Here is a 57671-nt window from a genome sequence, read left to right as displayed (position 1 = left end):
ATTTAGATTGACCAGTAAAATTGCCCGTTTTACAGATGAGCGATACCAACAGAGTTTTGCTGAAACAAGCCAACGTATGGTGGAGTTCGCGCAAGCTCAATCCGTTTTACGTGCTTTTAATGGTGAAGGTCGTAGCACCCGATTTATTCATCAAGCCGTAGACCAGCAACGACATTTCGGTTTAAAGCTTATTTTAATGTCGTCCTTATCAGCGGTATTGAATAGCTGGGCCATTCAAATTGTGTTTGCGATATTTTTGATTGTTACGGTATTTTGGCTGAACATCCACAGCGCAAATCAGCTCTTATTGGCAGACATTGTCAACATTACCGTTTCACTGCTCCTCGTTTGTCGATTTATTGACACCTTGCTTGAGGTTGCAAGCTATAGCGAAGTATTGCGTAGTGCAGGCAGTCAACTTGAAGCCATACAACAGATTTTTAACGCCAAAGCATTAGCACAAGTTGAGATTTCTACAAGTCTCAATGATGCATCGATTGAATTTAAAAATGTTCAATTCCGTTATGCAGAGGATGAGCCTGATGTCTTAAAGGGTGTGGATTTATATATCCCTTCAGGCACTATGATGGCGCTGATTGGTGCTTCTGGTTCTGGAAAAACCACTTTAGCCAAACTCGTTGCGCGTTTTTTTGATGTGAATCAAGGGCAAGTGTTGTTAGGTGGGGTGGATGTCAAGCAATTACGCTATGAACAACTGACTACACAGATCAGTCAAATCTTCCAAGACAACTATTTGTTTTCGGGCTCGATTGCTCAGAATATTCGTATGGGTAAAGCCAATGCAACCGATGATCAGGTGATGCAGGCAGTCCAGCAAGCGGGCATCACAGAAATGCTGGCGCGTCTTCCTGATGGTCTTGAAAGTATGGTGGGAGAAGGTGGTGTACGATTATCAGGCGGTGAACGACAACGGATTACCATTGCACGCGCGTTGATTAAAGACGCACCTATTCTTTTGGTGGATGAAGCAACTGCTGCTTTAGATGCAGAAAATCAGGCGATTATTTGTGAATTGCTGAATCGCTTACGGGGGCAAAAAACAATATTGGTGATCGCACATCAACTCTCGACAATTGCTGCTGCAGATCACATTGCGGTATTAGAAAAAGGCCGAGTGATTGAGCAGGGAACACCCGCACAATTACGCTTGTTGCATGGACATTATGCCCGTTATTTAGCGCAGGGGCAGGCGGTTAAAGGATGGCGACTAGGCAAAAATGTACAGGTCGGAGAGCATGCCTAATGCCTGTCGTTTTATTGTTACTGTTTGGTATGTTGTGCATCGCATCCTTACTACTCGGTGCTCAGCAAATCGCATGGTCAGACTTATTTTCTGCATCCAGTGATGCATGGCTCACCCTTAGTGCAAGTCGGATTCCACGTTTGATCACGATTGTATTAACGGGTGTGGGCTTGTCAGTGTGTGGTGTGATCTTACAGCATATTGTCCGAAATCGTTTTGTTGAACCGGGTACAACTGGGAGTTTGGATGCCGCCAAGCTTGGAATTTTAGTGTCATTAACGCTTATTCCAGCCGCAAGTGTACTCAGTAAAATGCTGTTTGCGATGCTTTTTTGTTTCCTTGCCAGTCTGATTTATATCGCCATCATTCGCCATATCCAATTTAGGAATACCGTTTTAGTGCCCGTGATTGGTTTGATGTATGGCGGCATATTGAGTGCATTGGCAGAGTTCTATGCTTATCGCAATAATATTTTGCAGAGCATGCAAGGCTGGCTGATGGGGGACTTTTCAAGAGTCATTCAAGGCCACTATGAAATGATTTATATCATCTTGCCCATCGTGGTACTGAGCTATGTTTTTGCTCATCGCTTTACGGTACTGGGGATGGGCGAGGAAATGGCCTCAAGTCTGGGGCTAGGCTATGCAAGGATGGCTGCAATTGGCTTGTTGCTGGTTGCCATCACTGTTGCAGCAACGGTGATTACCGTTGGCGCTATTCCTTTTGTCGGATTGGTGGTTCCCAATCTGGTTGCCTTGATGTATGGCGAAAACTTGGCAAAAACCTTACCCATTGTGGCTTTGGCAGGTGCTTCTTTACTGTTGGTCTGTGACCTTATCGGACGTTCTGTACTTTATCCCTTTGAAGTGCCTATCGGTTTAACTGCTGGTGGTGTCGGTGGGGTTTTATTCCTGATATTGATTCTGAGGGGGCTTCGATCGTGACAAAGTTGAAGCTATCGCTGCTGGTATTCAGCGTAATGGTGCTGGCTGTATTGTTTGTCTTTCTAAATGCAGGATTTGATTTTGATTATGTCATTCCGCAACGGCTGGTTCGGCTCGCCAGCATCGTGCTTGGCGGAATATGTGTTGCATTTTCTTCGATTATCTTTCAGACCATCGTCGGCAATCGTATTTTAACCCCATCCATCATGGGCTATGAAGCCGTCTATTTGTTATGGCAGGTCATGTTGCTGTTTTTTCTTGGCACTTCTGGATTGTCATGGCTGGGTTTAAATGGAAATTTCTTTGTTTCAATCTTGCTGATGCTGATTTATTCGTGGGCAATGCACCGTTGGTTGCTGACCCGAGTGCGCAATGATGTCTTTCAACTGCTGTTATTTGGCTTAGTACTCACTATGGTGATTAGTACCGTCACTCAGTTTATCCAGCTCAAAATAAGCCCCGGTGAGTTTTCAGTATTTCAAGGACTCAGCTATGCCTCATTTAATCGTTCTCAACCTGAAACATTAATTTATGCAGTGGTGACGGTTGTTATGGTTCTTGGGTTACTGAGAAAAAAATATGCTGTTTTGGATGTGATGGTGCTCGGTCGTGAACAGGCAATTTCATTGGGGATTGATCATCATCAATACGTCAAATTCTATCTTGCCTTGATTGCAGTCTTGGTTGCAATTTCAACCAGCTTGATTGGCCCTACCGCATTTATGGGGGTGTTTATTGCCAATATTGCTTATGCACTCGCAGGAACGCATCAACATAAATTTACCTTAGCTATCGGCTGTGTTGTAGCGATTGCCATATTTATTCTCGCTCAGATTTTAGTTGAGCATGTTTTTAATTATAAAACGACAGTCAGTATTTTAGTCAATTTGGTATGTGGTGTGTACTTTCTTGTACTGACAGTTCGTGCCAGAGGTGTTTCATGATTAGGGTGCGTAATATCCATAAATCCTATGGGGGAAAAAGTGTGCTTTCGGATGTCAATATTGAATTTCCTGAAAAGCAGGTGACTTCACTCATTGGTCCAAACGGGGCGGGTAAATCAACTTTATTAATGATGCTGGCGAATTTATCGAGCCCTGATCAAGGTCAAATTTTATTTCAGCAGAAAGATATTACCCAGATCCGAACGGCTGAATATGCCAAATATGTTGCAACCTTACGACAGTCTCCAAGTTTTAACTTACGCATGAGCGTAGAAGAACTAGTGTCTTTTGGGCGGTTCCCTTATAGCGGTGGTGCTTTGACCGCAAACGATCATCAGGTGATTGATGAGGCAATTCAATTTCTAAATTTAGAAGCATTACGTAAAGCCTATATCGATGAATTGAGTGGAGGCCAACGGCAGATGGCTTTTCTGGCGATGACCATTGCTCAGCAGACTGAGGTGCTTTTATTGGACGAGCCTTTAAATAACCTTGATATGAAACATGCTGTTCAGATCATGCATGCATTACGTCGTTTATGTGATGAACAGGGGCGTACCGTGATTCTGGTGATTCATGACATCAATTTTGCAGCGAATTATTCTGACCATATTGTTGCCTTGAAGAACGGCAAACTACGTTTTAGTGGCCCAGTCAAACAGGTGATTACTGCGCAACAATTAGATGATTTGTATGAACTTGATTTTGAAATTACCTACAGTGAACAAGGCTGTATGTGCAACTACTTCAACTCAACAGGAGCTTGAATACACATGAAATGGAAAAATAACGGCTGGACTCTGGCACTGAGCATGATAGCCGCAATCAGCTTATCGGGATGTGACAAAAAACCTGCTGCTGATGCGAACCAAGGCGCTCAAAAATTAGCAACCCCGATCATGGTTAAACATGAACTAGGAACCACCAGCATTGCCTATCATCCTCAACGTGCTGCGGTATTGGATATGAATGAAGCTGATTTTCTTGATCAACTGAGTATTCCTATTGCGGGTATGCCCAAAGATTATGTACCGCATTTTTTGCAAAAGTATAAAGATGATCAAAAGGTTCAAGATCTAGGTGCGATTGTTCAGCCCAATATGGAACGGATTTACACACTCAAACCAGACATCATCTTAATGACGCCACTGCAAGCAAATCAGTATCAAGCGTTGAGTAAAATTGCTCCGACTGTGCACTATGACATCAATTTCAATAACAGTCAGCAGCATCACATTGAGGCGATTAAAGCGCATTTGATCATTTTAGGCCAGATCTTTAATCAACAGCAATTGGCGACGCAAAAAGTAGATGCATTGGATGCCAAAGTAGCAGAAGTACGAAAAATAACTGCAAATCGTCCTGAAAAAGCTTTGGTGGTCTTACATAACAATGGTGCCTTTAGCAACTTTGGAGTTCAGTCACGTTATGGCTTTGTATTTAATGCATTCGGGGTAAAACCAGCCAGTACAGTGGTAGATACAAGTTTGCATGGTCAACCGATTTCTAGTGAATTTATCAAACAGGCTGATCCCGATATTTTGTATATCGTCGATCGTACAGCCGTCATGGAACATCGTCCGACGATTGATGCTGAGCGGATGAGTAATCCTTTATTACGCCAAACCAAAGCATGGAAAAATGGCAAAGTGGTTTTTGTTGATACAGATGCTTGGTACATCACTGCGGCAAGCCCAACCTCCATGCATATTTTAATTGATGATGTCATCAAGGGGTATCAGCTATGAATTAGGTCTTTACACGATAAATTTATAGCCAGATAAGCTCTAGCCAAAGCACCCATACCGTGAACAAGTGACTACAGCATACTTTTCAATAAAAAAAGTGTGATAGGGAAACTTGTGCTTAAAAAATGAAAGGAAATTTGTATATGAAATATGGTCGTCCACTTTTTCAGCATGCTTTGAAATCACAGTGTCGAGATTCAAGCCCGCAATTTAAACTGAAAAACTTGATTTCCGCTCAACTGTTGTTGGGTTTCGGATTAACTTTGGTGATTCCGATCTCAACAATTCATGCGCAAACACCTGATCTGCCATCATCAGATCACGAGGCATTGCAAAATTTACCCACCATCCATGTACAAGCTGTGAATGAAAAAAACAGTGTTTTAGCGGGGCAGATTTCTTCGCAAAATAAGTTGGGTTTTTTAGGTGAGAAAGGCTTTTTAGAAACGCCATTTAATAGCATTGGCTATACAGACCAATATATTGAAAATCAACAGGCAAAAGATATTACCGATGTCATTGCTAAAACCGACCCATCGGTATTTACCAATGGTGCCAGTGGCGGCTGGAGTGAAAACTACTATATTCGTGGCTTTGCTTCGAGTACAAGTGATATGTCAATGAACGGCATGTTTGGCATCACACCTTTTTATCGAAGCTCTCCTGAAATGTTTGAACGAATCGAGGTCCTCAAAGGACCTACAGCATTACTCAATGGGATGCCGCCAGCAGGATCTGTGGGGGGCATGGTCAATTTAGTCAGCAAGCGTGCAGGCGATGATCCATTGCAACGTTTTACCGCGACCTATATGTCTGATTCACAGTTTGGTGGTCATCTCGATATCGGCAGACGTTTCGGTCAAAATAAAGATTTTGGTGTACGTTTAAATACAGTATATCGTGATGGAACAGGCGCAATTAAAGACCAAGATAAAAAAACAGCCTTAGTTTCTTTAGGTCTGGATTGGCGTGGCGAACGTGCACGTATTTCAGCAGACCTCTATACAGCTGAGGATCGAGTAGATGGTGTCAACCGTGGGATTAATTTACTCTCAGGGGTTGCGATTCCTAAACCACCAAAACCAGACACACTATTAAATCCAGACTGGTCTTTTGTTGAAACCAAAGATAAGGGTGCTATGCTTCGTGGTGAATATGACTTGAGTGATCGAGTTATGGCCTATGCCACTTATGGACAAAGTAAAACTGATTATAAATATAATGGTGCCATGTCAGCGACCGTGCTCGACAGTCAAGGCAGGCTTGAAACCAAGATTGGTCAGTTGGCTTTTGACCTTGAAAAGAAATCAGCTGATCTAGGTATAAAAGGAAAATTTGATACAGGATCTATTGGTCACCAATGGGTTGTCAATGCAACATATTACCAACATGATCAAAATGACTATGGGGTAAGAAATGTGGCTGGGGCTGAATGGATCACCAATCTTTATCATCCAGTTTGGGGAAATCCAGTTCGCTTTAATGCGCCACATATTTCTAAAACAGCATCTCGTTTAAACAGTTATGGGATTGCGGACACCTTATCTTTTGCTCAAGATCAAGTCCAATTGACCTTGGGTGTACGACAACAGAATGTGCTGAGTGAAGCTTTTAATATTGTTACAGGCAGTCGAACATCACATTATGATGAAAGTGCCACCACACCTGGGGCTGCGATATTGTTTAAAGCCACAGAGCATATTTCCTTATATGCAAACTATATAGAAGGCTTAAGCCAAGGCTCAACCGCACCGTATACTGCGGCAAATGCGGGTGAAGTTTTTGCGCCTTTTAAAACAAAGCAAAAAGAGCTTGGGATTAAAATGGATTTAGGGAAATTCTCAAACACTTTGAGTCTGTTTGAAATTGAAAAACCAAGTAGCTATACCGATCCCGTCAGCAATATTTTTACTGCTGATGGCGAGCAGCGCAATAGAGGAGTTGAATGGAGCTTCTTTGGAGCACCTATTGCGAATCTTCGTGTAATCGGTGGTGTTGCCTATATTGATCCTGAATTAACCAAAACTGCAGGTGGTAAAAACCAAGGCAATATTGCGACTGGGGTTGCCAAGCAACAGGCGAAATTAGGCATGGAGTGGGATATTTCGATGTTGCAGGGTTTAACCTTGACTGGAAATGCCACAGCAGTTTCAAAGCAATATATCAATCAGGAAAATACACTACATGCTTCTGGACGAACACTGTTTGATGTTGGGGCGAGATATAAGACCAATGTTTCAAGTTTTCCACTGAGCTTAGCTGCGAGTATCAATAACGTGACCAATAAGGCCTATTGGGGCATGCCACAATTGTCCAGTTTAGCCTTGGGTGCGCCGCGAACTTATATGCTGTCGGCTTCTATCGATTTTTAATTTAAGCGATACAGCACTATATTTTTATATGGTGCTGTATGTTGATTCAATGAGGGGCTTTAAATCATTTAAATCTGTTCAATCAAAAATAAAGCGGATGGGGATGTTGTCTCAGGGCAGGCTTGCTTAAAGTACTGTTGATAAAACAACACTAAATCTAAAACAAGTGATGAAATCTAAACATTTATTAAAATTATATTTTGCATAAGACATTGAAAATTATAAAAATAAATATTGGCATAAAAGCTGCTCAATACAAGTGATATGAAATTGGAAGTATCTTAAGGAATACCTATGTCACTTGTCGTCGATAAAAAAGAAAATTCTAAAGAATTTGTAAAAAGTACTTTATCTGAAATTTGGGTCACACGATGTCCAGTACCCACTGCAACAGGAATCTCATTAAAACGCGGCACCTTGGTCGAAAAATTTGAGCGACATGGTATTGATGTTGCGGTATTGCAAGATGCACGTAAAGGCTTGTCTGTGCATCATTTTGATCATCAGCTTCCGGCTTTATTCCGTGAGGGTGGCAATGTACCTGCTTTGGCTGCGCGTTCAGAAGGTGCCCCAAGTCGTCTGATTGGATTAACTTGGATTGATGAATGGCAAGTGATTATTGTTCGACCTGATTCAGTAATTCGTCAACCTGAAGACTTAAAAAATGCCAAAGTGGCTTTACCTGAATATGCCGATAAACGTGCAGGCAGTATTTTTAGAGCCATGTCATTACAAGGTATTCGAGGGGCTTTACAACTTGCAAATTTAAGTTTTCGTGATGTTGATTTTATTGAAGTTCCTGAGCGAGCTGAATCGAAACAAGATCGTGATGCCAGTGCCTATTGGTCAGGCCTTGATGCCTTGATTACAGGTGAGGTCGATGCCGTATATGTCAAAGGGGCATCGGCTGTTGAGGCAGCCACCAAACGTGGTTTAAAAGTCGGTATCGATTTAGATCAATTTGCAGATGTAACTTCACGTGTGAACAACGGGACACCTCGTCCTATCACGGTACATGAAGATTTATTGGAACATCACTTTGATGTCGTCGTGGATTTTCTGGAAGAGCTGTTTGATACCGCAGACTGGGCAGAAGATCATTTAGATGAAGTGCTGGTTATTCTACAAGATGAAACCATTGCGGGTGCTGAAAGTGTGGCTACAGCGTATCGTAATAATTTCCATAAATCTTTACATCCTTCATTAAGTGAAGAACGCCTTGAGCTTTTAAAACAACAAAAAGATTTTCTTTGGTTACATGGCTTCCTTGAAAAAGACGTAGATCTTGATACATGGGTCGATCATCGGCCATTACTCGAAGTTTTAAAGCGTCGCCAAAATAAACAACGTTAAAACAGGATATTTATCATGACTACACTGATTCAATCGCCACTTTCCCCTGAACTCAATGATTTTATTGAACGCAACCGTGAAAAAGCTGAATTTGCATTTGAGGTGTTCCGTGAGACGGGCACAATCACTGCCAATGGCACGGTCAATTTTGTTGAACGCGCCCCTGAGAATACCTTGGTGACCTTTAACTATGCAGGTCCTTGGTCACGAGATAAAAAAAGCAAAGTACTGGTAGAGAAACTTGATGGTGAAGTTTTATTGGGACGAAAAGGTGCTGGTGGCCGTTATAACAAACTGTTTCGTGAACATGCAGATGTCACCACAATCTCTCATGTACATGCACCGAATTTAGGTGCTTGGGCCCAAACACACCGGACCCTACCGATTCGATATGTGCCTGTTCAGCGTTTTCATTTATTTAATGAATTACCGATTTATATCGATCGCCGTCAGGCAGAAGTCGATTTCATTTTAGATCAACTCAAGATTGATATTGAGCATCGGGCTATTTTGGAAGCCAATGGCGGTGCCACAGTTTGGGGGCGTCAAGGTCTACAGGAAACTGCTGAATTTATTTTATTGCTTGAAGAAGGTGCTCAAATTCAACTGTTAGCAGAACTGGTTGGAGGAAGTCGTGAATATGGGCAAGGGGTGTTACAGCAACAGTGGAAAATGAGCGGATTGACTGAAAAAGCAAAATCACTGGGATTACTTCCACTCCATTAGAAACATGATTTAAAACAAATATAGAGAATATTATGGCTGTAAAACTTTTATGGTATCTCACCTCTCCTGATGGTCCCTATCCTTGGTTGGAGTCGGGACGCTGGGATACCGATTATGAACATTTGCAACAAATTGCAATTACCGCAGATCGTCTGGGGTTTTACGGTTCGCTCATGGGTACAAGTGAGTATGAAACACTGGCGGTTGCTGCGAGTTTAATTCCTTTTACTGAACGCCTGAAGTTTTTGGTTGCGCAGCATCCAGGCGAAGTTCAACCCGCAGTTTTAGCCAAATATGCACAAACTTTTGATGCATTTTCTCAGGGACGTTTGTTGTTTAATGTGGTCAATGGCAATGATCAGGGACTTGCCGCTTTGGGTATTCATTATTCACATGATGAACGCTATGACTTTAGTAAAGAATACTGGAGCACATTTCAACAGAATTATTTAGGCGATAAATCTGGTTTTCAGGGTGAGTTTATTCAAGTGGCTCCACGTCAAGAGGGTGCTTCACCGATGTCAAAATGGCATGGGGCAACCCAAAAACAAGGCGTACCACTGTGGGGCGTTGGCACATCAGCGAAAGGGGTACAACATTCAGTGGAATTGCTGGATGTGTATTTAAGCTTTGCCAACACACCGCCGCTGCTGGGAGAAAAATTCAGTAAGGTTGCAAAAGAAGCCGCTAAAGTTGGGCGAACTTTGCAGTATGGAACTCGCTTACAAATTATTGTTCGTGAAACCGAAGAAGAAGCGTGGCAATACGCGCAGTCTCTACTCGATAAAATTGATGTGAATTATGCGATTGAAGCAGTAAAACGTCAGCTTCCACCCAATGAAACTTTTGAAAGCTATCAAAGTAATAACCCGATTGTTCAAAAAAATTTAGAACGCTTACGTCAGGGGATATTACCTCAAGCTAAAGATTTTGAAATTTATCCAAATATTTGGACAGGGCCATCACTGTTTGGTTTTGATATCTTAAATCCCGCTGCGGGGACCGCATTGGTCGGGAGCGCTGAAAATATTGCTCAACGTATCCAAGAATATGAAAGCTACGGTACATCTGCATTTATTTTGTCGGGTTTTCCTTTAATCACTGAAGTTTACCGTGTTGCAGACTTGTTGTTTCCTCTACTTGAGCTCGATCATGGTTTTGAGTTACCGAAGTTAAAAAATCGCTCCTCTGTAGATACTCTGTTGAATCAAGAAACTGTGGTTTAAAAGGAGAATCCTATGAGTAAAATTACGCGTAGAGCATTAATTAAAAATACTGGTTTAGGTCTAGGTACGATTGCAGCAGCAAGCCTGATCGGGTGTTCTCGTTCCGATTCCTCAGCATCCAATGAAGCTGCTGCACATACAAGCCAGCATGCCACACCGCAAAAAGGTGGAGTGATCAAAATTGGGGTGATTAATGGTAATCAAGCTGGAAATTTAGATGCCCATAAGCCGATTGGAATGTCGAGTGCCTTTAGAGGTTGGCCGTTATATGCCAAATTATGGGAGTGGGGGCGAGATATTCAACCTAAATTGGCGCTTGCTGAATTTGCAGAACCCAATGAGGATGGGACTAAATGGACGATTCGGTTAAAGAAAGGGCTTGAGTTTCATCATGGTAAAACCATTACAGCCGATGATGTCATTTTCTCTTTACGTCGTTTGACCGATCCTAAACTGGCGTCTCCCTTTGCTGCTTATTTGTATTCATTACAGCGCGATGCGATTAAAAAGCGTGATGATTACACCGTTGAAATTCCATTTGCTCAAGGCAAAGGCTTAGTAGCCCTACCTGAAGCATGGATGAGTTGGGGTGGTATTGTTCCAACAGATTATGACCCAATCAAGAATGTCGTCGGGGCAGGCCCGTTTAAACTGGAAAGTTTTACCCCAGGTCAACGTTCCCGTTTCGTACGTTTTGAAAATTATTGGAAAGACAATCAGCCTTATGCAGATGCAATTGAAATTATAGATTTTAAAGACCAAACCGGGCGTCTTGCTGCTTTGCAATCAGGGCAAATTGATATTGCATCGGGTATTAGTGCTGAGCATTTATCTTTGATTCAAGCCAATAAACGACTGAATGTTGTTTCATCTGAAACAGATGCTTGGCAATCCTTTGACATGAATACCACTAAAGCACCGTTTAATGATCCTCGTGTCAGACAAGCATTTCGTTTGATTGCCAATCGGGATGATTTAGTGAAACGGGCATTGGCGGGACAAGGGCGAATTGCCAACGATCTGTATTCATTTAGTGATCCTGTTTATAACCATGAAATTCCACAGCGTAAGCAAGATTTAGCCAAAGCTAAAACACTATTAAAAGCCGCTGGTTTTGATCAAAACTTAAAAGTTGATTTATATACAGGACCAGATAGCAATGCCGCCTTGGTGTTTGCGCAACATGCAGCGCAAGCTGGCGTGATCGTAAACGTTAAACAAGTTGAAGCTGCAACATTTGCAGATGCAGTCAAACAAGATTGGGCATTGAGTACAGGTTCAAATGTTTCTCGTCCATTTTTATTGACGGTATTGCAGATTGATGGACCCGGTGCAGCCAATAACAAAACCCGTTTTAATCAAGCCCGTTTTACGGAGCTGGTGCATCACGCATTGCAACAGCCTGATCTGGAAAAACGCAAAGTTCTGGTGCATGAGGCACAGCAAATTCAGCATGAACAAGGTGGCTTACTGATTTGGGGTTTTAACAATGTTTTAGATGCACATTCTCATCAGATTGGTGGTGTAACACCTGATCGAACCGGTTTTGCAGCATGGCGAACTGATGAGTTTTGGCGTAAAGGGGAGTGATGATGACGACTCAAGCCAGCAAAATTGAAAGCTCGATTCAACATCCAGCAATCGCCAAGTCGTTTGAATTTCCTGCATGGTTACCTTGGTTTTTGACCCGTATCGTGTCAGGAATTTTAGTGATTTTTGTGATTAGTTTAATTGTATTTATCGCGACTCAAGCACTTCCATCTGACCCTGCGCGGGTTATTTTAGGACCAGAAGCACCAGAAGCTACGGTTCAAATACTGCGTGAACAATTGGGGCTGACTCAACCGATATTGGTGCAATACTGGAATTGGCTGACTCAATTATTACAAGGTAATTTTGGACGCTCAATTGATTCTAATGTACCTGTATTACAGATTATTCAAAATTATTTTGGTAATACGTTTGCTTTGAGTAGCTTGGTGGTGGCAATCACTGTACCGATTTCAGTTTTACTTGGGGTTTGGTTATCGCTACGTCGTGATAGCAAACTAGACCGAATCATTGTATCTAGCTCGATTATTTTTAAAGCAGTGCCCGGATTTGTCATTGCCATTTGGCTGATGATGTTATTTTCAACTTCGATCTTGCATGTATTACCCGCTGCATCATTGTTGATTCCTGGGCAGTCTCCGTTTAGCCAGTTAGAGTTTTTAATTTTACCCATTTTAACGTTAGCTTTATCGCTTATTCCTTATCTCATGCGTCTTGTGCGAGGCTCAATGATTGATGCCTTAGAGTCCGATTATGTCACTTCAGCACGATTACGCGGTATTCCAGAGCGTCGCATTATCTGGAAGCATGTTTTACCTAATGCTTTAGTGCCTGTGGTACAAGGCACGGCATTGACCATACGGGTTTTACTCAGTGGGGCTTTAATTATCGAGGTTGTATTTAGTTATCCCGGAATTGGCAATGCATTGAATGCAGCAATTGAAATGCGGGATATTCCTACCATTCAAGCGATTGTGTTATTGCTGACCATCTGTGTGGTGGTAGTCAATTTAATTGCAGACTTAATGACCACTTTACTCACACCGAAAATACGCACTGCAAAAAAACATAAAGCCCGCTCACCTGGTTTACGTCAGGCATTACGTTTATGGAAATCTGGCCGACCGATTACGGTAAAGCCTGTCGATCGCCGTAATGCCTTGAAGAATATCAATTCAGGAGAGGGGAAATGAGTACACTTCATTGGTATCAACATAAGTTTTTCAAAGCCTTGATTTCTGAGCGACAAGTCCGTTTTGGTTTTGTGGTGACAAGCTTAGTTTTGATATTTGCGCTTATTGGGCCAGTGCTGGTTCCTTTTGAACCAACTGCATTAGTGGGCATGACCTATGGTGCGCCTGAAGCACAGGCTTTTCTTGGCTATGACTATATTGGGCATGATGTTTGGTCTCGTGTATTAGCGGGCGGTGCTTCAATTATTTGGATGACCCTCGCTGCCAGTCTGGTGGCTTTAATTATTGGTTCCAGCTTAGGCATATTGGCTGCTTTTGCACGAGATAAAGTTGACCAGTTTGTGACTTGGCTTACCGATGTTTTTATGGCATTTCCTGATCTGATTTTAGTGCTATTAATCGTTTCGATGCTAGGGCGTGAGCCATGGCTGATTGTGCTCACAGTTTCGATTGCTTTTATTCCTGGGGTAGTACGTCTTGCACGAAGTGTTGCGCTAAATCTGGTTGAGCAAGAGTATGTAGAGGCCGCCAAAATTTTAGGTTATTCGAAAAGCTATATTTTATTCCGTGAAATCCTACCCAATATGCTGACACCCTTATTAATTCATCTTGGGGTGATGTTGACGTGGGCTGTTGGCATGTTATCTGGTCTGGCTTTTCTTGGTTATGGTATCGCACCTCCTGCAGCCGATTGGGGCCTGATGATTAATGAAAATCGTGCTGGGTTATTGGTTCAACCGTGGGCAGTATTTGCACCAGTAATTTTAATTGCTTTGTTTGCGCTGGGAACCAATGTGTTGGCTGAAGGTGTAGGGCGTGCCGCAGCGCGGATTGAGGAAAAGTAACCATGACAGAGATTTTAAAGAATACGGTATTACAGGTAAAAGACTTAACGGTGGCGTTGGTCAACACAGGCAAGCATGTGGTTTCGAATATTTCTTTTCATTTAAACGAGGGCGAAGTCCTTGGATTGGTGGGAGAAAGTGGTTCAGGTAAAACCACATTGTCGAGTGCGTTATTGGGCTATGCACGACATGGTGCCAAAATTATTCAAGGCACAATTGCGCTGGATGGACAAGATATCCTCAGTCTTGACGATCACGCCTTGCGTCAAATTCGAGGTTATAAAATCAGTCACGTTGCCCAAGATCCGGGAACGGCACTAAATCCAGCATTAACAATTGGACAGCATCTACTTGAGTTATTAGAAGTTCATCAATCACGCTTATCCAGTAGTGAAAGAAATCATAAAGTTGCTAAAATTTTAGATGAAGTGGGATTGCCTCAGGATGATGTGTTTTTAAAACGCTATCCTCATCAGCTTTCCGGCGGGCAACAACAACGGATTTTATTAGCATTGGCATTTTTGTTACAGCCTCGCTTAATTGTCTTGGATGAACCGACAACAGCATTGGATGTTACGACCCAAACTTTAGTGCTGAATATTATTCGTAAATTATGTCGCGAATATAATGTCGCAGCAATTTATGTATCACATGATTTGACTGTGGTGAAAGATATTGCAGATCGCGTAATCGTCCTGTATTCAGGCCAGATTGCAGAAGATGCTGCATTAAGCCAGTTATTTGAAACGCCAAAACATCCTTATACCCAAGGTTTACTCAATGCCATCCCCGATGTGTCGATTCGTAAATATTTATCCCCCATCGAAGGACATGCACCCTCACCGAATGACCGTCCAACAGGATGTGCTTTTGCCGCAAGATGTACTTTCGCTAGCGAATTATGTCATCAACAGCAACCGAAATTAACCCTGTTATCTCAAGCATTTGATCCACATTTTGTTGCTTGTCATCATTGGGATGAAGTGGGCGTGATCAATTTTCAAGAGCTTGATCCGCATCTGATTGAATTAAAAACAGATCAACAGGCACTGCTTAAAGTAAAACATATCAATGCTTGGTATGGCCAGCAACAAGCACTTTTCGATGTTTCTTTTCAAATACAGCGTGGAGAATGTTTGGCCTTAGTCGGGGAGTCTGGTTCAGGTAAAACCACATTGTCTAGAGTGATTGCAGGACTGAATGAAAATGCAGAAGGTCAGGTGATTTTAGCTGATGAAGTATTGTCCTTGCAGGGACAAAAACGTCAGTTAACACAACGACATAAACTGCAGTATATTTTTCAAAATCCATATAAAGCCTTGAATCCAGCGCATACCATAGGACAGACACTCACTAAAGTGGTTCAGCACTTTTTTGCTACATCTCAGCAAGAAACTCAACAAAAGGTCGTTCAGGTACTTCAACAAGTCTCGCTTCCTCCACAGGTTCAAGAACTCTACCCAAGAGATTTATCTGGCGGAGAACGGCAACGTGTAGCGATTGCACGAGCGCTGTTATGTCAGCCTGATGTTTTGATTTGCGACGAAATTACTTCTGCTTTAGATGTGTCAGTACAAGCATCTATTTTAAAACTGTTGCAACAACTGCAAAAGCAAGGCGTAACTTTACTTTTTGTGACCCATAACCTTGGGGTAGTTAGAGCAATTGCTGATCGAGTTGCCGTTTTAAAAAATGGCCATCTGGTGGAATACGGTGAAACCGATCAAGTACTGAGTCATCCGCAACATGCGTATACCAAAACTTTGCTCAAACATGCACCCAGCTTATTTAAGACTACAGCACAGCGTATCTGTGCATAAAAAACAAGAGATTTTCCGGAGTTAAAATGAACGATATTCAGCAACACAATTTTTTAGAATTGGGCAGTATAAGACATATTCAAAGTGAACAAGAAGCATTGGATATTGCCAATGCAGTAGCAAAACAACTGACTGAATTTGCTCAAGATCCTCAATATAACAAAAGTGTTCCTTATGAACAGGCCCGCTTAATTTCAGAAGCAGGTCTGACAGCGATTATTGTTCCTCAACAATTTGGTGGTTTAGGCGCAAGTATTACTACTTTGGTTAATGTGGTAAAGATCATTTCATCTGCAGATGGTGGTGTGGGGCAACTTCTACAGATTCATTTCACCATGTTTCGAGGAATTTTAACGGGTTATGAGGATGATATTCGCGATCAATTATTGCGTGATGTATTGAGTGGTAAACGTTTAGGCAATGCACTTGCAGAAGTGGGCGGAAAAGATAAATTTCAGCATAAGACTCGTGTAGAAAGAAATTCACAAGGGCAGTTAATCTTAAATGGCAGTAAATTTTATTCCACAGGCTCTTTATTGGCCGAGTGGATCTCTTTATTTGCAGGCAGTGATGATGGACCTGTTTCGATCTTGATTCATCGTGATACGCATGGGGTAGAACTGCTCGATGATTGGGATGCAATGGGGCAAAACAATAGTGTCAGTGGCACAGTCAATTTTAAAGATGTTGTTGTCGATGAACGCTATGTTGCCAAGCGCAATACTGGTGGTTTAGGGACAGTGCTACGCACAGGTTTAACTTGGCCTCAGATTTTGCATGCAGCTATGGATACAGGTATTGCTAAAGGTGCACTTGAAGGGGGGATTGATTATTTGCAACAGAATGCTCGTCCTTGGGTGGAAAGTGGCGTCGACTCCCCGACACAGGAACCGCATATCATTAAGCAAATTGGTGAGTTTGCAGTTTTGGTCCGTTCAGCAGAAGCACTTTTAGATCGCTCAGCAGCGATTTTTGAGCAGCATTTAACTAATCTGGAAGATGAAGCCTTACAAACTGAATTGATTTTATCTGTGGCTGCCACACGGAGTCAGTCAGACCATGCATCTTTGAAAATTTCCAGTGAAATCTTTGGCTTACTTGGAGCAAGCTCTACTTTTTCAAAATGGAATTTAGATCGTTTCTGGCGTAATGCACGTACGCATACCACACATGATCCGATTCGTTGGCGTTTATATCATGTTGGAAATTATTATTTAAATAATATTCCACCTGGCGAATATAACTCTGTACTTTTAAAGAAACAGGCTGAAAATGTGACCAAATTTAAGTCATAATTTGAGTTCGACAAAAATATGCTATTCGGAAACCTCATCCACAACTGTTTGAGGCAGTACTTAATCGCATATGTTTTTTCGGTGAGAAGCAGCGCTTTATACGTTGATAATAGTCAGAAGCTTTTGTATAGGCGATGCCTTAAATTTGGAAGCTGAAAAATAAAAGGTTGTCATCACGACAACCTTTTATTTTTTCGTATTGTTAAGCCACTTGTGCATGAATAGCAATGTCTTGTGCTAGCCATTCACGAACATTGATTTGAGCTGGAATAAACTTCCAGCGATAGAGAAAGTCACTAAGGTCTTGTAAGGCAATAATCGATGTTTCATCAAAATTGGTATTCAGCTTGAGATGTGCATCTGCGCCATAAGCTGCATGGACCCATTGTTCACTGCTATTACATTCTTTAGCCAGATAGCGGTGAGTTTCATCTGCATGCACATGCGCCCATTGTTCAGCTTGTAAAACCGCATCGACGATGGATTGAGCTTGTTGTGGATATTGCGATAGAAAATCTTCATCCACAGTTAGTGTTCGAGGGGTACCATTATTTGAACGTAGGATAGGGTCGGGATGTGAACCAATATCAATAATGGTATGCAGGGCAAAATCATGGGCAATTTGTGCTGCATGTGCGCCTTTTAAAAAGATGGCATCGACATCCCCTTTGATTAAAGCCACAATCTCTGCACTTGCGCTCAGTTTATTACGATTGCTAAAGAAACTCGCATCATTTTCTTCGGTATGATTTTGCTGTTGTGCCACTAATATATCAGCACGCAGACAATCCACCAGTTCCAGATCACTGACCTTAAGATTTACTGTTTTTAATGCATTTTCTAAACCGCGAATGGCTTGAGCACGAGAGAAATCGATGATGGCATCTTGATTCAGTGGGAGCCCAAAGCGTTTACCTTTTAGATCCTCAACCGTCTTAATTTGGGAATCATATCGAGTCAGCAGTAATTGGACTTCATCTGCCCAAGATAAACCGATGACTTTGGTTTTTTGTCCAGAAGCATATGCCCAAATTGCAGGAATACTGCCACCATGCCGAACTGAATTGGCAAGGGTATGGTTAAAATGTGAGTTACGAACCTCTTTTGAGTTCGATTCACGAATTGATTTAATTTCAATTTGTTGCTCAATAAATTTTTCTTTTAGCCAGCCTTTTTGAATCGAGATTCCGAGCCCTGTAGGAACTGGACAGCGTGTATACCAAAGTGTATTTAATGGTCGCGTTTGAAGTGTTGTCATTGTGACATCCTGTTGTGATTTGAATGCTTTAAAGCAATATTGATGCCATTGTTTAACTTGTTGATATTTAAAATATATTTTTAATATCTATTTTTATGATGTTGATATATCAAATATTGTTGCAATAACAACAGAGAATAAGTGCGGATGTTTTAAATCAAACATCTCATCAAACATGTTTTTTAAAAAAATAATATAAAACAGTGGATTAAAATATTTATGCCGTTGAAAAATTTGGCATAGATCTCGCAGTGAGCTATAGATCTTTAGTTGTTGTTTTATTTTTATGTTTAAAAATTATCCACTGCTGCGAAGTTTGGCCTTATATCGTTTTATGCCATTTCGCTTTGTATTGACGGCAACATTATTTGTCCTTGCCAATTTTGGCTTAGCACTACAGCAATATTCAATCGGACATGCGATTGATACGCTAAAACACAGCCAACCTGAAAGTTTATTTCAACATGCTTTTACAGATCCGTTAAATCCGTGGTTTTGGTTTATTCTACTGACGAGTATCGCTTTACTTCGTGCCATTATTCAATATTTAGCGGGTTTAAGTGCCTTGACGATTGGACAGCAATTGTTAAGTATTTTAAGAGAAAGAATCTTTAGCCAGGTCCAGCATTTAGATGTTTCATGGCACTGGAAACACGGATTAGGTGAAGTTTTATCAAGAACCACCCGAGATTCAGATAAATTAAAAGAAGCTTTAATTAATTTTTGGCGACAAGTGTTTGAATCCAGTCTAGTGGTCGCCGCAACAGTTGGATTGTTGTGTTGGTATCATCCTTGGTTGGGGATCGTCCCGCTTATTTTTATTTTTCTAGGCCTAGCTGTGCTGTTTAAACTGACCAATCAGTTGGTGGTGCTGGATCATCAAGTTGCCTATGCCTATGAAAAAGTCAGTGATACTTTGGCTGAAAGCGTCAATGGCATTCGAGTGGTCAAAGCCTTTCAACTTGAGGAAAAGCTCTTACAACGTTTTGATTCTGCAGTTGATAGCTTTATTCGTCATTCCATTCAAACCATTCGCACCAGTGCACAACGCTTACCGATTCCTCAAATGATTATTGCCTGTTCCTACTTATGGGTGATTGGGTTTGGTGGCTACTTAATTGGACAAAATCAATTACAGATTGGGCAATTTGTGGCTGCTGTACTTATGGCAAATTTATTGGTGTTTCGTATTGAAAGTATTGGACAGGTCTTACATATTTTTGCAGATGCACGTTCATCGGCAACTCGAATATGGCAAATGCTAGATGAGAAATCGGCAATTGTAGATGCTGCACATGCTTTGCCACTACAAGGGGATGCTGATGGGGATGAAGGTTTAAATATTCGACTGGAAAATGTCAGTTTTCAGGATCGAAGCACAGAAAAGTATATTTTAAAACAGTGTAATGTTGAATTCCGAGCAGGTGAAATCGTCACCATTGTGGGGAAAACTGGAGCGGGTAAAACCACACTGATGAACTTGCTCAATCGTTTTATCGATCCAACCGCAGGGCAGGTCTGGATTGGTTCAGATCAACGCGGTTGGCTCAATCTTAAAGATCTTAGTTTGGTTAACTTACGTCATATGGTTCAGATTATTCCGCAAGATAATTTCTTTTTCTCAGGAACTTTGGCGGATAACTTAAAAATAGCCAAACAGGATGCGACTGAACAGGAGATGCGAGACGCATTGCATTTGGCTTCAGCATCTGAACTGTTACAGCGACTCGATGCTGGTCTGGAGACACGAATAGGGGACAAGGGAGTCACCTTATCTGGAGGGCAAAAACAACGGATTGCACTGGCACGGTCAATTTTAAAAAACTCGCCAATCTTGGCGCTTGATGATTCAACCAGTGCTTTAGATTCCACTACAGAAAAACAGGTGTTACAGCGTTTATCAGGCTTGGCTGACAATAAAAATCAGCTCAAAAGAACCATTCTGATCAATTCAAATAAACAGACCACGATTTCTTTATCAGATCGCATTATCGTATTAGATCAGGGACAAATTCTTGCTCAAGGGAGCCACACAGAATTGCTCCAGCATTGCGTATTTTATCGGGAGTTGATGGGTTTTCAAAAAGCGCAACAGGAGATTCAAGCATGAATACCACGGTTAAAAATTTCCGTCCGCTGGCGAAAATCTCTGATCTGCAGATCGAAGAAAACTTAGCTAAAACCGCGCTACATCGCGGAATGTTAAAAAAACTCATTCCTTTGCTTTATCCGATTCGTTATTTAATTCTAGCCATGATCTCAGTAGAGATCTTACAAGTGCTGAGCATCTTTGTACGTCCATGGGCAGTCAAGTACATTTTAGATTCTGGATTTCAGCAAGTGGCTGGGAAACTGGTGTTGTATCAGCCAGTACTTTTTATAGCAATTGCTATTCTGGCATTCAGCTGGGTGTGTCGTTTTGGATTAGCGGGTATATCAAAATACTTGTCTGGAAAAGCGGCTTTAAGCGTCATTAATGATCTAAGACGTTCATTATTTCAACATATTCAAGCTTTAAATATTGGTTATTTTGATCGAACTAAAGCCGGCCGAATTATTTCACGAGCGGATCGTGATGTCGATACTTTAGAACCAGTATTGATACAAGGACCACCTGAACTACTTTCTGCGATTTTACGTTGCGGATTAGCATCTGTGCTTTTGTGGCATATCTATCCCCCATTTTTCTGGTGTTTATTTGCAACTTTGCCGATTTTATTGACAATGACTGCAATATTTAAAAAGTCATCACAACGGCATTGGGGACGGGTTGCCGAAGAACGCAGTCGATTTACTGCACATTTGGTTGAAACGGTAAATGGCGCCAAAATTATTCAGCAATTAAATTATAGTGAAACCAATCAACAGCGTTATCAGCAGCTCTTAAAAGATTTTAATGATTCTATTATTTATGGAAGTAAGCGGACCAGCTGGTTTGCCCCATTTACTGGATTGCTTTCGACAGTGGCAACCGCGGTTTTTATTGTGATTGGAAGTTATGCTTATAGTGAAGGTGTCATCAGTATTGGACAGTTTGCCGAAAGTATTTTTTACGTGTTTTTATTCTTGGCACCTTTACAGGAATTGACCGATTTATTTGAGCGTTATGCCAATGGTGCAGCGTGTGCACAACGGATATTTCTACTTTTAGATACCCAATCTAGCATTCAAGATGCACCACATGCGTTGAAATTAGGGCAACTTAACGGGCATATTCGTTTTCAGTCTGTACATTTTGCTTATACCACCAAAGCTGTTTTACAAAATTTTGATTTAGAGATCGACGCTGGAACGGTGGTTGCGATCGTAGGGCCTACAGGTCATGGTAAAAGCACGATCGTTCAGTTACTGACACGGTTTTATGAGCCTCAGCAGGGTGGGATTTTCTTAGACCGTTATCCGATACAGGATATTCATCTGGACAGTTTAAGACAAAATGTCAGTATTGTTTTACAGGACAATGTCTTGTTTAGCGGCACAATTTTAGACAATTTACGTTTAATTCAACCCGAAGCTACAGATCAACAACTGATTCAGGCGATTGAAGAACTTGGTGCAGATGATATTCTAGGACAGCTTCCTCATGGTTATTTTACTGAAGTTGGAACACTCGGAAAAAATTTAAGTCATGGGCAACGCCAACTTGTTTGTCTGGCACGTGCATATTTGGCTGATCCTAAAATTTTAATTTTAGATGAAGCGACCTCTGCAATTGATATTTATACGGAACAGAAAATCCAATATGCCCTTCGACGCTTATGTAAAAATAGAACCTGTATTGTGATCGCACATCGCTTAAGTACCATTCAAGAAGCAGACAAAATTGTGGTGATTGAGAATGGGGCTGTAGTGGAACAAGGTGCTCATGAACAACTGATTCAACAGCAACAATCTTACTATCAGTTGTATCAATCTTATTTACACAATCAACTTGTATAAGCTTATGCGCCACTAGCAAATCTGTGGTTTTATAAACATTTTTTCGAATCATTGTTTAAATATAAACAATGGTTTTTTTATTTTTAATGACAAGTTTTTGATATTCAATAATAAAAATTTTGGCATTGGCTTTGCTATATCGGTGCAGATCGTTAAGGAAGCTTATATGCGTACATATTTTTCTCAATTCATTCTTCATTCTTCTGTTTTTGCGTTCAGTACACTTACCGCCTCAATCACTTTGGCAAATGAACAAAGGCCTGTATCAGAAAAAGAGGATGTCGTGACATTGCAATCAGTTGTTGTAACGGGTTCTCGGCGAGCTATCAATAGTGCTTTAGAGGCTCCTGCTCCAGTAGACATTGTGACAGCCAAAGAACTACAAGAAACAGGGGCAGGTGATCTTGCCGCTGCATTAACACGCTTATCGCCGTCAGTGAGTTTACCAACATCACCTGCGGGTGGTTTCGGTGCATCGGTGCCGCCGAGTATTGCATTGCGAGGTTTATCTGCAGATCAAACCTTAATTTTGATCAATGGTAAACGTCGCCATACAGCGGCTTACTTCACTCGACAAGCGTATGCTGGGGGGAGAGGTGCTGCGGTAACAGATTTAAGCCTAATCCCGATTAGTGCCATTGAACGTATAGAGATTTTACGAGATGGTGCCGCAGCTCAATATGGTTCTGACGCGATCGCGGGCGTGGTTAACATTATATTGAAATCACGTGATCATGGCGGTGGCGTGAGTTATCAAATTGGAGGTTATACACAAGGGGATGGTGAACAGCATAAAATCAATCTTTGGAAAGGCTTTGAATTACCCAATGATGGTGCTTTAACTGTTGCCGTAGATTTAGGAAAGCGTGAAGCTGCAAGTAATACTGCACCAGATACGCGAACATTTTATGATGGTTCAACCCAAGCCCAATATACCGAGCAGAACACACCATTTAGAACTTGGAAATTTGGTTCTCCTGAACAAAAAGACCAAATCAATATCACTGCGAATTTAGATTTACCTTTAACTGATGAAATTGCCTTGTATGGTTTTAGTAGTTATGGGCATCGTAAGACCATCGGGGAAAATTTTTATGAACCTCCAACCACCAAAACAGTACTGAATCAATCCAGTTATTTTAAGCAACGTTATCCTGATGGACGCTCACCTTTGAGTTTAGTCAGTGTGGATGATTTTGCGACCACGTTTGGGGTTAAACAAGGCAACCAGACTTCAGGAAAATATGACCTGTATGCCACTTATGGACAAAACAAGGTCAGTACTGAACAAGGCAATGGTATTAACCCAAGTTATGGTGCAGATTCACCCTCTCATTATGATTTAGGGGAAAACATTTTTGCCCAACTCAATACAGGACTGGACTATAGTCGTGATTTTGCAATTGATGGTTTAGCCAGTCCATTGACTGTTTCGACGGGAGCGCTATACCGTTGGGAACAATATAAACAAAATGCAGGCGACCCCATTGCCTATACCCGTGGACCCTATTTTAATCCAAGTACGGCTTTAGGTACGGGTATCCCAGGTATATACGCGGGTATTACAGATCAAGACCAACGCAAAATTAGTCGAGATGTGTACGGCATTTATTTGGATCTCGAAGCCGATATTGTAAAAGATTTAAATGTTGGTGCTGCTATTCGAACAGAAAAATATTCAGACTTTGGTTCGACAACCAACGGCAAACTCTTTGCCAAATATGATATTTCTCCGCAGTTGACCCTTCGTGGATCTGTCAATACAGGTTATCGCGCACCGTCATTAGCCCAGCAAGGATACTCCGCTTATAGTGTACAAACGGTGCAAACTCCGACAGGTTGGCAAGATGTACAGCAAAGGACTTTAGTTGCGGGAAGTGAAGCGGCTTTACTGATTGGTGGAACTTCACTTAAGCCTGAGAAATCGACCAATTATTCTTTAGGTTTGGTACTCAAACCATTTATCAATACCTCTGCAACTTTAGATCTTTATCAAATCGATATTCGAAATCGTATTTTACTTTCTGACAATATTACTGGCAGCGTGATCAATAATGCTTTTGCAAATACGCCGTATGCAAATATTGCCAATGTGGCGTTTTTTAATAATTTATTAGATACGCAAACACGTGGTTTGGAGTTCGCGTTAAAACATGATCTTGATCTTGAACAATATGGCAAGTTAAAGCTGAATTTAGGCTTGGCTTATCATAAAAATAAAATCACTGACAGCCGAGACTCAATCACTGCAAAAGGTGAGCGAATTCCAGTCTCTAGTATTGCTGGTCGAAATACCCAAAGCCTAATTGAATCTACAGCGCCAAAAACCAAATTAGCATTGGGGGCACTTTGGTCAAATCAAGCGTGGAGTATCAATGCCGCAGTCCGTCGTTATGATAAATGGACCACTTTAAATAATACCAATACTTCATTGGATCAGACCTTTGATCCGCAATGGATTGCTGATTTGGACTTTGGCTACAAAGCAGATGCGTGGGTAAAAGGGCTAAAATTCAATCTGGGCGCAAATAATTTATTTAACAGTTACCCAGACAAAGCCAAAGACTCATCTGTAGGGAACATCGTCAAATACAGTTTTAATGCGCCAGAAGGTGCCTTTGGAACGTATTTATATGGCCGTGTAAGTTACGACTTTTAAATTAAAAAATAAATTTTTAAAGCAGTTTTTAAATAGGTTTCAAGGTCATGAAAATGCAAAATACTTTTATATCTAATGTGGTTAAATCCGTTTTTGTCGCAAGCATACTAACGTCTGCTGGAATGGCAAATGCCCAGCAAGCCCCTCAGCCTGAAGATCGTTATGGGGATGGACGTGTTTCAGCATTTTATACATGGAAAGCTGCGATTCCAGAACAAGCTGGAAAACTGTTAAAGACAGAGGACATCAGCAACCCTTATATCCGTTTGGACAATGATAGTACGGCCATTCGTATTTTATATAGTTCAACAAGTGGACGGGATAGTAAGACCCCCATTGTGGTTTCTGGGACGGTACATCTTCCTAAAGGTACGCCACCGAAAGAAGGTTGGCCTGTTGTGTTATGGGCACATGGTACGGTTGGTCTAGCAGATGCCTGCGCACCTTCTTGGAATGGACGATCTTATCGAGATGTACAATATTTAAATCGATGGTTAAAAGAAGGATTCGCTGTAGTAGCAACTGACTATGAAGGACTTGGTGTGGCTGGCCCGCACTTGCTGATCAATAATCCAATGCTTGCTTATAGTATTTTAGACAGCGGTCGAGCTGCGCTTAAAACGAAATTACCTCTAGCAAATCGTTTTGTTATTGTGGGGCAATCTCAAGGTGGGGCGGGGGCTGTTTCAGCTTCAGCTTATTCAGCAACCTATGCACCAGAGTTAAATATTAAAGGATCTATTGGCACAGGGGTGATTTATCAGGACCCAGAGGCAACAGCTGAAAAGAATCAGTTAAAGTTAAATCCTTATGAAGTCAGTCCATCCTTAGCATATGGTATTTATAGTTTTTTAGTGACGCAAAGCTTATTTCCTGAAATCAAAACTGAAGATATTTTTACCGCTGAAGCAGTGCCTTTGGTGGAACAAGCAAGAAATGCCTGTTTGACCAGTTTTATGGGAGATATTCAAACAGCAGGACTTTCACCTGCGCAAGCCTATAAGGCGAATCCACCATCGATCTATAAAAAATTACAGGAAAAACAATCCAATGATTATGGCTATTTCCCGACCTTAAAAATCAATCATCCATTATTTATTGGCACTGGGGCAAATGATCGTACACCAGATGCACGGAATCAAATAAAGTTGGTGGCGGATGCATGTAAGGCAGGTACAGTCGTTGAAGGGCATTTGTATCATGGATTGGGACATAGTGAGACAGTGAATGCTTCCCTACAAGATTCTATTCCATTTGCCAAAAAGGTGATTGCAGGGGAGAAGATTCAGTCCATTTGCAAACCAGATTTACAATAGAAAATCAGAAGAAAATAACCATCCCTCATAATGATGCTCATGGTTATGACAAGACCTTAAATTAGCAAGTAATAAAAAACCGCTCATTCAATCCGATTAAATGAGCGGTTTTTATTTAGCTTGAGGACTTAGGCAATCTGTTTGTTTCGCTTGGCCGCCTCATCTCGTACCGCAGGAATAATATAACGACCATAGTCCACAGTATCGTAAATTGGATCATAACCACGATTTAAAAAGGTGGTGACGCCCAGATCTACATAATCAAGTAATGCGGCAATAATCGTATCAGGCGTTCCGACAAGGGCGGTGGTATCACCATAGGCCCCAACTGCGCTTGCAGTTGGCATCCATAAGGCTCGGTCATGGCGATCACCTTGTTGTGCTGCTGCCAGTAACCGTTGTGAACCTACGCCTTTAATTTTATGTCCCGAAAGTGAGCCATTATTTTGGAACGTTGGATTTTGCTGAATATCAGCTAAAATTTGTTGTGCTCGTTGCCATGCGAGTTGTTCTGTTGGCCCAATAATAAGACGTACTGATAAACTGACCTGCGGCTGGGGGTTATTGGCTGCTTCTGCTGCCTTTTTAAGTTTATTTATCTGCTCTTTCACGCCCGCTAAAGGCTCACCCCAAAGCGAATAAAGATCTGCATGACGCACTGCGATATCGTAGGCAATATCCGAAGAACCACCGAATGAAATCGGAATAGAAGTTCCATTGACCGGTTTTAAAGGGCAGAAAGCATTTTCCAGTTTAAAGTATTTGCCTTCATAGTGAATCGGTTGCTCACTTTTCCAAAGCTTTTGGATGATATCTAGATATTCACCCGTGCGTTCATAACGTTCAATTTTATCAACAATATCATCACCTTCTTGGGGTTCGGCGGTAATTCCCGTAATGGCATGTAAACGAATGCGTCCTCCGCCAGTGGTATGGTCTAGTGTGGCAAAGGAACGTGCAGCCAGATTAGGCGTCATCAGCGCAGGGCGATGTGCAATCATAAATCCAAGTCGTTCAGTCTGTTGTGCCAGATAAGCTGCGATTTGGGTACTATCAGGGCTATTTGGTCCATTGGCGATTAAAACTTTATCAAAGCCTGCATATTCATGTGCACGAGCATGATAGCGTAAATATTCGAGATCAATTTTATGACTAATTCGGGTTCCTTTGGTTTCAGACCATTGATTTGGAAAAACCATACCCACAAACTCTATGCTCATCATTTAACCTATGCTGTAAATTTTAAATAAAAGAGCAAAATAGATGCCAAATAGTGAGGGGAGATAAAATATATAATTTTTTCAAAATTATTATTGTAAGCTGTTTATATATGATCAATTGACAGACATATTGTTTAAAAAGAAACATTGCATAAAAATAGAAATACATTGATTATAAATGCATAAGCAAAAACGCCTATTAAATCATTCAATATATAAATTTAGGATTAAATATCTGTAATTATTATTTATCAGCTTTGTAATAGAATTGTACTATTCTATTTTAATATCCTCCTCAGCTATTTAAAGGGTTAATTATGAAATCCTATTTGGATAATGATTATAAAGTAATTACCTTGCCTGATAATGGTGTACCAATTAAGCCAATAAGAGCAAAAGCGATTATATTTTCTGATCAAAACTCTCGTAAGCTATTAAGCCAAGTTGAAACCATTGCACCAAGTTCTGCCAGTGTGATCATCCAAGGTGAATCAGGTACAGGTAAAGAATTAATCGCACGTGAAATTCATTTGAAAAGTGATCGCCAAAATAAGCCGTTTCTTGCTGTCAATTGTGGTGCTTTAGTTGAAACACTTGCAGAATCTGAATTGTTTGGTTATGAAGCAGGCGCATTTACGGGTGCGCATAAGACACGCCCTGGTATTTTTGAAACAGCCGACGGCGGAACTTTGTTCTTGGATGAAGTGGGTGAGTTGCCGTTGTCTTTGCAAGTAAAACTGTTACGTGTATTGCAAGAAAAGGAAGTTGTTCGGGTCGGTGGACGTAAACCGATCCCGATTAATGTACGCATCTTGTCTGGTACACATGTTGATTTGCGTAAAGCTGTCGCGGAAAATAAATTCCGTTTAGATTTATACTATCGCCTAAATGTGGTTGTGCTAAATATTTTACCATTACGAGAGCGTAAGGGTGACATTTTGCCTTTGGTGGATTTTTTCTTAAACTCCTATTCGCAAAAGATGATTACGCCAAAACCCAACATCAGTGATCGCGCCAGAAATGCACTACTCAACTATAGTTGGCCGGGAAATATCCGTGAGCTTGAAAATAATATCCATTATGCACTGCTCATCAGTGGTGGCAAAACCATTGATATTGAACATTTAAGGTTTTCAGAGGAGGGTGGCTCAAGCGTTTTACCAGATAATGATTTGATTCAAGAGTTTGAGGATGTACTCAAGCGTTTATTTCAAGAATATGATGGTGAAGCATGGCACATCATTGAAGATAAAATCGTCAATACCGCTTTTTCAAGTTGCTGGAATAATCAGGTTAAGACTGCAAAAATGTTAGGACTGTCGCGCAATGTTTTACGTAATTTGTTATCAAGATATAATTTATTACCAAATAAAAATGAAATTGTTTAATTGGGCTGTGCAATAGAAACATCCATTTTACCCATGGATGTTTTATTTTGGGCTGGTCATTTTTGTGATCCATAAACCCAGTTCAAACAAAAGCCACATTGGTACTGCCAGTGCAAGCATGCTAAAAATATCAGGGGGTGTAATAAACATTGCGATAAAGAAAAACAAAACAATGATGTGTTTACGGTAATGTTCCAATTGTTGAATAGAAAGAATGCCAATAAAAATAAGAATGTAGGTGAGTACAGGGATTTGAAAGGCGATACCAAAAGCTAGAAAAAGCTTGAGACAGAAATCAAGATAACTGTTGATATCAGTCATCGGTAAAACATTATCTGGTGAAGCTAAGACAAAGAAGTTTAACGCCAAAGGCAGAATCAAATAATAGGCAAATAAGATGCCAAGATAAAATAAACCAATGCTGGAGAGCACAAGCGCCATGCCAAATTTTCTTTCACTTTGATATAGAGCAGGTGCAATAAAGCGCCAGAATTGATAAAGAATAAAGGGAATCGCCAATAAAATTGCAAAATAAATATTGAGTTTAAAGGGCGCTAAAAATGTACTCATCACATCTGTAGCTATCATGGTTGAATTTTTAGGCAATCGGGATATTAAGGGTTGAGCCAAAAAATGATAATTGTGTTGTGCAAGGGGCAATAAGAGTAAAAAAATAGTTAAGACTGTAGCAATGCTATAGATCAAACGCTTTCTAAGCTCTTTTAAATGTTCGCTATATTTCATTTCAGTGAGTGTTTCACTGAGTATTTGTTCGGTCATGCAGCTTCATCCTCACGCAAGATATTGGATGATGTTGTGTAAATTAAAAAGGGTACTTTTAATTCACGCGCAGAGATTTGATAAACATAATCATGTGTGGGATAAGGAGGCGCTTGATGTGCTATAGCAACAGCGCTATGTACACTTTGGATTTCGTGTTGCATTTGTGCAAGCTGCTGTTTGAGCAGCTCTTCGTTTTGTTTTATTTTGAGCAGCTCTTCTTGCATGATCCTTTTTAGTTCAAGCAATTCCAGTTCATTTTCTAACTCTAGCTGGATTTTGTTAAGATTATTTTTAAGGGCTCTGTATTTAAGTAATCCCACCCTTAATGTTTGAGGGAGCTTTTCAGGTCCCAATATAATCAGTGCAATAACAGCAAAAGCCAAGAGTTCACCAAAACTGATATTGAACATAATGATTTAGTACTCACCGGTTAGTGTTTTTTTCTTTATTTAAATCGAGATGATGGATTTCTTTAGGCTGATTTGTTTCAGACAGTTTTTGATCATCAGAATGAACCGAGTCTTTAAAATCTTTAATTGCACCACCTAAATCCTTACCTAAGTTTTTAAGTTTTGATGTACCAAATAATAAAATAACGATCACGGCAAATAATAATATATGCCAAATTGATAAACCCATTTCATATTTCCTTAATAATTTAAAACTTGTTGATATAAATATCATGCTTGAATATATTTTCTAAATAATATTTATATCGATGAATATTCGATTTCATTATGCGCTATGGTCCAGCATATTGAGTGCTTGATTACGATAGTTAAATAATAATTCGCTGTCTTTATGTCTTGGATGGGGCAAAGGAACTTGAATGATTTGTTTAATTTTTCCTGGTCGAGCAGACATTACGATCACGCGATCACCCAGATAAACCGCTTCTTCTATATCATGTGTAACTAGAATCATGGTGATCTTTTGATCTTGCCAAATACGTTGTAATTCAGTTTGCAGATGGCTACGTGTAATTGCATCTAAAGCACCAAAGGGTTCATCTAAAAGTAAAATATCAGGCTGATTAACCAAGCCTCGTGCAATCGCTACCCGCTGCGCCATACCACCCGATAGCTCATGTGGATAAGCATTTTCAAAACCTTTTAAACCCACCATTGTAAGATGTTCTGCCACACGGGCATTTTTTTCGGCACGGCTTAAGTCGGTTTCTTCGAGTGCTAAATGAATATTTTCGGAAACACTGAGCCAAGGCAATAGACGGTGCTCCTGAAAAATTAAACCGCGTTTTAAATCTGTCCCTTGTATTGGTGTTTGATTCAGTAAAATCTCACCTTGATAGTCTTTATCTAATCCTGCAATTAAGCGCAACAAGGTCGATTTACCACAGCCACTGCTTCCGACAATAGAAATAAATTCTCCTTGTTGAATATCGAGATGAATACCATCTAATACGGTGAAAGTTTGTTGATCTCGATAAAATGATTTATTGAGTTTTTTAATCGAGAGTAAGGAAAAGCTCATATCAATATCCTGATGAGATGGATGATTCAGTTAAACACGCCATTGCAGTAGTCGTTTAGAAATCAAGTGAATGCAAAGCGTCATGCCAATACCGCTGAGGGTGACCGTAATTGCACACACCAACAAAATATCCATTTCGGCATTGATTTCAGCTTTCATCATTAAATTGCCTAAGCCTGCACCAGCATTGAATAACAGCTCACTGGCAGTTGTGGTAATCCATGTAAAAGGCACCGCTAAATTCAACCCCGTTAAAATATATGGGAGAGCTTGAGGGAAACGGATTTTTTTAAATTCCTGCCAAAAAGATAATTTGTAAATACGAGCGACTTCACTGTATTTCTGGTCATAATGACTTAGCCCTTGAAAGCTGTTAATCACCATCGGAAAAAAAGAAGCAAGCGCAATAATAAAGATTTTTGCCTGCTCACCATTGCCAAACCACAGTGCAATCAATGGGGTTAAACCAAGTAAGGGTACTTGGCGAATGCTATTAAATAATGGTGAAACCAAGGCATTTAAAATTTTTGAATAGGCAAGTAAGGCACCGAGTAGTAGCCCTGTTGTCGAGCCAAGTAAAAATCCCAATCCAGCTTTTTTAAGACTTCCCCATGTGTTTAACCATAATTCACCTGTTTCAAGCAGCTGAATAAAAGCAAAATACACCTTCTGTAAAGGCACAAATGCATAGGCATGACTGGCGCCTAAACTTGAATTGTATTGCCATAAGGCCAGTAAAAGGAGCGGGAGCAGCAGACCTTTGATCAAGATCAGTGGTTGCGCAAAAGCACTTTTTAAGTTCAGTGGATGCTGTGACATTATTTCCCCCTTGAACTCAATGCAGGTGATACAAGATATTGTTCGAGCTGACGTAAAGTTTTATCTAAAGCAAAACCAATGATTCCTGTAATAAAAACTCCGACCATGACAACGTCTAACCGTAACATTTGTCGTCCGAGCTCCATCATTTGACCAATGCCAGTGCCTGCAGCAAGTAATTCAACGGCCACCAAAATCAACCAAGCACGACCTAGAGCAATCCGCAGTCCACCGATTAATGGTGGGAGGATGCAAGGGATGATGATGTATCTCAACCATGCTGGAGTTTTTAGTTTGTAGATCTGGCCCAATTCAATATATTTTTTAGGAATATTTCGAACTGCATCCGCTGTTGTGAGTGCGATTGGAAAAAAACAGGCTTTAATAATCAGTAAAATTTTAAATAGTTCACCAATGCCAAAAACCAAAATAAAAATAGGAATAAGCACAAAGATTGGAATTTGATAAAGGATATTGAACAAAATATAGGTGTAATGACGGAAAGAGCTGAGTGATGCATAGGCAATGCCAAACAAAATCGCACTGATGGCCGCAATTGAAAAACCCATCAGCAGTCGAGAAAGGCTATCTTTTAAATGCAGTTGGAGTTCACCACTTTGCAACAAGGCAAGAAATGTCTGCCATACCGTTATAGGTGGCACTAAAATTTGGGTTGGAAAAATCTGTAAATAGCTAATCAATTGCCAAACCAGTAACGCCAAGATGGGTGAAAGGAATGAGAGCAAGCGATAGACCTGCTCAGAAGACAATCGCCTCCATAATGGTGCTTTGATCGCCACGATTTTTTTTTCGATAAGCGGATTTACGAGGATTTTCATGACCTAGTTTCCTTGCTTATGTTGAATATCAAGTGGTTGTAAATTTTGAATGGCTTGACGGGTAAACTGAGCATTGAGCAACTCTTCAGCTTTGATTGGCGTTTGAATCAATTGGTTTTTTACAGCATGGTCGATGACTTTTGCATAATGCTGTTTAAGAAAATCCACTTGGTACTCAGGTGACCAATCTTGTTGCCAGTTACTGCTGGTATTTTGACTTTCGCGTTGAATCACACTTAGAGGCTGACCAAATTTGGTTTGGCTTTGTTGGAATTCATCTTGATGCTGTGAAATCCACTGCATTGCCCGTACTGTCGCATCAGCAAGTAGTTGGGTTGTGTCTGGATGTTGATCCAGATAAGTCTTGCGTCCCCATAGTTCAGCACGCATTTTCCAGTCAGCGGGTAGACTTTGCGATGACCAAATAATTTTGCCAAGATGGCGATCTTGTAAAGTGAGCGCATCACTTAAGGTAAAAAATGCATCGACGCTTTTAGCGGATAAAGCAGCAGCTCCCGCCTGTGGATTGAGATTGATGATTTGAAAATCTTTAAGCTTTAAACCTTTGCTCTGTATCAATTGAGCAAAATTAATTTCCCAAGGACGACCACGATGTAAGGCAATCTTTTTACCTTTGAGGTCCTCAATGGTTTTGATGGGTGAATCCGCTGGAACCACCAAATAAACATTATTACCCACTCCGCCAGGGACGACAATTTGTGTTCTAACACCAGTGGCATTGAGTACTACCGCAGGAAGATTGCCATAAAAAGCAAAATCAATTTTATTGTTGATAAAGCTTTCATTGACTAAGGTGGCCACAGCCGCAGTGGTTACAGGTTCCCACTTTAATTCAATATTTTTCTGCTTTAATGCTTTTAAAAAAATGGGGTCCTGTGCAATAAGTTGTGGTACACCAATAAAGTCCAGACCGCCAGAAGTTCTATTGGCCACAACCGCAATACGAAGCTGTTGTTGACTGGTTTTACTTTGGTTTGGATCTTCGGCTTTGTGTACGCCACAAGAAACCAATCCTAAAAGACTAAAACTTAAAAAAAGACCAGAAAAAATACGCATATCATCATAAAAATCTAGAAATATAAGGGGATAGAGCAAGAACCAAGCCAAAATAATTATTTTATATAAATCAGTTTGTTATGTTTTTATGATTGGTGTTATTTGAATGGATCAAACAGGTTATGTTGTGAAACCGACAGTATTGGATGGATAAGTGTTGAAATTTCAACACCATGTTTAGCTGGGTTTTTATAATATTTAGATAAAACAACAATATAGATGAATTCAATATTGAATAAAAAACGGCATGGTTTCTGCTCATGAGTTGTATCACTCACGATAGCGTGTAAAACCTTTAAATTATTGAGAAGTATTATGTCTGTTGAATTTTTATGGAGAATCCCTGTGCATGGGGATGGTCGTCGAGCACATCAGTTACATACACGAGGTGAATGGAACCAGTTGGGCCCAGCAGTACAATCCCCTCAACGTGTGGCACCTCAACATCAAGATGAATTGTTTGCCTACTATGATTATGTACAACAGGTAGCAAAAGCCGCAGATATCGTGGGTTTTCACGGCGCATTGATTCCTGCTTTTCCACATACTGAAGAACCGTGGGTGCTGGCATCGGCATTGGCAAGAGAAACCAAAAGACTCCGATTATTGATTGCGATTCAACCTTGGTTTATCCATCCTGCATACGCAAGCCAAATGGCAACAAGTTTGCAGCGTCTCAGTCAGGGACGGGTTGAATGGAACGTGATCTCAGGTGGCGGTGGGGCACAGCAACGAGCCTATGGTGATTTTATTGAACATGATCAGCGCTATGCGCGAACCAATGAATTTTTAGAGTTTGTAAAAGGGTATTCGCATCAGGCACCTTTTGACTATGATGGAAAGTTTTTCCACGTTGAACAAGGTGGTTTGAAATACCCAATGAATCAATATGAAGTTCCTCGTTTGTGGTTAGCGGGAGCAAGTCCAGCGGCACTGCAAGTTGCAGGTCGGCATGCCGATATCCACTTAACCTGGGGGGAACCTGTTGAACAGCAGAAAAAAGTGATTGAACAGGCGCGATCCTTCCTTGCACAAAATACCCCAGACCATAAGCTAAAGTTTGGTATGCGTATTGATATTTTGGCACGCCCCACACAGGAACAAGCGTTTCAAGAACTTAAACAGATGTATGAAACCATCGCTGTTGATGGCAATGCATTTGAACGTAAAGATACTGAGTCGGTTGGTGCAAAACGTCAGCAGGCCTTAGCACAAGGCAATCGTTTTGAAGACTTATTTGTCAGTCCAAATGTTTGGGCTGGTATGTCAAATGTAAGGGGGGGGCCAAACTGTATTGTAGTGGGGAGCTATGAACAAGTGGCACAGCGCTTACAAGAATATATCGACATTGGCGTTGGGCATTTTATTCTCGCCAGTAACCCACATTTGGAAGAAGCATATCGGGTTGCTGAAGAAGTCTTACCCTTGGTTGGATATAAATTAAAATAATAAGTTTAGATCCCTTTGAGATATCAGAGGGATCTTGTTGTTTCAACAGCATAGAACTGTCTTAAAACCAACAGCTTTGCTGACAAATCGAAGAGTGTTTTTAATTAAATTTATAAAAATTAGTGGCTTATATTGTTGGCATGACTTGTGCAATTTTCAATACAGTATTTTATTTTTTAGTTTAAATTGCCATGAGTGAACGAATATTTAATCCCCATCAGCGGGCGTTGCTATTTGGGCAATATGCATCTGCTTCAACTGCAACTGGCATATCAGACCCATTTACACGACATCATTTGGATGTGAGTCAATCACCTCCAGCAAAATTGAATAAATTGTGGATCGCGATCATTGCGGTTGCTGCAGCACATTTGGGTATTTGGTATATCGCAAAACAATTACCGACACCAGCTTTGGACATTGCAAAGCCAGAACCCGTGGTGATTGAAATTGTCAAACCAGTGGAACCACCTAAAGTCATTGAACCTAAAATTCCACCAGTGACGCAAAAACCCAAAACTCCGCCTGTGGTCGAAAAACCAAAACCGATTGCGAAACCTATCGAACAGCCGAAACCTGTTCAAAAAACTGTGGAGCAAGCCAAACCGATTGTAAAACCCATTGCGCAAGACACAGTTCAAAAAACTGAGGAACCTGTTGTAAGCAAAAAACTGAGCGCTGAACCTGCTCCAAAAACAGCAGAACCAGTGAAGCCTACTGATGACAATTTACCTGTGACAGAAGCCAAGGGTTATGCAGGTTATCTAAGCAACCCCGCAGCAGAGTACCCAGAACAGGCCTTAGAACGTGGTTGGGAAGGCTCGGTGATTTTAAGGGTCAAAGTATTGCCAAACGGTAGCCCAGATAGCGTAACGGTTAAACAAAGTAGCGGCAAAAAACTTTTAGACAGCGCGGCTGTAAGAACAGTAAAGCAATGGAAATTTTCACCGGCCTTAAAAGGTAAAACACCTGTCGAAGGTTGGGTTGATGTTCCAATTCATTATCAATTACCGAAATAAACTATTTTAAATTAAGAGGATATCTACATGACAGACATAAATTCATTGATCCATGACGGCACAATCTGGTTATTGGTTGCTTTCTCCATCGTCACATGGGTGTTGATCGTGGTTAAAGTGGTACAGACACAGAAAGCCAGCAAGCAAAGTAAGGTCTTTGTCGAAGCCTTTTGGAAAGCCAAAAATTTGCCTGAGGCAGTGACTCAATCACAACAAGGTGAAGGCCCTACAGCCCGTGTTGCAAATGCCGGTTTTCAAACCTTGATTGAGGCAGATGAAAAGACTCATCAAGATTTGCAAAACAGTTGGAGTCGTCAGGATTTATTAGAGCGTCATTTACGCAAGCAAATTTTAACTGAACGTCGTCAATTGGAAAAAGGTTCTGCATTATTGGCTTCGATTGGCAATAACGCACCGTTCATTGGACTATTTGGAACAGTGTTTGGGATTATTCATGCTTTACAGGCCATTGCACATTCAGGTAATGCAAGTATGGATGTGGTTGCAGGGCCAATTGGTGAGGCCTTGATTGCTACAGGTATTGGTATTGCTGTGGCGGTACCCGCTGTGTTGGCTTATAACTATTTCATACGTAAAGTTAAAACCATCGGTGCAGACCTCGATGATTTTGCCACTGATTTTGTCAGTTTAAATCAAAAAGCGGGCTTTCAGTTACCTGTCGCTAAGCCAAAAAATACCACTGGAAATACTGTAGTCAATCATGATGCATCCACTAAAGAAGTCAAAGAAAAAGGAGTGTTTGCATAATGGCCGTTTCAACCTCCCAAGAAGATGATGTGGTGAGTGAAATTAACATTACGCCATTGGTTGATGTGATGCTGGTTTTACTCATCGTGTTTATCGTTACAGCACCCCTGTTAACCAATACCGTGAAAGTAAATTTACCCAAGGCTGCACCGACGCAGTCAACGGATCAGAATAAAGCGGTTGTCATTAGTGTTAATCCGCAAGGAGAAATCTTCCTTGACAAGGATAAAGTAACTTTGGCAAGTTTTGAAAAAGAGATTCAGTCACGTAAAAACAGTAACCCTAAATTGGCTTTGAATTTAAATGCCGATGAGACCATTCCTTATGGAACAGTTGCAAAATTACTTGCCAGTATTGAGCGAGTAGGGATAGAAAAATTATCTGTGATTACCGTACCCAAGTAGTCTTTGGATGCTGAATGAAATAGCTGCTACGGCAGCTTTTTTAGTGCCTAAAAATATGAGTAGTTAAAATAAAAACAGCGTTCAAATTTTATTGCTTTGTATAAACATGATTTATATAAGCCTGATTTTTATAAACTGAATGTGTCTAAAATGAATGTGTTATTCACGATTTTGATCAGCAACATAAAGGTCGTTGTGTTGGGCAGCAATAGACGGGATGTACCATCAGAGCCCCATACTGTATTGACTTTTCGTCCTTGAAAAGTCACAAGATCGCTGACTACAGCAGATGCTTGCTGGTGTTAAGGCTCTGCAAATTTTATTTTAGGCTTGATTGTTCCATAATTTCTCAAAACGCCACGTTGGGAAAATAGTGTGTTCTGCCGCTAATCCTCCGATCTGTTTCGATGCAGCATCTATGCTATGGCTAAAACCCCAGATCAGCATTCCACCGCGTTCATGTTGAATTTTTTGTGCCTGAGCCAAATACACTTTGCGCTTGGCTAAATCGGGTTCAGCCAGTGCTTTATAAAACAGCTCACTATATTCTGGGTCTTTAAAGTTGACACGATTGGTTGTTGAAATTGGCGCATCATTCACTACAGCAGTGGATAAATACGGCGTACCCACGTTGGTTGCATTACTGGAGAATTGCCATTTACTCCGATCAGGTCCATTAAATGTGGCTAAATCAACTTGTTTGACCCGAATACTGACATTGGCTTTCTTTGCTTGTTCTGCAAATATTAGGGCAGGTTGGGCGTTGCCAACGGGGGTAATCAGTTCAACGCTTAAGCCATTTTTAAAGCCCGCTTGAGCCAATAAGTTCTTGGCTTTCGTAATGTCTTGTTGACGTTGTGGCAAATTTAGAAATGCTGGATCCTGTGGCGAATATAAATCATTGGCGATGCGTCCCTGACCGTTTAAACCCCGTTGTATCAGCTCTTGACGATCGGCGATTAAACGAAATGCTTGGCGGACTTTGGGATCATTAAATGGTGCCTGTTGAGTATTAAAGTCAAAACTATTGTGGGTATTGGTTTGAGAACGAACCGTTTGAATATGTTTTGCTTGCTCTAAAATTTTAATGTATTCAGGTGAAATCGCATTTGCAAGATCAATTTGTCCTGCCAATAATGCATTTAGTCGAGAAACTTGATCTTTAAAGTCAATGACTTCAAAACGATCTGCATAAGGCCGATCTGCTTTAAAATAGTTTTCAAACCGAGTAAAGACTGAACGTTGACCGGGGATAAATTCTTTGACTTTATAAGGACCTGCGCCCACAGGGTTATGAATGGGATCAAAATCAGTGGGGACAATACCGCCAAAATTGACCCAAGTTTCAGGCAGCGCCACAAAGCCAGCAATTGAACTAATAAAAGGAATGCGTACTGTATATTGATCTAATTTTTGGATACGATCACGATCAATCCATTGCACAAGATTTCGAAAAGGTGAGGCAAGCTTTGGATCTGTTAATCGTTGCAATGAAAAAATGACATCATCTGCGCTGACGGTTTTACCATGATGAAACTCTAAACCTTTACGCAGTCGTATGGTCCATTCGCTGGCATTATGATTAGGTTCTGCAAATTCAGCCAAAGCAAGACGAGGAAGCATGTTTTCGTCCCATTCCCAGAGCTTATTATAAATCGCAAATCCACGGGTAATCCCACTTCCTGATGCTGAAAGGTGAGGGTCAAGGCTACCTGATTGTTGTCCACCAATCAGCCCTAATCGAATTGTTCCACCATGCTTAGGGGTACTGGAAAGTGAACTTTGGGAGTCAGCGCTAGGTTGTGGAGATTGTCCACAAGCAGATAAACCACTGATTAAAGAAACGCCACCTAGTGCAGTTAGACTTTGGGTTAAAAATTTTCGACGTGAGAGTAACAAGGTTTCATGTGTCATTAAAAATACTCAGTTAGAACTTATCCAGAGGAGATTGCACAATGAATGCCAATTCTTTTTAATATTTTTCTAATATTTATCAATTAATTATAAGCGTTGTGTTTTTTGTCACTGTTGCTTTTTCAGCATTTCTGTTGAAAAAATAAACATGAATAAAATCTGTATATCAATGAGGGCTATTTAAAAGTAATAAAAATCAATGTTTTATATTTGATTTTTGCCTATTTAAAGATTGGCATAGGCTTTGCGTAACGCAGTGTAAATGTATTTTACTGAGTGTGATATGAAACAGAACTTTCAATTAAAGCCACTGGTGATTGCGCTAGGGCTATTTGGGGCAATTTTTCCATGTGCTATTTTTGCTGAAGAAACCTCAGAGCAAGCCAAGGATTCTGATGGTGATGTAATTACCTTAGCTGATGTTGTGGTGACAGGGGCAAATAAAAAAACCACCATTCTCCCCAAGCGTAAAGTCACTTCGATTTATGGGACGGATAGTTCTGTATTAGATACCCCACGTGTCGTTTCACAAGTGTCAGAACAACAGTTTCGTGAAGATGTTATTCGTAGTGCAGATGATTTGGTTAAGTATGCTCCAAGTATCACCAGAGGAGGTGGGCAAAATGCCAATTTCGCGCCACAGATACGTGGGCAAAATTCCGAAGTTTTTCAAGATAGCCAACGAATATACAGTACCCGACATCCGACCAATTTAAATGCGTATGAAGCTGCTGATATTGTTGCAGGACCAACGGGGGTAATTTTTGCACCGACGTCAGGTTCAGGAGGATATATTAATTATCTCACCAAAAAACCGAATTTTAATAAAGCACAAACCACGATTTCGGGATCAGTGGGTTCAATTTATGCAGGGCAAGGTGCTGAGCCTAATTTCTCAGTCAGTATTGATCATACTGCACCTATTTCTAAAGAATTGGCATTTCGTGTCAGTGCAACAGCACAACGAACAGATGACTATTATGACAATGTAAAAAATAATTTTAATGCATTTTATGGTGCTTTGGCTTGGCGTCCAGATGACAGTCTACGGGTTGACTGGAATATCAGTTATGACGATTATTCAGATTTTAATGTGACGCATGGTTGGAACAGAGCGACACAACAATCCGTTGATCAAGGGCTTTACTATAAAGGCAGAGCGACCCCGATTATTCAAAACGGTTCAAACTTTTGGTCTCCAGTCTTTGAGTCTGGTGCAGCTCACTCTAAAGTGATTGGTTGGCAAACTCGGCAGAAGAATGACAAAAATCAATATATTGCTGTAGGTCCAGTACAGACTTCTCCTTTGCCAAGTTCCAATGCTGATCAAGCGGGTACAATTCGAGGCTGGGTCTATGATCCATCAATCGCAGGCAATGGCTTAGTCAAATTAGATGATGATGTTTCTGGTCGGAGCGAAGATAAAAACAGTGCAAAGCGCTTTAGTACACAATTTAAACTGGTCAAAGATATCAATGAAAATTGGTCTGTGGCCAATAGTACGCTATATCAAAAGAGTCGTGATTTGGGTGATTCTGTTGGGAGTTTCTTTACCGATTTGGACCATGAATTATTGGATAACCGCTTAGAGTTTTTAGGCGATCATGACTTTGAGCTATTGAGTGTCAAAATCAACAATAAAAGCAGTACAGGTGGCGCTTATCGGCATGAGAAATTTACCTCTCTCGCAGCAAACAATAGTTTTAATATCAATCCTTATGATTTAACCAATGATCCATCACAGAAAAACCCTGGAGATTTATTGGGGTTGGTCAATCATGGCGGTTCGACTGGAAGCTGGATTGGGCAGGCTGGTGTTCCACAGTATTCGCAGTATTTTGGCTATTTAAATCTACCTCGAATGTATCCTGTGGGTCATGGCTTATATGCTGAAAAAGGCGGTTTTCCTCCCAATGGAGGTGGTGCAGTTTATACAGGAACAGGCTTTTGGGACACTTACAGCGTATTTACACAGCAAAATTTTACCTTTAATGATGTTTTTGGGATTAATCTGGGAATTAACCACAGTTCTATAAAAGCAAAATTAGAGAATCCACTGGTTTTAGTCCCTACAGATGTCCGCTCAGATTCCAATAAATATAGTTTGCTCAGCTATCAAGCCAGTACCTTTATTAAACCTACTGAAAAAAGTACCCTATATTTTACTTATGATAAAAGTACAGCTTTGAATACGGGTGTATTTGGTCCATTTTTAATTTGGGGCGCTGGAAATCAGCTAAATCCTTTGGCTTTTGACAGCCAAAGTGAATTAAAAGAAGTGGGAGTGAAATACGAGCCGATCACTGATCAACTTCTGTTAACGCTCAGTGGTTTTGAACAGAAGCGCGATTTATCACCTGATACCAATGGCAATATGGCGCGTTTTGAAATCAAAGGCCTTGAATCATCATTACGTTGGCAGCTACAAAAAAATATCGCGATCGGGGCAAACTTAACCTATCTCAATGCTGAATATTCTTCCATTATTCCGGCTGGTTTTTCACCTTTTGGTTTCCATGCAGACAATGCGACGGTATGGGGCGATAGCAATGCTTTAAACCAACGCAAAGCAGGACGTTATGATGCAGCAGGCATTCCTAAATATTCTGCAAGTGCTTATGTGGACTATCAGCACCAGTCAGGTTTTGGACTAAACTTATCGGGCTGGTGGACAAGTAACTGGTATACCAATCTAAGTCAGACCGTAAAGGTACCCAATAATTATAATTTAGATTTGGGACTTTATTATCGTCAACCGCAGTGGACAGTAGGCTTAAATATTCTTAATTTGACCAATGAGCGTAATTTCGTAAATGGTTTAGCTGGTGCAAATAGCGAGTTTTTACAGCCAATGCGTCCATTGACGGTACAAGGACAATTTAGCTATAAATTCTAAATTAAACAGATTTTTATTTTTGATTGCATTAGCCATACTTTTGTATGGCTTTTTTATAAATTTATTCTTAGTAGATATCATTAAAAATAAAAAACAGCAAAATGTTGAAATAACAACAATACGACAATCAGAAATGTCTATCTATCAGCAAAAATAAATATTTTTTTTATGATTTTTTATATAACACTTTGAAAATATTTAAATAAATAGAATGGCACAAAAGTTGCCAATAACAAGAATAGATTTATTTAAATGGAGTCACCATGTTTAAGGTTACAAAAATTAGGCAGAGTATTTTAACTGCTATGTGGGGCGTAACGGCGAGTGTTTCAACACTGGCTATTGCAAATGAAGAGATCGAGACTACACCAGCACAACAGGCACAGGTTGAAAAAGCCAAAGATGTCAAAAAATTAAGTGATGTGATCGTCACTGCACAATATCGGGCGCAAAATATTCAAAAAGTTCCAACTGCAATTACTGCTGTTTCGGGTAAGGACTTGGCTGCGAAAGGTTCTACTTTTATTGGGGATGTTTTAACCTATACACCAAATGCTGCAGCTGAAAACCCAGATGGGGATAGTCGTCCACGTTGGTATATTCGTGGTCTAGGTACGGGAGATGTGGCTGCATCGACAGTATTTCCTGTTGGCGTTTATGCAGATGGGGTTTATTTAAATGCGCCAGTTGCAGGTGCAGGTGACTTGTTTGATTTAGAGCGTATAGAAGTTTTACGTGGTCCACAAGGTACGCTCTATGGGAAAAACACCACCGCGGGTGCAGTCAATTATATTTCTAAAAAGCCTAATTTTTCAGATAAACCCAATGGATATGCAACCATTGGTTTAGGGGATCATAACCTACGAACATTTGAAGGCGCAGCAAACGGTAAAATTTCAGAAAATGTTGCGGTGCGCGGGGCTTTTTACTCTGAAGACCGTGACGGATATGCAAAGAATATTGCCAATGGTGAAGATTATGGCAACGTGGATAAAAAATCTTTTCGTTTCCAAGTGCTAGGCAAAATCAATGATGAATGGGATGCCTTGGTCAATCTACACAGCCAAACTTATAATGGTTTAGGCAGTAATGGTTCCTTAAGTGTGGGTAAATACTGGGGTATTTATGAAAGACCTAAAGGGCGAGACACCAATTTAGATTTAGATGAAAACAATAAGATTCAGCATGATGGCGCGTCATTAACCTTAACTGGAGATTTGGGGGGCGGATATAGCTTTACTTCGATTACTGCCTTTGATAAGACCACACAAAAGTCGATTTCAGATGGTGATTACACCCCTTATGATGTCGCACGAAGCTATAGTGATAATGAATGGCGTCAATATAGCCAAGAGTTCCGTATCGCTTCTGATGCTGAAAAACGCTTAAGCTGGATTGCAGGATTTCATTATTTTAATGAGGATTTAGATTCCACTGGAGTCAGTGCACGTGTCAATAAAACATTGCCAAATGGCGCTGCTTCTCAAACTGCGTCTACGCCAGCATTTAGAGATATAACCTATAACCAAGCCACTCAAAGCTTTGCACTTTTTGGTAATAGTACCTATAAATTTACAGATAAATTTAAAGTGACAGGTGGTTTACGTTGGACCAGTGAAGAAAAAGATATTGATCTCAATCTGACTCAGATCACAACGGGAGACTATACAAAAGGCAGTTGGTGGAAAAAAGATGGTTATAGCAATGCTGTTTATAACCCAACCCCAAATGCAAATGGGTCAACAAGTCGCAATAAAACTTGGAATGAGTTGACCTATGACATCACCCCAGAATATGAAATTAATCCTAATTTAAATACTTATTTTAGATTTGCACGCGGTTTCCGTTCAGGTGGATTTAACACTGGTTTATCCAGCAGCTTAACCCAACTTGCCGACGTGAATCCTGAATACTTAAATAGTTATGAACTCGGTTTAAAATCTACGTTATTGGACGGAGATTTAATCGCAAATGCCAATATTTTTTATTATGACTATAAAGATATTCAAACCAATTTACTGGTTGCAACAGAGGGACAAGGTGGCGGTGTGACCTCTGTTCTCGCCAATGGACCAAAAGCTGAAGTTAAAGGTGCTGAATTAGAATTAGATTATTCAGTGACTGAAAATCTACGTTTACGTTTTGCTGGTGCTTATCTTGACAGCGAATATACCGATTTCGTCGATAAAAACCCAATAACCAATGTGGTTAATGCAGATAATACAGGCAACAGTCTAGTCCGTTCGCCAAAATACACCGTCGGTCTGGGTGGAGAATATACCTTTAATCTCAATGATGGTGCTCGTGTTGTTGTAGGTACAGATGCCAGCTACCGTGACCGTGAGTTTTTCCTCGTAAACCGTCAAGATTATTCGGTAGATCCAATCTTAAGCCAAAAAGCATATACCTTATGGAATGCCAATGTTGGCTACCATAGCGCAAATAACAAATACCAAGTCAATGCTTACGTTAAAAACCTATTGAATGAAGAATATCAAGTACATGGCCGTCCAAATGGTCCCGCTGGACAATATGTTTTAACTTATGGAAACCCACGTCAAGTTGGTGTTTCTCTTACTGCTAAATTCTAAGTTATACGGAGAACATCATGGGAATTGAATTTTTTACCCGTCTACCACTGCATGGTGAAGCAGAGTACTTAGCAGGTGATCCACGCAATCGTGGTGATTGGTCACGTGTCGCGGGTGTAGAAAATACTGGTGCGACATCGAATTACCAAGTTGGTGATGACTTTACCTATATCGACTATCTTAGCCAAGTGGCTCGTGCGGCTGAAATCAATGGTTTTGCAGGCGCACTGATGGTGAATGCACCTACAGGTGAAGAACCATGGACAGTGTGTTCCTTATTGGCAAGAGAAACCAAGCGTTTAAACTTTGTGACTGCATTCCAGCCTTATCATTTTAGTCCTTATAATGCAGTACAAAGTGCAGCAACGTATCAGCGTGCCACAGGGAATCGGTTGGTTTGGAATATTATCAACGGTGGCTCTGAGGTTATTCAGCGCCAAGTTGGGGATGCTACTCCGCACGATGACCGTTATATCCGTGCGACTGAATTTTTAGATGTGGTGAAAGGGTATTGGTATAATGAATCATTCCATTACCAGGGCAAATATTATTCTGCTGAAGGCGGTGGTTTAAAATACCCTCTGAATAAAGCTGAACTACCGATCATTTGTACGGCAGGATCGTCTGAAGCTGCTCGTGAGTTCGGTGCGAAGCATGCTGATTATTATTTAATGCGTGCTGAAAAACCCAGTGAAATTGCTGAATTGATTGCAGATGTGCGCAAACGTGCTGCGAGATATGGGCGGGATAATATTAAATTCGGCTTATCCATTGATACGATTGCACGCCGTAGCGAACAAGAAGCGTTGGCAGAGGCACAACGTTATTTGGATGAAGCTGCTGAAAAACAACGCTTACATGCGTCTGCTGCACATGCAGGTTTGAGATCGGCACGTGTATTGAGTTTTGAAAAAGAATATAGTGAAAAAGCAGGCAGTAAAAACGTCGATGATTTCTTTATTCATCCCAATGTTTGGTCAGGCTTTGGCTATATTGGTATTCCACCAGGTGTTGCTTTAGTGGGAAGTTATTCGCAGATTATCGAGCGGATTCAAGAATATAACAGTATTGGGATTGATCTGTTTTTCTTGGCGGGCTATCCACATTTAGAAGAAGCTTATCGCCTTGGCGAACATGTTTTACCTTATTTCAAAAAACAGCGTCAGGCATTACAGCGTATTTCTGAAGAGGCAAAATATCGTATCGCCTAATTTCCATTGCAACATGTTAAAGCCAAGATTTTTAAACCAGTCTTGGCTTTTTTATACCAATAAAAAATACAAAGCGTGGCAGTGTAAACTTGATTTTCATACTCTTCTTTCTATGCAATGATCAAAGTTTGATTCCTGATAAAGCTTAACCACATTTAAAAATCATTCCGAAGCTTAATTTCGTAAGAGCTATACTGATTATAAGTAAATAAGTGAATAATAATGCTTACTTGCATTTTTTACACAGTTTCGTATATTTGATAGTTGTGCTTCATTTTATCAACAACAATAACCTGACAAACAAACATGACCATTGAGCAGGAAAAATGAAAGTAATTAATATCCATAAAAGAGAAATTCAGCAATCAAAGGCTGAAATTGCTAAGTTATTCAGGACTTTGTCAACAGATAATGATTTGATGTTAGCAACAGACAAATGGCCAGCCATGAAGTTGGACAATGGATTAAGTGTGGGTTCAAAAGGTGGGCATGGACCAATCAGATATTCTGTGGCAGATTATCAGCCCGAAAAATCAATCACTTTTCAGTTTGACTTAACCGGTTTTAATGGTTTTCACAGATTTAGCATTAATGAATTAGAATCCAACAAAACAGAAATTTCACATATTATTGATATGAAAACAACAGGTTTAGCGACTTTAAAATGGGCTTTAGCAATTCGTTGGTTGCACGATGCCTATATTGAAGACGCATTTGATAAAGTTGAGAATCATTTTACAGCTGACAAGAAAAATAGTGAGTGGAGTTTATGGGTTAAATTATTGCGAAAAATATTGAAACCTAAAAAGAAATAAAAACCAACAACCAACTTCATATTGTCTAAGCCCATTGCAACAGGTTAAAGCCAAGATTTTTAAACCAGTCTTGGCTTTTTTATATTCATTTTTATACCGATAAAAAATACTGTGGGTTGTCGTTGAAGCTTTAAACAGAAAACCTGTAATGGTTTAAATCATGTAACGACATAAAGCGTCAACAATCCTATATAAAAAAATAAAGCTGTTTTCTTTCAATAATAAATCCTGATATTTGTGTATTTTTATTTTTTATAGATTTACATTTCTGCTATCAGAAAATCACCAAAAGCATTGACCTTAAAGTTAACTTTAACCTTAGTATAGAATGACGGTCCATACGAATCGTATCAAACATTGTAATTTACTGACATGAATGAGAACAGCAATAAGTTATTCAAAGTGTAAATCATACACAGGAGAAATTAACATGGCATATGTTACGACAAAAGATGGTGTTGATATTTTTTATAAAGATTGGGGACCGAAAGATGCCCCAGTATTATTTTTTCATCATGGATGGCCATTAAGCTCGGATGACTGGGATTCTCAGTTATTGTTCTTTTTAAATGAAGGCTTTCGTGTGGTTGCACATGATCGTCGCGGACATGGACGTTCAAGTCAGGTCTGGGATGGTCATGATATGGACCACTATGCCGATGATGTTGCAGAAGTGGTCAAACACTTGGGCATTAAAAACGCAGTACATATTGGTCACTCCACTGGTGGTGGTGAGGTTGTTCACTACATTGCACGTCATGGCGAGGAAAATGTATCCAAGGCCGTATTGGTCAGTGCTGTACCTCCAATTATGCTGAAAACGGAAAAAAATCCGCAAGGTTTAGCCAAAGAAGTCTTTGATGACTTACAGAATCAGCTTTTTAAAAATCGTGCTCAGTTTTATCATGATCTACCAGCGGGGCCATTCTATGGCTTTAACCGACCAGATGCTCAACCTTCAGAACCCGTCGTATTGAATTGGTGGCGACAGGGCATGATGGGTGGAGCAAAAGCGCATTATGATGGAATTGTTGCATTTTCACAGACTGACTTTACCGAAGATTTGAAAAAAATCTCAGTACCTGTTTTAGTCATGCATGGGGATGATGATCAAATTGTACCTTATGAAAACTCAGGGGTACTTTCTGCCAAACTGGTTCAAAATGGCCGATTAAAAACCTATAAAGGTTATTCACACGGTATGTTAACCGTCAATGCCAATGTAATTAATCCAGATTTATTGGCTTTTATTCGCGAGTGAACAGTTGTCGTTTGATCTAAAGCAGAATAAAAATAGAGGCCTTGCGGCCTCTATTTTTTATTAAAGTATCAGGTGGTTATTCTCTTATTATGATGTAAGTCTTTGAATAAAATTAGTTCTTAAAATAATAAAAATTTAATGTGAAAAAAGGATTGACATTAAAGTGAGCTTTAATCTTAAAGTAAGTCCATACTCTATGAGGCTATAAAAATGAACGTCTTTGAAAAATTAGTTTTACCCAATGGTACTCAGATTCCAAATCGTATTGCAAAAGCTGCGATGGAAGAGAATATGGCAGATCTCAATCATGCACCATCAGAAGAGCTCATGCGTTTGTATCAAGCATGGGCAGATGGTGGTGTTGGTTTAATCATTACAGGTAATGTGATGGTGGATCGTCGTGCGATGACAGGACCGAGTGGGGTGGTCTTGGAAGATGAACAGCATTTAGCGCACTTCAAACGTTGGGCGCAAATCGCACGTTCTCAAGGCGCGCAAGCATGGTTGCAGATCAACCATCCGGGTCGCCAAATGCAGTCAAATTTAGGTCAGCCAACGTGGGCACCCTCTGCTGTGGCTTTAGATTTAGGTAAAATGTCAGATCGTTTTAATACTCCAATTGAAATGACTCAAGCCATGATTGACGAAGTGATTCAACGTTTTGCCAATACCGCACGTTTGGGTGAAAAGGCTGGATTTACCGGTGTAGAAATTCATGCAGCTCATGGCTATCTACTCAGTCAGTTCCTTTCACCTTTAAGCAACCAACGTCAAGATCAATGGGGCGGTTCATTGGAAAATCGTGCACGTATTTTGATTGAGATTGTCAAAGCAGTACGTGTAGTGGTGTCATCAACATTTACAGTTGCTGTTAAACTGAATTCTGCCGATTTCCAACGTGGTGGTTTTAGTGCTGAGGATGCGCAGCAAGTAGTTAAAATGTTAAATGATCTGTCAGTTGATTTGGTTGAATTGTCAGGTGGCAGTTATGAAGCACCAGCTATGCAAGGCCAAGCCAGAGATGGACGGACTTTGGCGCGTGAAGCTTATTTCTTAGAATTTGCTCAAGAGATTGGCAAGGTTGCCCATATGCCGATTATGGTGACTGGTGGTATTCGTCGCAAACCCGTTGCAGAACAAGTCATTGACAGTGGGATCGATATGGTGGGGATTGCAACAGCCTTAGCAATCGACCCTAACTTACCCAATGCATGGAAACAAGGTCAGAATATCGCACCTGAATTGAAACCAATTCACTGGGAAAATAAAACCTTAGCTTCACTTGCCAATATGGCAACAGTCAAATTCCAGTTACAGAAGCTTAGTCATGGGAAAACACCCAGTCCTAAGGTTTCACCTTTATGGGCCTTGATAGTACAACAGACAGAAACGACATGCCGCACACGGCAGTATAAAAAACGTATGCGTGAGTATTCACATTCAGCTTAAGTACAGTGCGTTGTTCAGATGTTGGATTTGATGTGATCCGACAGACTGTACTGCGGCTCGAAGACGCTTTACTTGATGCTTAGGTATGATCACCCATTAAAGTAATGATGAGAATACTGATCAATCTTTTTGTAGACTCCAAGGTTTGAACATCATAGATAATTTATCAATGACTTATGCACAATCATGAGCTTAAAGTAAGATTTAAGCTCAATCGCTTTTAGGATTAAGCGATAAGCTAAAGATGTTTAAATTTTATCATTGGCATAATAAAGATTCAGTAAACGGTTGGCGTTTTCTTCACAGGTGATTTCATCAGGCTTACTATTGATTGCAGTGATCATGCTGCGTAAGTTTTGCTTACTGATCAACAACTTTTGTTCTAGATCTTCAATATCTTTGATTTTACTTTCAAGTCGCCCAATCAGAATATTATGATCCCACTTGCCTACATTTGAAGGCAGGAAAGCTTTGATTTCAGCCAATGAAAATCCAACTTGTTGCGCTTGCTGAATTAAAAATAATTGTTTGAGGTCATTGTCGCTATATTCACGATAACCATTAGATTTACGTTTTGCCTTGGGAAGTAGTTTAATTTGTTCATAATAACGAATCGTTGGGGTACTCAAACCACTTTGTTTGGATAACTCGCTAATGTTCATTTTACTGACTTCCACTTGACATTAAAGTTAACTTTAGACTTATGGTCGGGTAAAAGCAAGATGAAAAATAACGTTAAAGCTGAGGTCAATCAGGTTTAAACGAATATTGTGAGTCCTTTCGGTGGAAATTCTCCCATTGAATCAAAATCATTAAACATTTGTTGTGATGAGCTATATTGAAATTAAATAATGATCCATTTAAATATCAATAGTTTGCAATAAATTCATGCCATTTATTTGTTACGTGCAATTTTAACGATTAATTTCAAGTTGTTGTCCCTGACAATTCAAAAACAGCTGTTGTTGATGCCAAGCAAGTTGCCCAGAAACAATTGTGGTGCTGACCTCATAAGCAAATGTTTTATGCATAAATGGTGTCCAATTGCATTTCATATAGTTTTTTTGATCTTTCACTGCAATGTGCTGTTGATTTTCTCGAAGGATCACTAAATCAGCCCAGTAACCTTCTCGAATATAACCACGGTCTTTGATCCTAAATAAGTCTGCCACTTGATGTGCAGTTTTTTGAACCAGTGTTTCAATACTCAGTTTACCTGCTGCAACCAGCTCCATCAGTGCAGGTAACGCATGTTGTACTAAAGGCAGACCAGAAGGGGCATAAAAATATGACTGGTGTTTTTCATCCCAAGTATGTGGGGCGTGGTCAGTACCAATAATATCCAAGCGATTACTATTCGCAAGGGCATTAATCAAAGCATCTTTATCTTGCTGGGTTTTAATCGCGGGATTACATTTAATTAAGTGGCCCAAAGTAGCATAATCAGCATCATCAAAACTGAGATGATGGATACACACTTCTGCTGTGATATGTTTTCGATTTAAAGGCAGATTTTTAAACAAACACAGTTCTTTCGCGGTGGTGATATGTAAAACATGCAACTGTGTGGCATATTTCTCGGCCAAAGATACAGCTAATTTTGAGCTATCAAAGCAGACATGTTTATTTCTAATCTGCGCATGAATTTCTGCTGGAATATTTTCCCCATATTTTTGAAAATAGAAATTTTCTTCCGCTTTAATGGCAGGGGTAAACTCGCAATGGGTCAATAAAACCGTTGGAACATTTGCAAATAAACGTTCCAAAACTTTAGGGTCATCGACGAGCATATCACCCGTAGAAGCACCCATAAAAACTTTAACACCACTGATTGATTTAGGATCAAGTTGTTCAATAATATCTAAATTATGCGCACTGACTCCAAAATGGAAAGCATAATTGGCCCGACTATGTTGTTTTGCAATCTGCTTTTTCTGGGTCAAAGCGTCTAGGGTTAAGGTGGCTGGATTGGTGTTTGGCATATCCATATAGCTGGTGATTCCACCAATTGTTGCTGCCATTGATTCCGAAGCAATATTGCCTTTATGCGCTGCGCCGGGATCTCTAAAATGAACTTGGTCATCAATCATGCCAGGAATTAACCACGAACCTTCAGCGTCTATATTTTTCGCATGATAAGCCCCTGTAATATTGGGATGAATCTTTTCAATCCGTCCATGTCGAATCAGTACATCGGAATAATACTGCTTGCCTTCATTGACAATATTGGCATTACGAATAATAAGATTGGGCGGATTTTTAAAACTCATTGTGCAATGCCTTATAGCCTTGAACCAGTTTGATATTGGTGCTGACAACGCTTTCTGAAAACTCACTGATTGAAATATCAATGGGTGGAAATTGCTTTAAATCGGTTTTGGGATTGATATAACTCATTGCAGGTACATAAAAATGATCAGGTAAATCACGACCATCAACCACTGCATTGTGACGAATCGCGCTGTGATGACCCACTTTGCAATTAAATAACACACTGTTAAAGCCAACAAAAACATGATGTCCAATTTCACAGGGACCATGAATAATAGAGCGATGCGCGATTGAAGAATTTTCACCAATGATCACTGCTGCCCCCGCTTTGGAATGAATCACCACTCCATCTTGAATATTGGAATTTGCACCAATGATGATGGGTTCCATATCACCCGCGTCATTGGTTTCATCTGCTCTGATCACTGCATAAGGCCCAATAAATACATTGGCATGGATAATGACTTTTCCGCAAATAATCGCTGTTTGGTCAACATAGGCTGATTGATCGATAACAGGGAGATCACCAGATGGGTTTTTTCTAAGCATGACTAGACCATTTTAAATAAGTTAAACAATGAAGGTGGTTAAGATAAGGCATTACCATTGCCAAGCGCCCTGAGCAACTGCGTCATGAGCATGTAAACTTTCTGCATGAATCACTTTAAAGTTAAAGCCTAGAATGCTGGGATGATGGATAAATGTGGCATACAAGCGTCTTAATGCATCTTCACAAAACATCAGGTTTTGACCATTCGCAACAGCAAAGGCTTGTTCATCAATACGTTTTACCGCCGTTTGTACGGGTGTCATCAAGGCTTGCTCAGCCTGATTAATAAATAAAATCAGTGGAATATATTGAATGTTTTGATCTAATTTGAAATTTAACTGAGCAAAACTTCTTTGACTGTGAGGCGTTGCTGCAATTGCGTCTGTGCTATTTAGCCAACTGAGGATTTCTTGTGGGTCTAACTGAATCTCATGATTTTCCAATGCGGATGCAAATCTTTGTTGAATGATGTTTCTGGCAAGTGCTGCGGAACAAGGACAAGTAGATGAATAGGGAATTTCGATTTTTAATTCAGCATAAAAATCATCTTTTAAAAGCTGACAGGACAACACAAAAGGATAGCTTTTCCAGCCAGACAATTGGCTGACTAAGGCTGGGCGCTCGAGATAAAGCTCACTATGAATTTCGATTTTGGCATGCGCTGATAAATCTTTATGGCTGGCTAAGAAATCCAATAAAGCGTTTTTAATATCAAGTAGCGCTAAATTTTTGATCGTGCTCAATTTCAAAAGTCGGGTATACAAGCGCGACATATGAATACCTTTGGCAAACACATCATCCAAACTGACATAAGCATTTACTTGGCTTTGGCAAAGGCAATTTTCGAGATAAAGCGGAAGCGCGATTTTTTCCATACCGACCCAATCGAGTGGGTAGTAATAGTTTCTTGTGAGTGAGGATTCAGCCGAAACATCTGGAAGAACAAGATTCATAGGGGGAATAGCTTAAGTTGAAATACATATTGTTATGTTATAACATAACAATATTAATCAACACTACTCATCTGAGTTAAATTTACGCTATGAGATCATTGCAAATTGAGATGAACAAAAAATATTTGATCGGATTCATACTCTGCCTTTCTGCATGTAGTCAAAACAACTCAAATACAATTCATGCTATGCGTACAGTTCAGCAAACGTCGCCACAAGTGCCATTAAAAGCAGACTTTCCTCAGCAGCAAGGTATTTTAAAACAAGAAAAAAATCTGCCGCCTGCCTATTTAAAATGGCTTAGTGAACCGAAAAATGCTGAAAGCGTTCAGGCTTATCAGCGCTTTTTAAAGCAACAAGGTATTTCTGCTTATATTCCTACTTTTGAATTTTTACAAACAGCCAGAGATTGGCAACAATGTGATGCATCTGAATTTGAAGTTCCGCCACAAGAGCTGTGGGGCAATATTGTGCCAACATTAAAAATTTTAAATCGTCTTGTGGATGAAAAAATTTTAACCCAGTTTAGCGTGACTTCTGTCTATCGAAATTTCAAGCTTAATCAGTGTGCAAAAGGCGCTGCTTCCTCCAAACATATTTTTAATGCCGCATTAGATTTTCGTATTGGTGATGAAAATCCGGACTTAAACCAACAGCTGATGATTCAAGAGCGCAAAGCAAAGTTATGTCAATTTTGGCTGGATTCTGGTGAGGAACTTCACATGGGCTTAGGCGTCTATGCATCAGGACAGATTCATATTGATAGTGCAGGTTTTCGTACTTGGGGTGCAGACCATCGCTATAGCTCATCACCATGTATCAATAACGCTTTAATTGGCAACAATAAAAAAGTGAGTGAATCGCCATGAAGTCAAATTTCATCCGTGACATCAGACAACTTTTAATACGAGAAATTCAAGCGACACATATGTATCCGCTATTAAACAATCTAAATCCTGATGTTTTTCAATCTTCAGCTTAGATTTATAGCAACTTGATAAACGCTGTAATCATCAACGAATGATTAAAACCGAATCATCAAATTGCAGTGTTGAAAATGTATGTGCAAGCACAGCTAAAATTTAACTCTAAAGCGATCTGTTTGGAGTTATTCAGTCAGTATTTTCATGTCGATCTCGATATGAAAACACAAAAATATAAAGTGAGAATGCCAATGAATACTCTTTTAGCCACTCCGCAAAAACTTCCCGTCACCGTACTTTCTGGATTCTTAGGGGCTGGAAAAACCACTTTACTCAATCATATCTTAAACAATCGCGAAGGCCGAAAAATTGCAGTGATTGTGAATGATATGTCGGAGGTCAATATTGATGCCGCTTTAGTTCGAGAGGGCGGTGCTGAGCTTTCAAGAACGGATGAAAAGTTAGTTGAAATGAGTAATGGCTGTATTTGTTGTACTTTAAGAGAAGACCTACTGGTTGAAGTACGTCGTTTAGCACAGGATCAACGCTTTGATCAATTGGTGATTGAATCTACAGGGATCTCTGAACCACTCCCTGTTGCAGAAACGTTTACCTTTGAAGATGAAAATGGGATTTCTCTCAATGAGTTTGCCCGCTTAGATACAATGGTGACTGTGGTCGATGCTTATAACTTTTTAAAAGATTATAGTTCGCTGGATAGCTTACAAGCGCGTGGTGAATCATTAGGTGAACAAGATGAGCGAAATGTTGTTGATCTACTGATTGATCAAATTGAGTTTTGTGACGTGATTGTATTGAATAAAACAGATTTGATTGATCAAGACGAGCAGGAAAAATTATTTGGAATTTTGCAGTCTTTAAACCCAAGAGCAAAAATTGAAGTTTCTGCGTTTGGCAAGGTGAATCTTGATCGAGTGTTAAATACCCAGCTATTTGATTTTAACGAAGCGGCACAAGCTCCGGGTTGGTTAAAGGAATTAAGAGGTGAGCATACGCCTGAAACAGAGCAATATGGAATCAATAATTTTGTTTATCGAGCGCGCAGACCTTTTCACCCACAACGGTTTTTTGATTTTATCAACTCCGAATGGAAAGGCGTAATCCGTTCCAAAGGCTTTTTTTGGTTAGCCTCAAATCCCGAGTTTGCTGGATCTTGGTCTCAAGCAGGGGCGATGGCACGCCATGGTGTTGCTGGATATTGGTGGGCAGCAGTGCCAGACGAACATTGGCCTACAGATCAACAAAGTCGAGACGCAATTCAACAAAGCTGGGATGCTCAAACAGGTGATGCACGACAAGAAATCGTATTGATTGGGATGCAGATGGATCAATCTGAACTTATTCGTCAATTTGATGCTTGTTTATTAAACGATGATGAAATGGCGCTAGGAGCAGAAAAATGGCAAGAGTTTGAAAATCCTTTTAGTGGGTGGACTGATTCTATCATTAGCCATTAATTCATTATGATCCATTCAATTCAGCCAAAGCATTGCTGAGAATACTTGCAAGCATGAGCACTTTTAATTATACACTCATGCTTGGCTTTATATTTTATTAAAATTTAGCTCTTAAGGTGAAAGTTACATTACGTGGTTCTCCCCAATAAACACCATTATAGAAACCTACATTTAAATAGTATTTTTCATCAAATAAGTTATTGATATTCACACTTGCAGTCAGCTCATCACTTAACTTATAACTGGCAAAAGCATTGGCCAATACATAGGCCTTTTGTGTGACTACACCACCGTTATAGGCATTTGCAGGAGCTCCCCCCCATTTTTGTGAAATTTCACTTTGCCAATTCAATCCACCACCTAATGTTAGCTTTTCTGAACCTGTCCAAAGATTTTCTGGAAGAGTAATACTACTAAATAACTTTACTTGGTTTTGAGGAATATTGCTTAAAGCATTGGCGTTTGCAGAACTTACGCTATTTACATAGGTATAGCCGAAGCTAAGATTCCAATTTTCCTGTAACTTTCCAATGGCTTCTAACTCAATACCATTGACTTTAAGTCCTTTGCCCGATGACATATATGCAGTATCCATCTCATCTACTTTTGGAATAGTGCCATTTTTTACACCATCACGATATTCAACATCTTCTACCGCAAGGTCTTTGACACTTGACCAAAATAGAGCAGCACTGGTCAATAACTTACCATCCAATAGATCCGCTTTAATCCCTAGCTCAGTGGTGCTTCCCATTTCAGGATCTAGATAATCGCCGAAACGATCTCGTCTAGTGGACGGATTAAATACATTGGTATAGCTGGTGTAGGCTGTATAAGTATCATTAATATCGTACAAAATCCCCGCATAAGGCACCAATTGATCAAAGTTACGTGGCTTTGTAGGAGAAACAGGGGCATTAGGATCCCACTTGTCAACTTTATAGTCATACGAGCTATAACGTGCGCCCAAAATTAACTTAAGCGGGTCAGCTAGATTTAAACGTAAAGTTGAATATACCCCGTAAAGCTCTGTGGTATTGGTACTTCCAGCTCCAGTTTTCTCATAGGTTGGTTTTGGAATATTACCAGTCCAATTACGATAATCAGGTATAGCTGCTGGATACTCGAGATTGCTTTTTACACTCAATGAGGTATTTTCACTTTTAAAACCACTATAGCCAATAATTAAATCATGTTGGCGATTTAACAACTGAAATGGCCCTGTGGCATACAAATCAATATTGAGTTTTTTACTTTCAGCATAAGGGCTAACACTGGTCCATAGACTCAGCCCTTTTCCTGTGCTTGGGTCTGGAAAGCCACTACCACCATAAGCCACCATCCAACTATTATCCGAGGTGCTGTGGGCAATCGCTGCTTTAACCATCCAGTCATTGGCAAAAGTATGTTCAATATCAGCAAAAACGGTTTTATCGGTATTAGCAATTGAACTCCAGTCCGCAGATAAACTAAAGTTTCGCGGAAAATTTGCTTTGCTTCCATCAGCATTGAAATATGGCACTGTACCCCACGTTGAGCCTTTAGGATCGTTGTCTTGATATTGAAATCCGACTGAGGCTGTTGTTGTTGGGGTTAAATCTGCACTGATAATCCCCATTGCGGCTGTGGACTTGAGCTTATAACGATCC

46 protein-coding genes (2 of these 46 running past the window's edge) are annotated in these 57671 nt (G+C 40.3%); 31 read left to right on the top strand and 15 right to left on the bottom strand.

What is annotated here, in order from left to right; translation table 11 throughout:
* The 14 genes from MTO68_RS17795 to MTO68_RS17730 form a co-directional block, all read left to right on the top strand.
* Window positions 1-1264, top strand: partial view of an ABC transporter ATP-binding protein gene (locus tag MTO68_RS17795; protein WP_244013694.1) — the 3' portion only. 506 nt of this gene lie to the left of the window's left edge; only the last 1264 of its 1770 coding nucleotides appear in the window; its start codon lies beyond the left edge, outside the window; it ends in the stop codon at window positions 1262-1264.
* Window positions 1264-2208, top strand: a complete 945-nt coding sequence (locus MTO68_RS17790) for an iron chelate uptake ABC transporter family permease subunit (RefSeq protein WP_244013692.1) — start codon at window positions 1264-1266, stop codon at window positions 2206-2208. Before MTO68_RS17795 ends, MTO68_RS17790 begins: the two co-directional genes overlap by 1 nt.
* A 35-nt stretch (window positions 2209-2243) precedes the next feature.
* Window positions 2244-3152 carry an iron chelate uptake ABC transporter family permease subunit gene (locus MTO68_RS17785; protein ID WP_244015997.1) on the top strand — a complete coding sequence of 303 codons (909 nt, stop codon included), beginning with the start codon at window positions 2244-2246 and terminating at the stop codon, window positions 3150-3152.
* Window positions 3149-3919 carry an ATP-binding cassette domain-containing protein gene (locus MTO68_RS17780; protein ID WP_056513049.1) on the top strand — a complete coding sequence of 257 codons (771 nt, stop codon included), beginning with the start codon at window positions 3149-3151 and terminating at the stop codon, window positions 3917-3919. The genes MTO68_RS17785 and MTO68_RS17780 overlap by 4 nt, the downstream gene beginning before the upstream one ends.
* Window positions 3920-3925: 6 nt before the next feature.
* On the top strand, window positions 3926-4900 hold the full coding sequence (locus MTO68_RS17775) for a siderophore ABC transporter substrate-binding protein (protein ID WP_244013690.1): 975 nt from the start codon (window positions 3926-3928) through the stop codon (window positions 4898-4900).
* A gap of 143 nt (window positions 4901-5043) precedes the next feature.
* Window positions 5044-7272 carry a TonB-dependent siderophore receptor gene (locus MTO68_RS17770; protein ID WP_244013688.1) on the top strand — a complete coding sequence of 743 codons (2229 nt, stop codon included), beginning with the start codon at window positions 5044-5046 and terminating at the stop codon, window positions 7270-7272.
* A gap of 294 nt (window positions 7273-7566) precedes the next feature.
* The gene (locus MTO68_RS17765; protein WP_244013687.1) at window positions 7567-8625 is read left to right on the top strand and encodes an ABC transporter substrate-binding protein; all 1059 of its coding nucleotides are present in this window, start codon (window positions 7567-7569) and stop codon (window positions 8623-8625) included.
* A gap of 15 nt (window positions 8626-8640) precedes the next feature.
* Window positions 8641-9351 (top strand): class II aldolase/adducin family protein, encoded by a 711-nt coding sequence (locus MTO68_RS17760; protein ID WP_004717530.1) that lies wholly within the window; start codon window positions 8641-8643, stop codon window positions 9349-9351.
* Window positions 9352-9383: 32 nt separating this feature from the next.
* Window positions 9384-10577 carry an LLM class flavin-dependent oxidoreductase gene (locus MTO68_RS17755; protein ID WP_244013685.1) on the top strand — a complete coding sequence of 398 codons (1194 nt, stop codon included), beginning with the start codon at window positions 9384-9386 and terminating at the stop codon, window positions 10575-10577.
* Between the two features lie 12 nt (window positions 10578-10589).
* Complete coding sequence (locus MTO68_RS17750; RefSeq protein ID WP_244013683.1) at window positions 10590-12167, top strand: ABC transporter substrate-binding protein; 1578 nt, start codon at window positions 10590-10592, stop codon at window positions 12165-12167.
* A gap of 2 nt (window positions 12168-12169) precedes the next feature.
* Complete coding sequence (locus tag MTO68_RS17745) at window positions 12170-13321, top strand: ABC transporter permease (protein WP_244015996.1); 1152 nt, start codon at window positions 12170-12172, stop codon at window positions 13319-13321.
* Window positions 13318-14166, top strand: coding sequence for an ABC transporter permease (locus MTO68_RS17740; protein ID WP_244013681.1), 849 nt, complete (start codon window positions 13318-13320; stop codon window positions 14164-14166). Before MTO68_RS17745 ends, MTO68_RS17740 begins: the two co-directional genes overlap by 4 nt.
* Before the next feature lie 2 nt (window positions 14167-14168).
* The gene (locus MTO68_RS17735; protein WP_244013679.1) at window positions 14169-15986 is read left to right on the top strand and encodes an ABC transporter ATP-binding protein; all 1818 of its coding nucleotides are present in this window, start codon (window positions 14169-14171) and stop codon (window positions 15984-15986) included.
* A 26-nt stretch (window positions 15987-16012) separates the two neighbouring features.
* Window positions 16013-17281 carry an acyl-CoA dehydrogenase family protein gene (locus tag MTO68_RS17730; RefSeq protein WP_244013677.1) on the top strand — a complete coding sequence of 423 codons (1269 nt, stop codon included), beginning with the start codon at window positions 16013-16015 and terminating at the stop codon, window positions 17279-17281.
* Window positions 17282-17483: 202 nt separating this feature from the next.
* Here MTO68_RS17730 and MTO68_RS17725 read toward each other — a convergent pair whose 3' ends face one another.
* On the bottom strand, window positions 17484-18539 hold the full coding sequence (locus MTO68_RS17725; RefSeq protein ID WP_244013676.1) for an ABC transporter substrate-binding protein: 1056 nt from the start codon (window positions 18537-18539) through the stop codon (window positions 17484-17486).
* 286 nt (window positions 18540-18825) lie between these two features.
* Here MTO68_RS17725 and MTO68_RS17720 point away from each other — a divergent pair, with 286 nt between their 5' ends.
* The 4 genes from MTO68_RS17720 to MTO68_RS17700 all read left to right on the top strand — a co-directional run bounded on the left by MTO68_RS17720 (window position 18826) and on the right by MTO68_RS17700 (window position 26453).
* Complete coding sequence (locus tag MTO68_RS17720; protein ID WP_244013674.1) at window positions 18826-20649, top strand: ABC transporter ATP-binding protein; 1824 nt, start codon at window positions 18826-18828, stop codon at window positions 20647-20649.
* Window positions 20646-22478: an ABC transporter ATP-binding protein gene (locus MTO68_RS17715; RefSeq protein WP_151802296.1), complete on the top strand. Its 1833-nt coding sequence runs from the start codon at window positions 20646-20648 to the stop codon at window positions 22476-22478. The genes MTO68_RS17720 and MTO68_RS17715 overlap by 4 nt, the downstream gene beginning before the upstream one ends.
* Window positions 22479-22644: 166 nt before the next feature.
* Window positions 22645-25137: a TonB-dependent receptor gene (locus tag MTO68_RS17705; RefSeq protein ID WP_244013670.1), complete on the top strand. Its 2493-nt coding sequence runs from the start codon at window positions 22645-22647 to the stop codon at window positions 25135-25137.
* A 104-nt stretch (window positions 25138-25241) separates the two neighbouring features.
* Complete coding sequence (locus tag MTO68_RS17700) at window positions 25242-26453, top strand: lipase family protein (protein ID WP_244015995.1); 1212 nt, start codon at window positions 25242-25244, stop codon at window positions 26451-26453.
* A 128-nt stretch (window positions 26454-26581) separates the two neighbouring features.
* Here MTO68_RS17700 and MTO68_RS17695 read toward each other — a convergent pair whose 3' ends face one another.
* A complete protein-coding gene (locus MTO68_RS17695) occupies window positions 26582-27673 on the bottom strand; it encodes an LLM class flavin-dependent oxidoreductase (RefSeq protein ID WP_244013669.1) in 1092 nt (363 codons plus the stop codon).
* A gap of 317 nt (window positions 27674-27990) precedes the next feature.
* Here MTO68_RS17695 and MTO68_RS17690 point away from each other — a divergent pair, with 317 nt between their 5' ends.
* On the top strand, window positions 27991-29061 hold the full coding sequence (locus tag MTO68_RS17690) for a sigma-54 dependent transcriptional regulator (RefSeq protein WP_004717502.1): 1071 nt from the start codon (window positions 27991-27993) through the stop codon (window positions 29059-29061).
* Between the two features lie 42 nt (window positions 29062-29103).
* Here the strand turns inward: MTO68_RS17690 and tatC are convergent, their stop codons facing one another.
* From tatC to MTO68_RS17655, 7 genes are all read right to left on the bottom strand, one after another.
* Window positions 29104-29841, bottom strand: coding sequence for a twin-arginine translocase subunit TatC (gene tatC, locus MTO68_RS17685; protein ID WP_105713536.1), 738 nt, complete (start codon window positions 29839-29841; stop codon window positions 29104-29106).
* Window positions 29838-30254 carry a Sec-independent protein translocase protein TatB gene (gene tatB / locus MTO68_RS17680; protein ID WP_279578597.1) on the bottom strand — a complete coding sequence of 139 codons (417 nt, stop codon included), beginning with the start codon at window positions 30252-30254 and terminating at the stop codon, window positions 29838-29840. Before tatB ends, tatC begins: the two co-directional genes overlap by 4 nt.
* A gap of 13 nt (window positions 30255-30267) precedes the next feature.
* On the bottom strand, window positions 30268-30483 hold the full coding sequence (locus MTO68_RS17675; protein WP_004823388.1) for a Sec-independent protein translocase subunit TatA: 216 nt from the start codon (window positions 30481-30483) through the stop codon (window positions 30268-30270).
* Between the two features lie 96 nt (window positions 30484-30579).
* The gene (locus MTO68_RS17670; RefSeq protein ID WP_244013665.1) at window positions 30580-31335 is read right to left on the bottom strand and encodes an ABC transporter ATP-binding protein; all 756 of its coding nucleotides are present in this window, start codon (window positions 31333-31335) and stop codon (window positions 30580-30582) included.
* Window positions 31336-31365: 30 nt separating this feature from the next.
* Window positions 31366-32154, bottom strand: coding sequence for an ABC transporter permease (locus MTO68_RS17665; RefSeq protein ID WP_004717492.1), 789 nt, complete (start codon window positions 32152-32154; stop codon window positions 31366-31368).
* Window positions 32154-32993, bottom strand: coding sequence for an ABC transporter permease (locus MTO68_RS17660; protein WP_244013663.1), 840 nt, complete (start codon window positions 32991-32993; stop codon window positions 32154-32156). Before MTO68_RS17660 ends, MTO68_RS17665 begins: the two co-directional genes overlap by 1 nt.
* 3 nt (window positions 32994-32996) lie before the next feature.
* The gene (locus MTO68_RS17655) at window positions 32997-34070 is read right to left on the bottom strand and encodes an ABC transporter substrate-binding protein (RefSeq protein WP_244013661.1); all 1074 of its coding nucleotides are present in this window, start codon (window positions 34068-34070) and stop codon (window positions 32997-32999) included.
* Between the two features lie 315 nt (window positions 34071-34385).
* Between MTO68_RS17655 and MTO68_RS17650 the strand changes: the two genes are divergently transcribed.
* The 4 genes from MTO68_RS17650 (at window position 34386) to MTO68_RS17635 (ending at window position 37710) form a co-directional block, all read left to right on the top strand.
* Complete coding sequence (locus MTO68_RS17650) at window positions 34386-35519, top strand: LLM class flavin-dependent oxidoreductase (RefSeq protein ID WP_244013660.1); 1134 nt, start codon at window positions 34386-34388, stop codon at window positions 35517-35519.
* Window positions 35520-35710: 191 nt separating this feature from the next.
* A complete protein-coding gene (locus MTO68_RS17645) occupies window positions 35711-36538 on the top strand; it encodes an energy transducer TonB (protein ID WP_244013658.1) in 828 nt (275 codons plus the stop codon).
* Window positions 36539-36565: 27 nt separating this feature from the next.
* A complete protein-coding gene (locus tag MTO68_RS17640) occupies window positions 36566-37306 on the top strand; it encodes a MotA/TolQ/ExbB proton channel family protein (protein WP_244013656.1) in 741 nt (246 codons plus the stop codon).
* Window positions 37306-37710 carry a biopolymer transporter ExbD gene (locus tag MTO68_RS17635; RefSeq protein WP_244013654.1) on the top strand — a complete coding sequence of 135 codons (405 nt, stop codon included), beginning with the start codon at window positions 37306-37308 and terminating at the stop codon, window positions 37708-37710. The genes MTO68_RS17640 and MTO68_RS17635 overlap by 1 nt, the downstream gene beginning before the upstream one ends.
* A gap of 324 nt (window positions 37711-38034) precedes the next feature.
* Here the strand turns inward: MTO68_RS17635 and MTO68_RS17630 are convergent, their stop codons facing one another.
* Window positions 38035-39624 carry an ABC transporter substrate-binding protein gene (locus tag MTO68_RS17630; protein WP_244013652.1) on the bottom strand — a complete coding sequence of 530 codons (1590 nt, stop codon included), beginning with the start codon at window positions 39622-39624 and terminating at the stop codon, window positions 38035-38037.
* Between the two features lie 283 nt (window positions 39625-39907).
* Between MTO68_RS17630 and MTO68_RS17625 the strand changes: the two genes are divergently transcribed.
* The 6 genes from MTO68_RS17625 (at window position 39908) to MTO68_RS17600 (ending at window position 49847) form a co-directional block, all read left to right on the top strand.
* Window positions 39908-42520, top strand: a complete 2613-nt coding sequence (locus MTO68_RS17625; RefSeq protein WP_244013650.1) for a TonB-dependent receptor plug domain-containing protein — start codon at window positions 39908-39910, stop codon at window positions 42518-42520.
* A gap of 263 nt (window positions 42521-42783) precedes the next feature.
* Window positions 42784-45111, top strand: a complete 2328-nt coding sequence (locus tag MTO68_RS17620) for a TonB-dependent receptor (RefSeq protein WP_343212613.1) — start codon at window positions 42784-42786, stop codon at window positions 45109-45111.
* A 17-nt stretch (window positions 45112-45128) separates the two neighbouring features.
* On the top strand, window positions 45129-46322 hold the full coding sequence (locus tag MTO68_RS17615) for an LLM class flavin-dependent oxidoreductase (RefSeq protein WP_244013648.1): 1194 nt from the start codon (window positions 45129-45131) through the stop codon (window positions 46320-46322).
* A 326-nt stretch (window positions 46323-46648) separates the two neighbouring features.
* Window positions 46649-47137: a hypothetical protein gene (locus tag MTO68_RS17610; RefSeq protein ID WP_244013646.1), complete on the top strand. Its 489-nt coding sequence runs from the start codon at window positions 46649-46651 to the stop codon at window positions 47135-47137.
* Window positions 47138-47567: 430 nt separating this feature from the next.
* Entirely contained in the window at window positions 47568-48398 is an 831-nt protein-coding gene (locus MTO68_RS17605) for an alpha/beta hydrolase (protein WP_244013644.1), read from the top strand.
* Window positions 48399-48608: 210 nt separating this feature from the next.
* Window positions 48609-49847: an NADH:flavin oxidoreductase/NADH oxidase family protein gene (locus tag MTO68_RS17600; protein ID WP_244013642.1), complete on the top strand. Its 1239-nt coding sequence runs from the start codon at window positions 48609-48611 to the stop codon at window positions 49845-49847.
* A gap of 248 nt (window positions 49848-50095) precedes the next feature.
* Here the strand turns inward: MTO68_RS17600 and MTO68_RS17595 are convergent, their stop codons facing one another.
* The 4 genes from MTO68_RS17595 to folE2 all read right to left on the bottom strand — a co-directional run bounded on the left by MTO68_RS17595 (window position 50096) and on the right by folE2 (window position 53621).
* Window positions 50096-50509: a MerR family transcriptional regulator gene (locus tag MTO68_RS17595; RefSeq protein WP_244013640.1), complete on the bottom strand. Its 414-nt coding sequence runs from the start codon at window positions 50507-50509 to the stop codon at window positions 50096-50098.
* Between the two features lie 252 nt (window positions 50510-50761).
* A complete protein-coding gene (locus MTO68_RS17590) occupies window positions 50762-52117 on the bottom strand; it encodes a dihydroorotase (protein WP_004823367.1) in 1356 nt (451 codons plus the stop codon).
* Entirely contained in the window at window positions 52107-52667 is a 561-nt protein-coding gene (locus tag MTO68_RS17585) for a carbonate dehydratase (RefSeq protein ID WP_244013638.1), read from the bottom strand. The genes MTO68_RS17590 and MTO68_RS17585 overlap by 11 nt, the downstream gene beginning before the upstream one ends.
* A gap of 51 nt (window positions 52668-52718) precedes the next feature.
* Window positions 52719-53621, bottom strand: a complete 903-nt coding sequence (folE2, locus tag MTO68_RS17580; RefSeq protein WP_244013636.1) for a GTP cyclohydrolase FolE2 — start codon at window positions 53619-53621, stop codon at window positions 52719-52721.
* A 110-nt stretch (window positions 53622-53731) separates the two neighbouring features.
* Here folE2 and MTO68_RS17575 point away from each other — a divergent pair, with 110 nt between their 5' ends.
* Together MTO68_RS17575 and zigA are read left to right on the top strand one after the other, a co-directional pair.
* Window positions 53732-54490, top strand: a complete 759-nt coding sequence (locus tag MTO68_RS17575) for a D-Ala-D-Ala carboxypeptidase family metallohydrolase (RefSeq protein ID WP_171500316.1) — start codon at window positions 53732-53734, stop codon at window positions 54488-54490.
* A 305-nt stretch (window positions 54491-54795) separates the two neighbouring features.
* On the top strand, window positions 54796-56022 hold the full coding sequence (gene zigA / locus MTO68_RS17570) for a zinc metallochaperone GTPase ZigA (protein ID WP_244013634.1): 1227 nt from the start codon (window positions 54796-54798) through the stop codon (window positions 56020-56022).
* Between the two features lie 97 nt (window positions 56023-56119).
* Here zigA and MTO68_RS17565 read toward each other — a convergent pair whose 3' ends face one another.
* A protein-coding gene (locus MTO68_RS17565; protein ID WP_244013632.1) for a TonB-dependent siderophore receptor crosses the window boundary here: on the bottom strand, window positions 56120-57671 show its 3' portion. 689 nt of this gene lie beyond the right edge of the window; 1552 of the gene's 2241 nt are visible here — the last part of the coding sequence; its start codon lies beyond the right edge, outside the window; the stop codon is at window positions 56120-56122.

The organism is Acinetobacter sp. NyZ410 (assembly GCF_022828975.1).
GTDB lineage: Bacteria > Pseudomonadota > Gammaproteobacteria > Pseudomonadales > Moraxellaceae > Acinetobacter > Acinetobacter guillouiae.
The sequence above is the reverse complement of the archived record's forward strand: the minus strand, read 5'-3'. Positions and strand labels throughout refer to the sequence as shown.

Bases quoted from the DNA above. Each gene is read 5' to 3' on its own strand.
- MTO68_RS17695 (WP_244013669.1), bottom strand. From the start codon at position 27,673: ATGAGCATAGAGTTTGTGGGTATGGTTTTTCCAAATCAATGGTCTGAA.
- MTO68_RS17775 (WP_244013690.1), top strand. From the start codon at position 3,926: ATGAAATGGAAAAATAACGGCTGGACTCTGGCACTGAGCATGATAGCC.
- MTO68_RS17590 (WP_004823367.1), bottom strand. From the start codon at position 52,117: ATGAGTTTTAAAAATCCGCCCAATCTTATTATTCGTAATGCCAATATT.
- tatB (WP_279578597.1), bottom strand. From the start codon at position 30,254: ATGTTCAATATCAGTTTTGGTGAACTCTTGGCTTTTGCTGTTATTGCA.
- zigA (WP_244013634.1), top strand. From the start codon at position 54,796: ATGAATACTCTTTTAGCCACTCCGCAAAAACTTCCCGTCACCGTACTT.
- MTO68_RS17735 (WP_244013679.1), top strand. From the start codon at position 14,169: ATGACAGAGATTTTAAAGAATACGGTATTACAGGTAAAAGACTTAACG.
- MTO68_RS17670 (WP_244013665.1), bottom strand. From the start codon at position 31,335: ATGAGCTTTTCCTTACTCTCGATTAAAAAACTCAATAAATCATTTTAT.
- MTO68_RS17720 (WP_244013674.1), top strand. From the start codon at position 18,826: ATGTTTAAAAATTATCCACTGCTGCGAAGTTTGGCCTTATATCGTTTT.
- MTO68_RS17585 (WP_244013638.1), bottom strand. From the start codon at position 52,667: ATGCTTAGAAAAAACCCATCTGGTGATCTCCCTGTTATCGATCAATCA.
- MTO68_RS17655 (WP_244013661.1), bottom strand. From the start codon at position 34,070: ATGCGTATTTTTTCTGGTCTTTTTTTAAGTTTTAGTCTTTTAGGATTG.
- tatC (WP_105713536.1), bottom strand. From the start codon at position 29,841: ATGACCGAACAAATACTCAGTGAAACACTCACTGAAATGAAATATAGC.
- MTO68_RS17780 (WP_056513049.1), top strand. From the start codon at position 3,149: ATGATTAGGGTGCGTAATATCCATAAATCCTATGGGGGAAAAAGTGTG.
- MTO68_RS17740 (WP_244013681.1), top strand. From the start codon at position 13,318: ATGAGTACACTTCATTGGTATCAACATAAGTTTTTCAAAGCCTTGATT.
- MTO68_RS17610 (WP_244013646.1), top strand. From the start codon at position 46,649: ATGAAAGTAATTAATATCCATAAAAGAGAAATTCAGCAATCAAAGGCT.
- MTO68_RS17770 (WP_244013688.1), top strand. From the start codon at position 5,044: ATGAAATATGGTCGTCCACTTTTTCAGCATGCTTTGAAATCACAGTGT.
- MTO68_RS17605 (WP_244013644.1), top strand. From the start codon at position 47,568: ATGGCATATGTTACGACAAAAGATGGTGTTGATATTTTTTATAAAGAT.
- MTO68_RS17755 (WP_244013685.1), top strand. From the start codon at position 9,384: ATGGCTGTAAAACTTTTATGGTATCTCACCTCTCCTGATGGTCCCTAT.
- MTO68_RS17595 (WP_244013640.1), bottom strand. From the start codon at position 50,509: ATGAACATTAGCGAGTTATCCAAACAAAGTGGTTTGAGTACCCCAACG.
- MTO68_RS17615 (WP_244013648.1), top strand. From the start codon at position 45,129: ATGGGAATTGAATTTTTTACCCGTCTACCACTGCATGGTGAAGCAGAG.
- MTO68_RS17600 (WP_244013642.1), top strand. From the start codon at position 48,609: ATGAACGTCTTTGAAAAATTAGTTTTACCCAATGGTACTCAGATTCCA.
- MTO68_RS17675 (WP_004823388.1), bottom strand. From the start codon at position 30,483: ATGGGTTTATCAATTTGGCATATATTATTATTTGCCGTGATCGTTATT.
- MTO68_RS17650 (WP_244013660.1), top strand. From the start codon at position 34,386: ATGTCTGTTGAATTTTTATGGAGAATCCCTGTGCATGGGGATGGTCGT.
- MTO68_RS17705 (WP_244013670.1), top strand. From the start codon at position 22,645: ATGCGTACATATTTTTCTCAATTCATTCTTCATTCTTCTGTTTTTGCG.
- MTO68_RS17745 (WP_244015996.1), top strand. From the start codon at position 12,170: ATGACGACTCAAGCCAGCAAAATTGAAAGCTCGATTCAACATCCAGCA.
- MTO68_RS17575 (WP_171500316.1), top strand. From the start codon at position 53,732: ATGAACAAAAAATATTTGATCGGATTCATACTCTGCCTTTCTGCATGT.
- MTO68_RS17635 (WP_244013654.1), top strand. From the start codon at position 37,306: ATGGCCGTTTCAACCTCCCAAGAAGATGATGTGGTGAGTGAAATTAAC.
- MTO68_RS17730 (WP_244013677.1), top strand. From the start codon at position 16,013: ATGAACGATATTCAGCAACACAATTTTTTAGAATTGGGCAGTATAAGA.
- MTO68_RS17750 (WP_244013683.1), top strand. From the start codon at position 10,590: ATGAGTAAAATTACGCGTAGAGCATTAATTAAAAATACTGGTTTAGGT.
- MTO68_RS17625 (WP_244013650.1), top strand. From the start codon at position 39,908: ATGAAACAGAACTTTCAATTAAAGCCACTGGTGATTGCGCTAGGGCTA.
- MTO68_RS17645 (WP_244013658.1), top strand. From the start codon at position 35,711: ATGAGTGAACGAATATTTAATCCCCATCAGCGGGCGTTGCTATTTGGG.
- MTO68_RS17640 (WP_244013656.1), top strand. From the start codon at position 36,566: ATGACAGACATAAATTCATTGATCCATGACGGCACAATCTGGTTATTG.
- MTO68_RS17715 (WP_151802296.1), top strand. From the start codon at position 20,646: ATGAATACCACGGTTAAAAATTTCCGTCCGCTGGCGAAAATCTCTGAT.
- MTO68_RS17790 (WP_244013692.1), top strand. From the start codon at position 1,264: ATGCCTGTCGTTTTATTGTTACTGTTTGGTATGTTGTGCATCGCATCC.
- MTO68_RS17690 (WP_004717502.1), top strand. From the start codon at position 27,991: ATGAAATCCTATTTGGATAATGATTATAAAGTAATTACCTTGCCTGAT.
- MTO68_RS17660 (WP_244013663.1), bottom strand. From the start codon at position 32,993: ATGAAAATCCTCGTAAATCCGCTTATCGAAAAAAAAATCGTGGCGATC.
- MTO68_RS17630 (WP_244013652.1), bottom strand. From the start codon at position 39,624: ATGACACATGAAACCTTGTTACTCTCACGTCGAAAATTTTTAACCCAA.
- MTO68_RS17665 (WP_004717492.1), bottom strand. From the start codon at position 32,154: ATGTCACAGCATCCACTGAACTTAAAAAGTGCTTTTGCGCAACCACTG.
- MTO68_RS17765 (WP_244013687.1), top strand. From the start codon at position 7,567: ATGTCACTTGTCGTCGATAAAAAAGAAAATTCTAAAGAATTTGTAAAA.
- folE2 (WP_244013636.1), bottom strand. From the start codon at position 53,621: ATGAATCTTGTTCTTCCAGATGTTTCGGCTGAATCCTCACTCACAAGA.
- MTO68_RS17620 (WP_343212613.1), top strand. From the start codon at position 42,784: ATGTTTAAGGTTACAAAAATTAGGCAGAGTATTTTAACTGCTATGTGG.
- MTO68_RS17725 (WP_244013676.1), bottom strand. From the start codon at position 18,539: ATGACAACACTTCAAACGCGACCATTAAATACACTTTGGTATACACGC.
- MTO68_RS17760 (WP_004717530.1), top strand. From the start codon at position 8,641: ATGACTACACTGATTCAATCGCCACTTTCCCCTGAACTCAATGATTTT.
- MTO68_RS17785 (WP_244015997.1), top strand. From the start codon at position 2,244: ATGGTGCTGGCTGTATTGTTTGTCTTTCTAAATGCAGGATTTGATTTT.